The sequence below is a fragment of the Acidovorax sp. SDU_ACID1 genome, assembly GCF_045291395.1.
Lineage (GTDB): Bacteria > Pseudomonadota > Gammaproteobacteria > Burkholderiales > Burkholderiaceae_C > MR-S7.
In genome coordinates this window covers 3,811,406-3,867,996 of record NZ_CP152342.1, presented here as the reverse complement: position 1 = coordinate 3,867,996, position 56,591 = coordinate 3,811,406, and the positions used below count along the sequence as shown (strand labels likewise).

47 protein-coding genes, 1 pseudogene and 1 CRISPR repeat array (2 of these 49 running past the window's edge) are annotated in these 56,591 nt (G+C 68.5%); of the genes and pseudogenes, 28 read left to right on the top strand and 20 right to left on the bottom strand.

Annotated elements, in window-relative coordinates; all coding sequences use genetic code 11:
* Positions 1-50, bottom strand: the 5' portion of a protein-coding gene (locus AAG689_RS19000; protein ID WP_406623312.1) for a 3-hydroxybutyryl-CoA dehydrogenase. Its footprint begins 799 nt before the window's first position; 50 of the gene's 849 nt are visible here — the first part of the coding sequence; its start codon is at positions 48-50; the stop codon falls past the left edge of the window.
* An 81-nt stretch (positions 51-131) separates the two neighbouring features.
* On the opposite strand from AAG689_RS19000, the gene AAG689_RS18995 reads away from it, so the two are divergent.
* Together AAG689_RS18995 and AAG689_RS18990 are read left to right on the top strand one after the other, a co-directional pair.
* Positions 132-1,727 (top strand): GMC family oxidoreductase, encoded by a 1,596-nt coding sequence (locus tag AAG689_RS18995; RefSeq protein ID WP_406623311.1) that lies wholly within the window; start codon positions 132-134, stop codon positions 1,725-1,727.
* Between the two features lie 119 nt (positions 1,728-1,846).
* Positions 1,847-2,569 (top strand): hemerythrin domain-containing protein, encoded by a 723-nt coding sequence (locus AAG689_RS18990; protein ID WP_406623310.1) that lies wholly within the window; start codon positions 1,847-1,849, stop codon positions 2,567-2,569.
* 56 nt (positions 2,570-2,625) lie between these two features.
* Here the strand turns inward: AAG689_RS18990 and AAG689_RS18985 are convergent, their stop codons facing one another.
* The gene (locus AAG689_RS18985) at positions 2,626-5,340 is read right to left on the bottom strand and encodes a GNAT family N-acetyltransferase (RefSeq protein ID WP_406623309.1); all 2,715 of its coding nucleotides are present in this window, start codon (positions 5,338-5,340) and stop codon (positions 2,626-2,628) included.
* Between the two features lie 539 nt (positions 5,341-5,879).
* Here AAG689_RS18985 and AAG689_RS18980 point away from each other — a divergent pair.
* The 11 genes from AAG689_RS18980 (at position 5,880) to cynS (ending at position 17,515) form a co-directional block, all read left to right on the top strand.
* On the top strand, positions 5,880-7,688 hold the full coding sequence (locus AAG689_RS18980) for a PHA/PHB synthase family protein (protein ID WP_406623308.1): 1,809 nt from the start codon (positions 5,880-5,882) through the stop codon (positions 7,686-7,688).
* Positions 7,678-8,070, top strand: coding sequence for a hypothetical protein (locus AAG689_RS18975; protein WP_020228666.1), 393 nt, complete (start codon positions 7,678-7,680; stop codon positions 8,068-8,070). Before AAG689_RS18980 ends, AAG689_RS18975 begins: the two co-directional genes overlap by 11 nt.
* A 22-nt stretch (positions 8,071-8,092) precedes the next feature.
* Complete coding sequence (gene fabI / locus AAG689_RS18970; RefSeq protein WP_020228667.1) at positions 8,093-8,866, top strand: enoyl-ACP reductase FabI; 774 nt, start codon at positions 8,093-8,095, stop codon at positions 8,864-8,866.
* Between the two features lie 147 nt (positions 8,867-9,013).
* A complete protein-coding gene (locus tag AAG689_RS18965) occupies positions 9,014-10,447 on the top strand; it encodes a bifunctional enoyl-CoA hydratase/phosphate acetyltransferase (protein ID WP_406623307.1) in 1,434 nt (477 codons plus the stop codon).
* Between the two features lie 402 nt (positions 10,448-10,849).
* A complete protein-coding gene (locus AAG689_RS18960; protein WP_406623306.1) occupies positions 10,850-11,851 on the top strand; it encodes an acetate/propionate family kinase in 1,002 nt (333 codons plus the stop codon).
* A 96-nt stretch (positions 11,852-11,947) separates the two neighbouring features.
* Complete coding sequence (locus AAG689_RS18955) at positions 11,948-13,123, top strand: PAS domain S-box protein (protein WP_406623305.1); 1,176 nt, start codon at positions 11,948-11,950, stop codon at positions 13,121-13,123.
* Positions 13,120-13,788 carry a response regulator gene (locus AAG689_RS18950; RefSeq protein WP_406623304.1) on the top strand — a complete coding sequence of 223 codons (669 nt, stop codon included), beginning with the start codon at positions 13,120-13,122 and terminating at the stop codon, positions 13,786-13,788. Before AAG689_RS18955 ends, AAG689_RS18950 begins: the two co-directional genes overlap by 4 nt.
* 126 nt (positions 13,789-13,914) lie before the next feature.
* The gene (locus tag AAG689_RS18945) at positions 13,915-15,321 is read left to right on the top strand and encodes a CmpA/NrtA family ABC transporter substrate-binding protein (RefSeq protein ID WP_406623303.1); all 1,407 of its coding nucleotides are present in this window, start codon (positions 13,915-13,917) and stop codon (positions 15,319-15,321) included.
* A gap of 1 nt (position 15,322) precedes the next feature.
* Positions 15,323-16,198 carry a nitrate ABC transporter permease gene (gene ntrB / locus AAG689_RS18940; RefSeq protein ID WP_406623302.1) on the top strand — a complete coding sequence of 292 codons (876 nt, stop codon included), beginning with the start codon at positions 15,323-15,325 and terminating at the stop codon, positions 16,196-16,198.
* Positions 16,188-17,036, top strand: coding sequence for an ABC transporter ATP-binding protein (locus AAG689_RS18935; protein WP_406623301.1), 849 nt, complete (start codon positions 16,188-16,190; stop codon positions 17,034-17,036). The genes ntrB and AAG689_RS18935 overlap by 11 nt, the downstream gene beginning before the upstream one ends.
* Positions 17,037-17,071: 35 nt before the next feature.
* Positions 17,072-17,515 (top strand): cyanase, encoded by a 444-nt coding sequence (cynS, locus tag AAG689_RS18930; protein WP_406623300.1) that lies wholly within the window; start codon positions 17,072-17,074, stop codon positions 17,513-17,515.
* Positions 17,516-17,578: 63 nt separating this feature from the next.
* Here the strand turns inward: cynS and AAG689_RS18925 are convergent, their stop codons facing one another.
* Both AAG689_RS18925 and AAG689_RS18920 read right to left on the bottom strand, forming a co-directional pair.
* Positions 17,579-19,060: an AMP nucleosidase gene (locus tag AAG689_RS18925; protein ID WP_406623299.1), complete on the bottom strand. Its 1,482-nt coding sequence runs from the start codon at positions 19,058-19,060 to the stop codon at positions 17,579-17,581.
* Positions 19,061-19,281: 221 nt separating this feature from the next.
* The gene (locus tag AAG689_RS18920; protein ID WP_406623298.1) at positions 19,282-21,366 is read right to left on the bottom strand and encodes a putative bifunctional diguanylate cyclase/phosphodiesterase; all 2,085 of its coding nucleotides are present in this window, start codon (positions 21,364-21,366) and stop codon (positions 19,282-19,284) included.
* 93 nt (positions 21,367-21,459) lie between these two features.
* On the opposite strand from AAG689_RS18920, the gene AAG689_RS18915 reads away from it, so the two are divergent.
* Both AAG689_RS18915 and dtd read left to right on the top strand, forming a co-directional pair.
* Positions 21,460-22,425: a cation diffusion facilitator family transporter gene (locus tag AAG689_RS18915; RefSeq protein WP_406623297.1), complete on the top strand. Its 966-nt coding sequence runs from the start codon at positions 21,460-21,462 to the stop codon at positions 22,423-22,425.
* Positions 22,422-22,874 carry a D-aminoacyl-tRNA deacylase gene (dtd, locus tag AAG689_RS18910; protein ID WP_406623296.1) on the top strand — a complete coding sequence of 151 codons (453 nt, stop codon included), beginning with the start codon at positions 22,422-22,424 and terminating at the stop codon, positions 22,872-22,874. The genes AAG689_RS18915 and dtd overlap by 4 nt, the downstream gene beginning before the upstream one ends.
* A gap of 82 nt (positions 22,875-22,956) precedes the next feature.
* Here dtd and AAG689_RS18905 read toward each other — a convergent pair whose 3' ends face one another.
* The 3 genes from AAG689_RS18905 to AAG689_RS18895 form a co-directional block, all read right to left on the bottom strand.
* Positions 22,957-24,555 carry a hypothetical protein gene (locus tag AAG689_RS18905; protein ID WP_406623295.1) on the bottom strand — a complete coding sequence of 533 codons (1,599 nt, stop codon included), beginning with the start codon at positions 24,553-24,555 and terminating at the stop codon, positions 22,957-22,959.
* Positions 24,556-24,692: 137 nt separating this feature from the next.
* On the bottom strand, positions 24,693-25,439 hold the full coding sequence (locus tag AAG689_RS18900; protein WP_406623294.1) for a sulfite exporter TauE/SafE family protein: 747 nt from the start codon (positions 25,437-25,439) through the stop codon (positions 24,693-24,695).
* A gap of 80 nt (positions 25,440-25,519) precedes the next feature.
* Positions 25,520-26,443 carry a LysR family transcriptional regulator gene (locus AAG689_RS18895; protein ID WP_406623293.1) on the bottom strand — a complete coding sequence of 308 codons (924 nt, stop codon included), beginning with the start codon at positions 26,441-26,443 and terminating at the stop codon, positions 25,520-25,522.
* A gap of 104 nt (positions 26,444-26,547) precedes the next feature.
* Here AAG689_RS18895 and AAG689_RS18890 point away from each other — a divergent pair, with 104 nt between their 5' ends.
* Both AAG689_RS18890 and AAG689_RS18885 read left to right on the top strand, forming a co-directional pair.
* The gene (locus AAG689_RS18890; RefSeq protein ID WP_406623292.1) at positions 26,548-27,519 is read left to right on the top strand and encodes a tripartite tricarboxylate transporter substrate binding protein; all 972 of its coding nucleotides are present in this window, start codon (positions 26,548-26,550) and stop codon (positions 27,517-27,519) included.
* A gap of 43 nt (positions 27,520-27,562) precedes the next feature.
* Positions 27,563-28,813, top strand: a complete 1,251-nt coding sequence (locus tag AAG689_RS18885; protein WP_406623291.1) for a CaiB/BaiF CoA transferase family protein — start codon at positions 27,563-27,565, stop codon at positions 28,811-28,813.
* Positions 28,814-28,819: 6 nt separating this feature from the next.
* On the opposite strand, the gene ybeY is transcribed toward AAG689_RS18885, so the two are convergent.
* Both ybeY and AAG689_RS18875 read right to left on the bottom strand, forming a co-directional pair.
* Entirely contained in the window at positions 28,820-29,272 is a 453-nt protein-coding gene (gene ybeY / locus AAG689_RS18880; protein WP_406623290.1) for an rRNA maturation RNase YbeY, read from the bottom strand.
* Positions 29,273-29,316: 44 nt separating this feature from the next.
* On the bottom strand, positions 29,317-30,264 hold the full coding sequence (locus AAG689_RS18875) for a PhoH family protein (RefSeq protein WP_406623289.1): 948 nt from the start codon (positions 30,262-30,264) through the stop codon (positions 29,317-29,319).
* A 29-nt stretch (positions 30,265-30,293) separates the two neighbouring features.
* Here AAG689_RS18875 and ruvA point away from each other — a divergent pair, with 29 nt between their 5' ends.
* Together ruvA and AAG689_RS18865 are read left to right on the top strand one after the other, a co-directional pair.
* Positions 30,294-30,866: a Holliday junction branch migration protein RuvA gene (gene ruvA / locus AAG689_RS18870; RefSeq protein WP_406623288.1), complete on the top strand. Its 573-nt coding sequence runs from the start codon at positions 30,294-30,296 to the stop codon at positions 30,864-30,866.
* Between the two features lie 252 nt (positions 30,867-31,118).
* Positions 31,119-32,315: a hypothetical protein gene (locus AAG689_RS18865; RefSeq protein ID WP_406623287.1), complete on the top strand. Its 1,197-nt coding sequence runs from the start codon at positions 31,119-31,121 to the stop codon at positions 32,313-32,315.
* A gap of 144 nt (positions 32,316-32,459) precedes the next feature.
* On the opposite strand, the gene AAG689_RS18860 is transcribed toward AAG689_RS18865, so the two are convergent.
* Positions 32,460-33,005 carry a hypothetical protein gene (locus AAG689_RS18860; RefSeq protein WP_406623286.1) on the bottom strand — a complete coding sequence of 182 codons (546 nt, stop codon included), beginning with the start codon at positions 33,003-33,005 and terminating at the stop codon, positions 32,460-32,462.
* Between the two features lie 145 nt (positions 33,006-33,150).
* Between AAG689_RS18860 and AAG689_RS18855 the strand changes: the two genes are divergently transcribed.
* The 3 genes from AAG689_RS18855 to AAG689_RS18845 are packed head-to-tail and all read left to right on the top strand — an operon-like array spanning position 33,151 to position 36,491.
* Positions 33,151-34,605 (top strand): trypsin-like serine peptidase, encoded by a 1,455-nt coding sequence (locus AAG689_RS18855; protein ID WP_406623285.1) that lies wholly within the window; start codon positions 33,151-33,153, stop codon positions 34,603-34,605.
* A 27-nt stretch (positions 34,606-34,632) separates the two neighbouring features.
* Positions 34,633-35,856: an AAA family ATPase gene (locus AAG689_RS18850; protein ID WP_406623284.1), complete on the top strand. Its 1,224-nt coding sequence runs from the start codon at positions 34,633-34,635 to the stop codon at positions 35,854-35,856.
* On the top strand, positions 35,853-36,491 hold the full coding sequence (locus AAG689_RS18845; RefSeq protein ID WP_406623283.1) for a DUF4276 family protein: 639 nt from the start codon (positions 35,853-35,855) through the stop codon (positions 36,489-36,491). The genes AAG689_RS18850 and AAG689_RS18845 overlap by 4 nt, the downstream gene beginning before the upstream one ends.
* 35 nt (positions 36,492-36,526) lie before the next feature.
* Here the strand turns inward: AAG689_RS18845 and AAG689_RS18840 are convergent, their stop codons facing one another.
* The 5 genes and pseudogenes from AAG689_RS18840 to AAG689_RS18820 form a co-directional block, all read right to left on the bottom strand.
* Positions 36,527-37,498, bottom strand: coding sequence for a Bug family tripartite tricarboxylate transporter substrate binding protein (locus AAG689_RS18840; protein WP_406623282.1), 972 nt, complete (start codon positions 37,496-37,498; stop codon positions 36,527-36,529).
* A gap of 23 nt (positions 37,499-37,521) precedes the next feature.
* Positions 37,522-40,305: an Hsp70 family protein gene (locus tag AAG689_RS18835; RefSeq protein WP_406623281.1), complete on the bottom strand. Its 2,784-nt coding sequence runs from the start codon at positions 40,303-40,305 to the stop codon at positions 37,522-37,524.
* Between the two features lie 18 nt (positions 40,306-40,323).
* Positions 40,324-40,686, bottom strand: coding sequence for a DUF1801 domain-containing protein (locus tag AAG689_RS18830; RefSeq protein WP_406623280.1), 363 nt, complete (start codon positions 40,684-40,686; stop codon positions 40,324-40,326).
* Positions 40,687-40,720: 34 nt separating this feature from the next.
* Positions 40,721-42,555: pseudogene (locus AAG689_RS18825) on the bottom strand (Hsp70 family protein).
* Positions 42,552-43,091, bottom strand: coding sequence for a DUF2760 domain-containing protein (locus tag AAG689_RS18820; RefSeq protein ID WP_406623279.1), 540 nt, complete (start codon positions 43,089-43,091; stop codon positions 42,552-42,554). The pseudogene AAG689_RS18825 and the gene AAG689_RS18820 overlap by 4 nt, the downstream one beginning before the upstream one ends.
* A gap of 140 nt (positions 43,092-43,231) precedes the next feature.
* On the opposite strand from AAG689_RS18820, the gene ruvB reads away from it, so the two are divergent.
* The 6 genes from ruvB to AAG689_RS18790 all read left to right on the top strand — a co-directional run bounded on the left by ruvB (position 43,232) and on the right by AAG689_RS18790 (position 49,315).
* The gene (gene ruvB / locus AAG689_RS18815; RefSeq protein WP_406623278.1) at positions 43,232-44,302 is read left to right on the top strand and encodes a Holliday junction branch migration DNA helicase RuvB; all 1,071 of its coding nucleotides are present in this window, start codon (positions 43,232-43,234) and stop codon (positions 44,300-44,302) included.
* A 25-nt stretch (positions 44,303-44,327) separates the two neighbouring features.
* Entirely contained in the window at positions 44,328-45,032 is a 705-nt protein-coding gene (locus tag AAG689_RS18810; protein ID WP_406623277.1) for a TetR/AcrR family transcriptional regulator, read from the top strand.
* 154 nt (positions 45,033-45,186) lie between these two features.
* On the top strand, positions 45,187-45,978 hold the full coding sequence (locus tag AAG689_RS18805) for an SDR family NAD(P)-dependent oxidoreductase (protein WP_406623276.1): 792 nt from the start codon (positions 45,187-45,189) through the stop codon (positions 45,976-45,978).
* 19 nt (positions 45,979-45,997) lie between these two features.
* Positions 45,998-47,278 (top strand): fumarylacetoacetase, encoded by a 1,281-nt coding sequence (fahA, locus tag AAG689_RS18800; protein ID WP_406623275.1) that lies wholly within the window; start codon positions 45,998-46,000, stop codon positions 47,276-47,278.
* A gap of 34 nt (positions 47,279-47,312) precedes the next feature.
* Positions 47,313-48,521 carry an ABC transporter substrate-binding protein gene (locus tag AAG689_RS18795; protein ID WP_406623274.1) on the top strand — a complete coding sequence of 403 codons (1,209 nt, stop codon included), beginning with the start codon at positions 47,313-47,315 and terminating at the stop codon, positions 48,519-48,521.
* Positions 48,522-48,532: 11 nt separating this feature from the next.
* Positions 48,533-49,315: an SDR family oxidoreductase gene (locus AAG689_RS18790; protein ID WP_406623273.1), complete on the top strand. Its 783-nt coding sequence runs from the start codon at positions 48,533-48,535 to the stop codon at positions 49,313-49,315.
* A gap of 60 nt (positions 49,316-49,375) precedes the next feature.
* Here the strand turns inward: AAG689_RS18790 and AAG689_RS18785 are convergent, their stop codons facing one another.
* The 5 genes from AAG689_RS18785 to cas6f all read right to left on the bottom strand — a co-directional run.
* Complete coding sequence (locus AAG689_RS18785; protein ID WP_406623272.1) at positions 49,376-50,098, bottom strand: MgtC/SapB family protein; 723 nt, start codon at positions 50,096-50,098, stop codon at positions 49,376-49,378.
* Positions 50,099-50,151: 53 nt separating this feature from the next.
* Positions 50,152-50,508: a hypothetical protein gene (locus AAG689_RS18780; protein ID WP_406623271.1), complete on the bottom strand. Its 357-nt coding sequence runs from the start codon at positions 50,506-50,508 to the stop codon at positions 50,152-50,154.
* Between the two features lie 113 nt (positions 50,509-50,621).
* Entirely contained in the window at positions 50,622-50,822 is a 201-nt protein-coding gene (locus AAG689_RS18775) for a hypothetical protein (RefSeq protein ID WP_406623270.1), read from the bottom strand.
* Between the two features lie 285 nt (positions 50,823-51,107).
* Positions 51,108-52,871: a lysoplasmalogenase family protein gene (locus AAG689_RS18770; RefSeq protein ID WP_406623269.1), complete on the bottom strand. Its 1,764-nt coding sequence runs from the start codon at positions 52,869-52,871 to the stop codon at positions 51,108-51,110.
* A 126-nt stretch (positions 52,872-52,997) separates the two neighbouring features.
* Positions 52,998-55,913: a CRISPR direct-repeat array (repeat unit 28 nt; unit sequence TTTCTGAGCTGCCTATGCGGCAGTGAAC).
* Between the two features lie 128 nt (positions 55,914-56,041).
* On the bottom strand, positions 56,042-56,591 hold the 3' portion of the coding sequence (cas6f, locus tag AAG689_RS18765) for a type I-F CRISPR-associated endoribonuclease Cas6/Csy4 (protein ID WP_406623268.1). Its footprint extends 26 nt past the window's final position; the window shows 550 of its 576 coding nt (coding positions 27-576); its start codon lies off the right edge, out of view; the stop codon is at positions 56,042-56,044.

The window sequence follows — 56,591 nt, the reverse complement described above, 5'->3', positions numbered from 1 at the left end:
CCGTTGCCCATGGTGCCTGCGCCGATGATGCCGACGGTCGAAATCGTCATATAAAGAACCCCTTCAATGGAACGTGAAAAGAAAAACACGGCGATGGTAGCCGCCATCGGCGTACAAGCAGGAGGGGACGCATGGAGGACTTCGACTACATCGTGATCGGCGGCGGTTCGGCCGGCTGCGTGCTGGCCGGGCGGCTGACGGAGGACCCCGCCGTGCGCGTGTGCCTGCTGGAGGCCGGGCCGCCTGACGCCAGCGCGCTCATCCACTGCCCCGCGGGCCTGGCCGCTCTGGCGGCCACGGGCACACTCAACTGGGGTCTGTCCACCACGCCGCAGGCGGGCCTGGATGGGCGGCGGGGCTACCAGCCGCGCGGCAAGGTGCTGGGCGGCTCCAGCTCGGTCAACGCCATGATCTACGCGCGCGGCCATTCCAGCGACTACGACCACTGGGCGCAGGCCGGCAACCCCGGCTGGGCGTGGAGCGACGTGCTGCCGTACTTCCTGCGGGCCGAGCACAACGAGCGCGGTGCCGATGCCTGGCACGCCACCGGCGGCCCGCTCAACGTGGCCGACCTGCAGTCGCCCCACCGCGTGAGCCGCGATTTCGTGGAGGCCGGCGTGCAGGCCGGCCACGCGCGCAACGGCGACTTCAACGGCGCGCAGCTGGAGGGCGTGGGCCTCTACCAGGTCACCCACCGCGCGGGCGAGCGCTTCAGTGTGGCCAAGGCCTACCTCACGCCGCACCTGGGTCGCCCCAACCTGCGCGTGGTGACCGGCGCGCGCGCCACGCGCATCGTCTGCGAGGGCCGGCGCGCCGTGGGCGTGGAGTACCGCCAGGGCGGGCAGCTGCACACGGTGCGCGCCGCGCGCGAGGTGCTGCTGTCGGCCGGTGCCCTGCTGTCGCCCCAACTGCTGCTGCTCTCGGGCATCGGGCCCGGCGCGCAACTGCAGCGCCACGGCATCGCCGTGGTGCACGACCTGCCGGGCGTGGGCGAGCACCTGCACGACCACCCCGACGTGGTGCTGGTGATGGACGCGCCGCGCCTGGCCGACCTGTTCGGCCTGTCGCTGCCCGGCGCGTGGCGCCTGCTGCGCGGCATCCGCGAATGGCGCGCGCACCGCACCGGCATGCTCACCACCAACTTCGCCGAGGCCGGCGGCTTCCTCAGGAGCAGTCCCGACGAGGACGTGCCCGACCTGCAGCTGCACTTCGTCACCGGCAAGCTCGTCAACCACGGCCGCACCGCGCGCTGGGGCCACGGCTATTCGTGCCACGTGTGCGTGCTGCGCCCGCGCAGCCGGGGCAGTGTGCAGCTCGCCAGCGCCGACCCGGACGCTGCACCGCTGGTGGACCCGGCCTTCCTCAGCGACCCCGACGACCTGCGGCGCCTGGTGCGCGGCGTGCGCCTCATGCGCCAGATCCTGGCCCAGCCCGCGCTGGCCCGGCATGGCGCGCGCGAGCTGCTCGTCTCGGCCCAGGCGCAGGACGACGCGCAGCTGGAGCGCTTCGTGCGCGGCCATGCCGACACCGTCTACCACCCGGTGGGCTCGTGCCGCATGGGGCCGGGCGCGACGGACGTGGTGGATGCGCGGCTGCGCGTGCACGGCATGCAGGGGCTGCGGGTGGTGGACGCGTCCGTCATGCCGCGCATCGTCAGCGGCAACACCAACGCGCCGACGGTCATGATCGCCGAGCGCGCGGCCGAGTGGGTGCGCCAGGGGGCGTGAGGTATTTCACGAATGCGTCCGTTGGAGCAATCTTTGAGGCCCGTTTAAGCAGTTTTTAGCAGCGCGCGCGCTCCGGCGTTCCTAGACTTCGCGGCACTTGATTCCCAAGGAACCCGACCATGCAATTCAACCCCCGCGAAATCACCGCCCTGGCCCAGGCCGAAGCCGCCGCCCCGCGCCTGGACATCTATGCCTTCATCCACAAGGCGCTGCGCGCCTTCATGGCCGACACGCTCATGGGCCTGGGCCGCGCGGACGTGGGCGACGACCTGGAACTGTCGCAAGCCTGCGCGCGCGTGCTGGAACTGCTGGACTTCTGCCGCTCGCACCTGCACCACGAGAATGCCTTCGTGCACCCGGCCATGGAGGTGCGCGCGCCCGGCAGCAGCGCCGCCGTGGAGCACGAGCACGAGGGCCACGAGCAGGCCATCGCCGCCCTGGCCTCGGGGGCGGCGCAGCTCATGGCCTGCCCGCGCGAGCGTCGTGCGCGCGTGGCGCATGCGCTGTACCGGCAGCTGGCGCTGTTCGTGGCGCACAACTTCGAGCACATGCACCAGGAGGAGACGGAGCACAACGCCGTGCTCTGGGCCCACTGCACCGATGCGCAGCTGGCCGAGGTGGAGGGCGCCATCGTCGCCTCCCTCCCGCCGGCCGAAGCCATGGTGACCATGCGCTGGATGCTGCCCTACCTGACACCCGCCGAGCGCGCCCTGGTGCTGTGCGACATGCGCCAGCACGCGCCGCGCGAGGCGTTCCAGGCGATGCTGGACATGGTGCGGCTGCACCTGTCGGGCAGCGAGTGGGACAAGCTGGCCCGCACGCTGGCGCTGGAATGCTCCTGAAAAAATAGCTGCCTGCGCTTTCTGGGTAAGCGCTGGAGGCCGAAAACCCTCTGATCCTAGAGCGCGTGCGTCACCAGCCGGAACTCGGGCTCCTCGGGGTAGGCGCGCACCTCGAAGCCCAGGCGGCGCATGAGCTGGAGCATGCGGGTGTTCTCCGCCAGCACCAGGCCCTGGATCTCGGCCAGGCCCTGCTCGCGCGACACGTCCATGAGGCTGTGCATCAGCCGCGAGCCCAGGCCCTGGCCGGCGAAATCGTCGGCCACCAGCAGCGCGAATTCGCAGCTCGACGGGTCGGGGTTGATGACGTAGCGCGACACGCCCACGATGCGCTCGGCGCAGTGCTCCACACCTTGCGCGTCCAGCGTGCGCTCGCGGTGCACGGCCACCAGGGCCATGTCGCGGTCGTAGTCGATGAGCGTGAAGCGCGCCAGCATGGCGGGCGGCAGCTCGGTGATGCGCGAGGCGAAGCGCAAGTAGCGGCTCTCGGGCGACAGCTCGCGCACCAGGCGCTGGATCAGCGGCGCGTCGTCGGGGCGGATGGGCCGCACGAGGTATTCGCCGCTGCCGCCCGTCTGGCAGCGCAGCGGCCAGGTCTGCTCGTAGCGCGCGGGGTAGGGCAGGATGGGCAGGTGGGCATAGGGGCCATGGCGCGCGTGTCCCGCAGCGGGGCCATGGGCCGCCTCGCCCAGCGCGATGCGCGCGTCCACCGCCACGGCGCCGTGCGCATCGACGATCAGCGGGTTGATGTCCATCTCGCGCAGCTGCGGCAGCGCGCAGGCCATCTCGGACACGCGCAGCAGCACCTGCTCCAGCGCCTGCCGGTCGGCGGGCGGCGCGCCGCGCCAGGCGCCGAGCAGGCGCGCCACGCGCGAGCGCTGGACCAGGCGCTGCGCGAGGAAGGTGTTGAGCGGCGGCAGCTCCATGGCCTGGTCCTCGAGCAGCTCGACCATGGTGCCGCCCGCGCCGAAGGTGATGACGGGGCCGAACGGGTCGTCCGCCACCAGGCCGATGCAGACCTCGCGCCCCGGCGCGGCCGCCATGGGCTGCACCGTCACGCCCTGGATGCGCGCGCCGGGTGCGGCATGCGCCACGCGCTGCGCCATGGCCTCGTAGGCGTCGCGCACGGCGGCGGCGCTCTGCAGGTGCAGGGCCACGCCGCCCACGTCGGACTTGTGGGCGATGTCGGGCGAGTCGATCTTGAGCGCCACGGGAAAGCCGAGCTGCGCGGCGATCATCACCGCCTCGTGGCTGCTGCGCGCCAGCAGCGTGCGCGTCACGGGGATGTGGAAGGCGGCCAGCAGCGCCTTGGACTCCATCTCGGTGAGCACGGTGCGGCGCTCGGCCAGCACGCCTTCGATCACCAGGCGCGCGCCCTCGATGTCGGGCGGGGCCAGCGCGGCGGCGAGCGGCGGTGGGGTCTGCTGCAGCAGCTGCTGGTTGCGGTGATAGGCGGCGATGCTGCCGAACGCGCCTACGGCCGCCTCGGGCGTGCGGAAGGTGGGGATGTGCGCCGCGCGCAGCACCGCGCGCGCGGGCAGCACGGCGCTGTCGCCCATCCAGCACGACAGCAGGGGCTTGGCAGCGTGCTGGCGGGCGCCGGCCAGGGCCTGGGCAATGCCCGCGCCGTCCTGCCCGGCCTTGGGCGAGAACAGGGCCAGCACGCCGTCGATCGCGGGCTCGGCCAGCGAGGCGTCCAGCGCGGCGCGGTAGTGCGCGGGGGTGGCGTCCTCGGTCAGGTCCACCAGGTCGTCCAGCGTGGCCTGGGCGGGCAGGTGCGGGGCCAGGCGGATGCGGGCGGCCTCGGGCAGTCGGCCCAGCGACAGGCCGATCTCCTCCATCCAGTCGGCCGCCAGCACGCCGGGGCCGCCGCCGTTGGTGACCACGGCCAGGCGGCTGCCTACGGGGCGGTGGCGCGAGGCCAGGCACTTGGCGGCCGAGAACAGCTCCACGAACGAGCGCACGCGCACGGCGCCCGCGCGGCGCAGGGCGGCGTCGAAGACGTCGTCGCTGCCCACGATGGCGCCGCTGTGCGTCTGCGCCGCCGCGCTGCCCGCGCTCCTGCGGCCGGCCTTGAGCACGATGACCGGCTTGGCGAAGGCGGCCGAGCGCAGCGCGCTCATGAAGCGGCGCGCGTCCTGGATGCCCTCCATGCAGACGGCGATGCTTTGCGTGTGCGGGTCGTGGGCCAGGAAGTCCAGCGCATCGGCCAGCCCCACGCCGGGGTGCGGGCCGAGGGAGATCACGCTGGAAAAGCCCACGTCGTTGCTGCCCGCCCAGTCGAGCACCGCCGCGGTGAGCGCGCCGGACTGGCAGACCAGCGCCAGCGGCCCGTCCTGCGCCAGCGGCCCGGCGGCGCTGGCGTTCAGGTGCAGCGCGGGGCGCTGGATGCCGAGCGAATTGGGGCCCAGCAGGTGCACGCCCTCGCGCCGCGCGATCTTGTGCAGCTGTGCGGCATGCGGCGCGCCCACGCCGTTGCCCAGCACCAGCGCTGCGCGGCAGTGCATGCGGCCCGCCAGCTCCAGCGCGGCGGCCAGGTCCTGCGGCGGCAGGGCGATCACGGCCAGGTCGGCGCGGCTCTGCGCCAGGTCGTGCAGGGTGCCGCTGCTGCCCCGGATGTCCAGGAACGTGAGCGTGCCCGCGTAGCGTTGCGCGCGCAGCGCGGCATGCAGGGCCTGGGCCTGCGGCGTCAGCTCGGGGTCGTCCGGCCGGCCCGCCAGAACGGCGACCGAACCGGGGGAGAACAAGGGGGCGAGGTAGTGCTTGTCCAGCATGGGAGGGCTACGGGAAGAAGGGAGTTCTGGCGGATTTGATAGCTGCTTGCGCTTGCTGGATAAGGGCTGGAGGCCTTTTAGAGCCTGTTCGCGATCTTTTCATGGTGCCCGTTGCCCCGCAAAGGCGGTGGCTGCAAGGCGCAAACCGCAGCCGGGCTGATGGCCCGGCGAGGATTTGCAACGCCGCAGACGCCGCCTTTGCGGGGCAACCCTTCGGGCAAGGCAGCAAACAGCCGCACTCCGCGTTGCGCGCCTTGTCCAGGCCACCAGCATGGCCTGCGGCGCGCGCCTTGATTGCGGCTGTTTGCTGCCTTGCGGGCACCATGAAAAGATCGTGAACAGGCTCTGAGCTCTTATCTCTGCGCACAGGGGCCACGGGCGGGCCGGCTGCGCGATTGTGGAGCGGGCACCGCCCGCGCGGCAGGCCTGCCGGGGCGGCGGCGGGGGCAAGACGCGTATTCGTTGACTTCCGTCAACTGTCAGCTTGACGGGTATCAGCAGAATTACCGATTGTTGTACTTGTTACGTCAGGAGTGCCCATGGTCGTGGAGACCTCGCCCGAGTCCGAACATCCCCGCGAGCTGCAGCGCAGAGCCGCCCGCGCGCTCGATGCGTCGGTGCATGCGCAGATGTCGCGTCCTTATAGCGGGCTGTCGCCCATCGCGCTGGCGCTGGCGCACGCCGACTGGGCGCTGCATCTGATGGCCTCGCCCGGCCGCCAGGCCGTGCTGGCCCAGCGCGCGCTGGAACTGTCGCTGCAGGCCTGGCAGAACGCCGCCGGCGGCGCCGGCGAAGCCGCGCCCGACAAAGACGGGCGCTTTGCCGATTCCGCCTGGCGCGAGTGGCCCTTCAGCGCCTTCAAGGAGGGCTACAAGGCCGTGGACGCCTGGTGGCGCGACGTGGCGCAGCAGGGCGGGGGCGTGCAGCGCCACCACCAGCACATGGTGAACTTCTTCACGGGCCAGGCACTGGACGCGCTCTCGCCGTCCAACTGGGCCTTCACCAACCCCGAAGTGCTGCGCTCGGCGCAGGCCAGCCAGGGCCGCACGCTGCGCGAGGGCATGGAGTTCTTCCTGCAGGACCTGCGCGAGCAGATGAATGCCCGCGCCGACACGCCCGCCGAGCAGCTCGAACCGCTGGAATACGCCGTGGGCAAGGACGTGGCCGTCACGCCCGGCAAGGTGGTGCTGCGCAATCACCTGATCGAGCTGATCCAGTACAGCCCGACCACCGCCAAGGTGCTGCCGGAGCCGGTGCTCATCGTGCCCTCGTGCATCATGAAGTACTACATCCTGGACCTGTCGCCGCACAACTCCATGGTCAAGTACCTGGTGGACAAGGGCCATACGGTGTTCATCATCTCCTGGCGCAACCCCGACGCATCGGACCGCGACCTGAAGATGCAGGACTACCTGAGCGCCGGCGTGCTCGCCGCCATGGCCGCCGCCAGATCGCGCACCGGCGCCGAGCGCCTGCACACCGTGGGCTACTGCCTGGGCGGCACGTTCCTGGCCATCGCCGCGGCGGCCATGGGGCGCCTGGCGCGCAAGAAGGGCGAGCGCACGGCCAAGGAGCAGGCGCTGATCCCGGCGGACCTGCCCCAGCTGGCCTCCGTCATCCTGCTGGCCGCGCAGACCGACTTCACCGAGCCCGGTGAGCTGGGCGTGTTCATCGACGAGGACCAGCTCGCCACGCTGCGCCAGAACATGAACGACAAGGGCTACCTCTCGGGCAAGCAGATGGGCGGCTCGTTCGTCTACCTGGCCTCGCGCGGCCTGCTGTGGGGCCGCAACACGCGCCGCTACCTGATGGGCGAGGACGACGCCAGCTTCGACCTCATGAGCTGGAACGCCGACACCACGCGCCTGCCCGCGCGCATGCACTCGGAATACCTCAACGCGCTGTTCCTCAACAACGCGCTGGCCTCGGGCCAGTACCGCTTCGCCGGGGCCACCGTGGCGCTGATGGACATCGACGCGCCGATGATGGTGGTGGCCACCACGCGCGACCACGTCTCGCCGTGGAAGTCGGTCTACAAGATCCACCTGCAGACCGACACGCACGTGACCTTCGTGCTGGCCGAGGGCGGGCACAACGCGGGCATCGTCAGCGAGCCCGGCCGCCCGCGCCGCAGCTACCAGATCGCCAGCGTGGAGGACAACACCGGCTGGATCGACCCCGACGACTGGAAGGCCCAGGCTCCCGTGGTGCAGGGCTCGTGGTGGGAGGCCATGCACGCCTGGATCGCCGAGCGCTCGGGCGCGCCCGCCAAGCCGCCGGCCATGCGCGCCGAGCATGCCGTGTGCGACGCGCCCGGCGCCTATGTGATGACGCGCTATGCAGACTAGGCACTCCACGCGCCAGCAGGTCATCGAACGCCACCTGCACCACTTCGTGCGGCAGTTCGAGGGCATGGGCGCGCGCATCACCCTGCTGGCGCAGGCCCTGGACGTGCCGCTGGGCACCGCGTCGGAGCTGCAGGCCGCGCTGCAGTGCGACGCGGCGACCGCCGGCCGCCCGGGGCGCGAGGAGCGCATGCGCGAGGAGCTGCGGGGCCTGCTGGTGCTGCGCTACCGCGCCTTCCGGCGGCTTGCCTACAACCCCGACGTGGGCCCGCAGGCTGCGCGCGACATCCTGCTGTGCGCCAACGACCGCCTGCTGTGCAAGGGCTTCCCCTATGAGGCGCCGGGCCTGAACCTGCGCGCGCTCTTCGACGGCATCGACGACTGATTTTTCCGACTTCCTTCACTCCATGACAACCAATCCCTTCAGCCTGGCCGGAAAGAAAGGCCTGATCCTCGGCATCGCCAACGACAGCAGCATCGCCTTCGGCTGCGCCCGCCTGGCGCGCAGCATGGGCGCCGAGGTGGTGGCCTCGTGCCTCAACGACAAGGCCCGAAAGTACGTCGAGCCGCTCACCGCGCCGCTGGGCATCGACCTGGTCAACTGCGACGTGGAGGCCGACGGCCAGCTGCAGGCCATCGTCGACCATGCGGTGGCGAAGTTCGGCCAGATCGACTTCGTCATCCACTCCATAGCCTGGGCGCCGCTGGCCGACCTGCACGGCGACGTGGTGGACAGCTCGCGCGAGGGCTTCGCCCGCGCCGTGGGCGTCTCCTGCCACTCGTTCGCCGAGCTGGGCCGGCTGTGCGCGCCGCACATGCCGCGCGGCGGCAGCATGCTGTCCATGACCTACCTGGGCTCCGGCGAGGCCGTGCCCCACTACGGCCTGATGGGCCCGGTGAAGGCGGCGCTGGAATCCATGGTGCGCTACATGGCCATGGAGCTGGGCGGCAGGAACATCCGCGTGCACGCGGTGTCGCCCGGCCCCATCCTCACGCGCGCGGCCTCGGGCATCGCCAGCTTCGACGAGCTGATGGCCACGGCCCAGGCCAAGGCGCCGCTGCAGCGCCTGGTGACGCTCGACGAGATCGCCCAGCTGAGCCTGTTCCTGTGCACCGAAGCCGCTTCCGGCATGACGGGCCAGACGATTTACGTGGACGGCGGCGTCCACGCCGTGGATTAGGGAGCACCCCCTGAGGCGCTGCGCGCCTTCCCCCCTCTCCTGCGGGATGGGGGACGACGCCGGTGGCCTGGCAAAGCCAGCTCCACGGCGTCCACTGGCCTGGGTTGCGCCTTTTCTTTTTGATCTTTTCTGAATTTCTCAACCACCATGAACACCAACGCACCCGACCTCGAATGGATGGAAAACGTCACCTATGACGAGCTGAGCCTGGGCCAGACGGCCCGGCTGCTGCGCACGGTGACGCTGGAGGACATCCAGGCCTTCGCTGCCGTCTCCGGCGACATCAACCCCGCCCACCTGAACGCCGAATACGCCGACGCCACCATGTTCCACGGCGTCATCGCCCACGGCATGCTGGGCGCTGCGCTGATCTCGGCGCTGTTCGGCACGCGGTTCCCCGGCCCCGGCACGATCTACCTGGGCCAGGAGCTGAAGTTCACCAAGCCCGTGCGCATCGGCGACACGCTCACCGTGCTGGCCACCGTGAGCGAGAAGGACGACGAGAAGAAGCGCGTCAAGATGGACTGCCTGGTCACCAACCAGAAGGGCGAGGTGGTGCTCAAGGGCGATGCCCGGCTGATGCCGCCCACGCAGAAGGTGCGCGTGCCCAAGGTGAACGCGCCGCAGATCCAGCTCTTCGACCCCGAGGCGCGCCTGAAGGAGCTGCTGGCCCGCGCCGACGGCCTGGAGGCGGTGCGCTGCGCCGTGGTCCACCCGTGCGACGCCGGCTCGCTCTCCGGCGCCATCGACGCCGCCGCGCACGGCCTGATCGTGCCCGTGCTCATCGGCCCCGAGGGCCGCATCCGCCGCGTGGCCGAGGAGGCCGGCATCGACCTCGAAGGCGTGGAGATAGTCTCCGTGGAGCACAGCCACGCCGCCGCCGAACTGGCCGCCGGCATGGCCGCGCGCCGCGAGGTGGAGATCGTCATGAAGGGCAGCCTGCACACCGACGAGCTGCTCAAGGCCGTCCTGGCCCAGGCGCCGTTGCGCACCGGCCGGCGCCTGTCGCACGTGTTCCGCTTCGACGTGCCGCTGTACCCCAAGCCCATCATCGTGACCGACGCGGCGATCAACATCCAGCCTACGCTGGCCGAGAAGGCCGACATCATCCAGAACGCCATCGAGTTCGCATGCATCATGGGCAACGAGCGGCCCAAGGTGGCCATCCTCTCGGCGGTGGAGACCGTCACGCCGTCGATTCCCTCCACCATCGACGCCGCCGCGCTGTGCAAGATGGCCGACCGCGGCCAGATCAAGGGCGGCCTGCTCGACGGCCCCCTGGCGTTCGACAACGCCATCTCCATGGAAGCCGTGCGCATCAAGGGCATCGCCTCCGATGTGGCGGGCCAGGCCGACATCCTCGCCGTGCCCAACCTGGAGAGCGGCAACATGGTGGCCAAGCAGCTCGAATACATGGCCGGCGCCAGCGGCTCAGGCCTGGTGCTGGGCGCGCGCGTGCCCATCGCCCTGACCAGCCGCGCCGACGGCCCCATGGCGCGCGTGGCCTCGGCCGTGCTGGCGCTGCTGGCGGCGCACGACCAGCGCAAGCGCCAGGCCGAGAACGCCTGGAAACAGGGGTGACATCCCCCTGAGCCGCTGCGCGGCTTCCCCCTTCTCTCTGCGCGCTTGCGCGCTACGGGGAGGGGGACGACGCCAGCGCGGCGGGGCGGCCCTTGCGCGGCGTCTGCTGGCTTGGGCTGCGCCAATTGCCAAGGGCATGCCCTGAACCATCGAACCAAAAGGAAATACCGCCATGTCCATCCTCGCCGTCAACGCTGGCTCCTCGTCGCTGAAGTTCTCGCTGCACCCGCTGCAGGGCGGGCAGGTCCAGCCCCACGTGCTCTCGGGCTGCATCCAGGGCCTGGAGCCCGGCGGCAGCCCCTCGCTGGACTGGAAGTACCAAGGACGCAAGCAGCAGGAAGCGCTTGCCGTGCCCGCGGCAGCCGCCCCTTTGCGATCGCGCTGGAGCGCCTGCGCGCGCTGGTGCAGTCGCTGCAGGGCGCGGGCATCGAGGCCGTGGCCCACCGCGTGGTGCACGGCGGCGGCGAGTACACCGAAAGCGTGCGCGTCACCGACGAGGTGCTGGAGCGCCTGGCGCGCTTCAACTCGCTGGCGCCGCTGCACCAGCCGCACAACCTGGCGGGCATCCGCCAGTTCCGCAGCGCGTTCCCAGAGCTGCCGCAGATCGCCTGCTTCGACACCGCCTTCCATGCCACCATGCCCGAGGTGGACTATGCCTTCGCGCTGCCGCGCGAGCTGCGCGCGCAGGGCGTGCGCCGCTACGGCTTCCACGGCCTGTCGTACCAGTACATCATGTCCGTGCTGCAGCAGCGCACCATCCGCGCCAACGGCCGCGTGGTCATGGCCCACCTGGGCAACGGCGCCAGCCTCTGCGCCTGCCGCGACGGTTCCAGCATGGCCACCACCATGGGCTTCTCCGCGCTGGACGGCCTGATGATGGGCACGCGCAGCGGCTCGCTGGATGCGGGCGTGCTGCTCTACCTGATGGAGCAGGGCTGGACGCACGCGCAGATCGAGAAACTGCTCTACAAGCAGAGCGGCCTGCTGGGCGTGTCGGGCATCTCGGCCGACATGCGCCGCCTGCGCGAGGAGGCCGCGAAAGACGGCGCGGACGGCGAGAACGCGCGGCGCGCCATCGCCCAGTTCACCCACCGCGTGGTGCGCGAGACAGGCGCGCTGGTGGCCTGCCTGGGCGGCCTGGACGTGCTGGCCTTCAGCGGAGGCATCGGCGAGAACGACATCGCGCTGCGCGAGCAGGTCTGCACGCGCCTCGCCTGGCTGGGCATCCACATGGACTGGCAGCGCAACCGCGAGGCTGACGGCAAGGAGGCCTATGCCATCCACGCGCCGGACAGCGCGGTGGAGATCTGGGTCATCCCCACCGACGAAGGGCGGGTGGCGGCGCGCGAGGCGGCGGCCCTGCTGGAGTCGGGCGAGGCGCTGGACCGGGCATCCTTGGCATGAAATCGGGCTCCTGCGCTTGATGGGCAAGCGCGAGCAGCTATCAAAGTTGAACTGATCGGCGCCGCACGGGCACGGCCATTGCTTGCCGCAGGCGGCATGAACGCCGACGTCCTGCACCTTCCCTCCGGCGCACTCTGGCGCAACCGCCTGGGCCTGCTGCTCGAATCCACCGGCGAGGGCGTGTTCGGCATCGACCTCGCGGGCGACTGCGTGTTCATCAACCCTGCCGGGGCGCGCATGCTGGGCTACGCGGCCGGGGAGGTCATGGGCCGCAACATGCATGCGCTCACCCACCACTCCCACCCCGACGGCAGCCCCTACGCCGACAGCGACTGCCCCATCTTCAACGCCTTCCGCAACGGCCTGCCGTGCCGGGTGGACACCGAGGTGTTCTGGCGCCGCGACGGCAGCGCGTTCGCGGTGGAATATTCCAGCCACCCCATCGTGGAAGGCGCGCAGGTGCATGGCGCCGTGATCACCTTCATCGACATCACCGACCGCAAGCGCGCCGCCGACGAGCTGCAGCGCGCGCACGACGAGCTGGAGCGCCGCGTGGCCGCGCGCACGGGGGAGCTGTCGCAGGCGCTGGCGCAGCTGCGCGAGTTGTCGGCCTATTCCGAGCAGGTGCGCGAGGAGGAGCGCACCCGCATCGCGCGCGAGGTGCACGACGAGCTGGGCAGCCTGCTCGTGGCGCTGAAGATGGACGTGAACTGGCTGCACAAGCGCCTGGGCGAGCAGGCCGCGCGCACGCCCGAGGCGGCGGACGGCATGCGCACGCAGATGCGCTGCAAGTGCCAGAACATGAGCCGCCTGATCGAGAACGCCGTGGACAACGTGGGCCGTATCATCACCGACCTGCGCCCCAGCATTCTCGACCACCAGGGCCTGTGGGCCGCGCTGGAATGGCAGGCGCAGGAGTTCGCGCAGTCGGCCGAGCTGGCGCTGGACTGGCGCATGGACGTGCCGCCCGCACTGCACCTGCCCGAGCCCGCTGCCATCGCGGTGTTCCGCATCTTCCAGGAGATGCTGAGCAACGTGGGTCGCCACGCGCGGGCCAGCGCCATCGACATTGCCATTGGCTTGCAGGACGGGCAGTTGCACCTGCGCGTGCGCGACGACGGCGTGGGCGCCACGCGCCAGGCGCTGGAGGCGCCCACCGCCTACGGCGTGATGGGCATGCGCGAGCGGGCACGCCAATTGGGCGGGCAGCTGCGCATCACCAGCGAGCCGGGCGCGGGCTCGTCCCTTCAACTGTGGGTGCCGCTGCCATGAATGCCGCCATCCGCGTGCTGATCGGCGACGACCACCGCATCGTCCGCGAGGGCTTGAAGCAGGTGCTGGGCGACCCGGCCAACGGCTTGCCCGAAATCACCGTGGCGGCCGAGGCCACGCAGGGCGCCGAGGTGCTGGCGCAGGTGGCTGTGCTGCAGGGCGGGCTGGACCTGGTGCTGCTCAACATCGCCATGCCCGGCATGGACGGCCTGGAGGTGCTGCAGACCCTGCGCCGCGACTGGCCCGCGCTGCCCGTGCTCATGCTCAGCACCTACCCCGAGCGGCAGTACGCGGTGCGCTGCATCCAGCTCGGCGCGTCGGGCTACCTGCACAAGAGCGCCGACCCCGACGACATGGTGGCGGCGGTGCGCAAGGCGGCCGCGGGCGGGCGCTACCTGACCGAGGCTACGGCGCTGGCGCTGGCGGGCGCGGTGCAGCGCACCAGCATGGTGAAAGGCGCGCCCGTGGGGATCGACGCGCTCTCCTACCGCGAGCACCAGGTGTTCCGCCTGCTCATCGCGGGGCACAGCGTGGGCGAAATTGGTGCACAGCTCCAGCTTGCGTCCAACACGGTGAGCACCTACCGCGCGCGCATCCTCGAAAAGACCGGCGCCCGCAACGACGTGGAGCTGGCGCTGCTGGCCCACGGCGCGCCCGAAGCCTGAGCGGTGTAGTGCGGGCCCTACACGCCGTAGACGCCAGCACCGCGAAATGGCGCAGGCGGCCTGCGCCGGGCCCGAACTGGCCCGCGGCTTGCGTAACGGCTGGCATCAACTTCCGTGAGGTGTGCCATGTCCGAATTCTTCTCGCCCTTCGATGCCGACCGCCCGCTGATGCTCAAGTGCAGCTGCGGCCGCGACCACACGGTGGCCGACCACCAGGCCGAGGTTTCCGCCGAGGCTGCCGCCACCCAATTGCGCGCGCGCAGCCTCACCAGCGAGTTCGAGGCCTACAGCAACGAATTCGTCGAGGCCACGCTGGTCAAAGCCCTGTTCCCGCAGGACGCGGTGCGCCGCCGCTTCCTGCGCGCCGTGGGCAAGGGCACGGCCATGGCCGCCATCGCCAGCGTGCTGCCCGTGGCCAGCCTGCAGGCCATGGCGCAGGAGAAGCAGGGCGCGCTGGAGAAGAAGAACCTCAAGATCGGCTTCATCCCCATCACCTGCGCCACGCCGCTCATCATGGCCCACCCGCTGGGCTTCTACGAGAAGCAAGGCCTGAAGGTGGAGGTGACCAAGACGGCGGGCTGGGCGCTGATCCGCGACAAGATGATGAACAAGGAGTACGACGCCACGCACTTCCTCTCGCCCATGCCGCTGGCGATCTCGATGGGCATCGGCTCCAACCCGATGCCGATGAACGTGGCCACCATCCAGAACACCAACGGGCAGGCCATCACGCTGGCCAACAAGCACAAGGACAAGCGCGACCCCAAGCAGTGGAAGGGCTTCAAGTTCGCTGTGCCATTCGAGTTCAGCATGCACAACTTCCTGCTGCGCTACTACGTGGCCGAGCACGGGCTGAACCCCGACACCGACATCCAGATCCGTGTGGTGCCGCCGCCCGAGATGGTGGCCAACCTGCGCGCGGGCAACATCGACGGTTACCTGGGCCCCGACCCGTTCAACCAGCGCGCGGTGTACGAGGAGATCGGCTTTTTGCACCTGCTCACGCGCGACCTGTGGAACGGCCACCCCTGCTGCGCCTTCGGCACCAGCACCGAGTTCATCCAGCAGAACCCCAACACCTTCGCCGCGCTCTACCGCGCCGTGCTCACCTCGGCCGCCATGGCGCGCAAGGCCGAGAACCGCGAGCTGATCGCCAAGGTGATCGCGCCCGCGCAGTACCTGAACCAGCCCGAAACGGTGCTCTCCCAGGTGCTCACCGGCCGCTTCGCCGACGGCCTGGGCAAGGTGCAGAGCGTGCCCGACCGCGCCGACTTCGACCCCATGCCCTGGCAGAGCATGGCCGTGTGGATGCTCACGCAGATGCAGCGCTGGGGCTACGTGAAGGGCGACGTGAATTACCGGCAGATCGCCGAGAAGGTGTTCCTGCTGACCGACGCCAAGAAGCAGATGAAGGCGCTGGACATGCCCGTGCCCGAGGGCGCCTACCCCAAGTTCAAGATCATGGGCCGCGAGTTCGACCCCGCCAAGGCGGCCGAATACGCCAAGAGCTTCCCCATCCGCAAGGAGGCATGACGTGGCGGCACCCAAGAACCTCACCCTGCGCGCGGGCGTGCTGTCCGTGCTGCTCTTCCTGGCGCTGCTGGGCATCTGGTACGTGGCCACGGCACCCGCGCAGGGCGGCGCCGCAGGCACGGCGGGCATGACGCCCGAGCAGATCGAGTACGCGAAGATGATGGGCAAGGACCCCGGCGGCGCCCCCGCCAAGAGCGGCGGCTTTCCCACGCCGGGAGCCATGGGCGCCACGGTGTGGAGCCACCTGTCCGACCCGTTCTACGACAACGGTCCCAACGACAAGGGCATCGCCATCCAGCTCGGGTATTCGCTGGCGCGCGTGGCGCTGGGCTTCGGCCTGGCGTGCCTGGTGGCGATTCCGCTGGGCTTCGTGATCGGCATGTCGCCGCTGCTGCGGCGCGCGCTGGACCCGTTCATCCAGGTGCTCAAGCCCATCAGCCCGCTGGCGTGGATGCCGCTGGCGCTCTACACCATCAAGGACTCGTCCATCTCGGGCATCTTCGTGATCTTCATCTGCTCGGTCTGGCCCATGCTGGTGAACACGGCCTTCGGCGTGGCCTCGGTCAAGCGCGACTGGCTCAACGTGTCGGCCACGCTGGAGGTGAGCCCGCTGCGCCGCGCGTTCCTCGTCATCCTGCCCGCCGCCGCGCCCACCATCCTCACGGGCATGCGCATCAGCATGGGCATCGCGTGGCTGGTCATCGTGGCTGCCGAGATGCTGGTGGGCGGCACGGGCATCGGCTACTTCGTGTGGAACGAGTGGAACAACCTGTCGCTCACCAACGTGATCTTCGCCATCCTGACGATCGGCGTGGTGGGCATGCTGCTCGACTTGGCGTTCGCCCAACTGCAGAAGGCGGTGACCTATGTGGAGTGACGTAGCGCCCGGCACCTCGCCAACCACAAGAAAGGCCCCTCCCGTGACCGGATTCCTGCAGATCGAACAACTCGGCAAGGCCTACGTGCCCGCCCGGCCCGTGTTCGCCGACGTGTCGTTCGCGCTCGACAAGGGCGAGTTCGTCTGCATCATCGGCCACTCGGGCTGCGGCAAGACCACCATCCTCAACGTGCTGGCGGGGCTGGACACGGCCACGGCAGGCCACGTCATCATGGACGGGCGCGAGGTCGCCGGCCCCAGCCTGGACCGGGGCGTGGTGTTTCAGGGCCATGCGCTCATGCCCTGGTTCACGGTGCGGCAGAACATCGCCTTCGCCGTCAGGTCGCGCTGGCCGGAGTGGAAGCGCGCGCAGGTCGATGCCCACGTGGAGAAGTTCGTGGCGCTGGTGGGCCTGTCGCACGCCATCGACAAGAAGCCGTCGGAACTCTCGGGCGGCATGAAGCAGCGCGTGGGCATCGCGCGGGCGTTCTCGATCCAGCCCAAGATGCTGCTGCTCGACGAGCCCTTCGGCGCGCTCGACGCGCTCACGCGCGGCACCATCCAGGACGAACTCATGGCGATCGTGCGGCAGACGCAGCAGACGGTCTTCATGATCACGCACGACGTGGACGAGGCCATCCTGCTGGCCGACCGCATCCTGCTCATGAGCAACGGCAGTGACACGCCCCAGGGCTACCGGCCCGGCGGCATCGCCGAGGTGGTGGTCAACCCCCTGCCGCGCGAGCGCACGCGCACCAGCCTGCACCACCTGGATGGCTACTACGCGCTGCGCAACCACATCGTGGACTTTCTCGTCAGCCGGGCCAAGGCCCACTGATCCCTTTCTTTCTTCAAACCCAAGGAACCAACGCCATGAACCGCAACGACGTCACCGAGAAGATCATCAGCACCAAGGTCGCGAAGGGCCTGCAGTGGGACGCCATCGCCAAGAAGGTCGGCCAGTCCAAGGAATGGACCACGGCCCTGTGCCTGGGCCAGATGACGGCCACGCCCGAGCAGGCCAAGGTGCTGGGCAAGCTCTTCGGCCTCACCGCCGAGGAGCAGAAGTGGCTGCAGGTGGTGCCCTACAAGGGCTCGCTGCCCACGCCCGTGCCCACCGATCCGCTGATCTACCGCTGGTACGAGGTAGTGAGCGTCTATGGCACCACGATCAAGGAGCTGATCCACGAGGAGTTCGGCGACGGCATCATGAGCGCCATCGACTTCAGCATGGACATCCAGCGCGAGGCCGATCCCAAGGGCGACCGCGTGAAGGTGGTGCTCTCGGGCAAGTTCCTGCCCTACAAGCAGTATTGAGGATTCAGCATGAAAAATGGCTCCAGCGCTTGTCTGGCAAGCGCTGGCAGCTATGTTTTTCGATTACTGGAAAGCGACCTCCGCGAAGCTGCGCAGCTTGCGGCTGTGCAGCCGGTGCACCCCGCCTTCGCGCAGGATGTCCACGGCGCGCATGCCGATGCGCAGGTGCTGGTCGACCCGCTCGCGGTAGAAGTGGTTGGCCATGCCGGGCAGCTTGATCTCGCCGTGCAGCGGCTTGTCGCTCACGCACAGCAGCGTGCCGTAGGGCACGCGGAAGCGGAAGCCGTTGGCCGCGATGGTGGCGCTTTCCATGTCCAGGGCCACGGCGCGGCTCTGGCTGAAGCGGCGCTGGGGCATGTTGTCGGGCAGCAGCTCCCAGTTGCGGTTGTCGGTGCTGGCGACGGTGCCGGTGCGCATGATGCGCTTGAGCTGCGCCTCGGGCATCCGGGCCACGTCGGCCACGGCCTGCTGCAGCGCCACCTGGATCTCGGCGAGGGCCGGGATGGGCACCCACAGCGGCAGCTCCTCGTCCAGCACGTGGTCCTCGCGCACGTAGGCGTGGGCCAGCACGTAGTCGCCCAGCTGCTGGCTGTTGCGCAGGCCCGCGCAGTGGCCCAGCATCATCCAGGCGTGCGGGCGCAGCACGGCGATGTGGTCGGTGATGGTCTTGGCGTTGGCCGGGCCCACGCCGATGTTGACCATGGTGATGCCGCTGCGGTCCGCGCGCACGAGGTGGTAGGCGGGCATCTGCGGCAGGCGCGGCGGCGGGGTGCCCAGCTCGTCGCCAGGCGCTGGCTCCAGGCCTGCACGGCGCGTGACCACGTTGCCGGGCTCGATGAAGGCGACGTACTCGCTGTCCGGCCTGGCCATCTCGGCGTGGCCCAGGCGCACGAACTCGTCGATGTAGAACTGGTAGTTGGTGAACAGCACGAAGTTCTGGAACCACTCGGGCGCCGTGCCGGTGTAGTGGCGCAGGCGGTGCAGCGAGTAGTCCACGCGCGGCGCGGTGAAGAGGGCCAGCGGCTGGGGCTCGCCCGCGCGCGGCGCCCAGGTGCCGTTGGCGATGCCGTCGTCCATGGCCTCGAGGTCGGGCAGGTCGAACACGTCGCGCATGAGCATGCGGCGCTCGGGCGACAGCGTGCCTTCGATGTGGTCGTTCTCCGCGAACGAGAAGTGGATGGGGATGGGCTGGCTGCTCAGGCCCACCTCCAGCTCCACGCCGTGGCTGGCGCGCAGCAGGCGGAACTGCTCCTGGTAGTAGCTGGCGAACAGGTCGGGGCGCGTGAGCGTGGTTTCGTAGCGCCCCGGGCCTTCGACGAAGCCATAGGCCAGCGTGGTGGCCGCGCGCGCCACGGTGGTGGTCTGCACGCGCACGAAGGGGTAGAAGGCGCGAACGGGGCTGTCCGGCGTCTCGCCGGCCACGAAGCGCTGCATGGCATCGCGCAGATGGTCGATCTGGCTCTGGTAGAGGCGCTGCACTTGCGCGAGGGCGCCGGCGGGGTCGCTGTGGAAGGTGGATTCGGTGAAATCGGAGGTGTGGACCATGGCGCTATTGTCCACCGCCGCATGACCGCGCCGTGGCGCGGAAGCACCTTCTACCTGATGCCGTGCGTCGCCCGCGCCGCATGAAACTGGCGCGCTCCAGGCGAGGGCTGCCGCGCAAGGGCCTGGGCCGGCCGCGCCGCCCCGCCGCGCTGGCTGCGTCCCCCTGCCCGCATTGCGAAGCAATGCGAGAGCGGGGGAAGGCGCAAAGCGCCTCAGGGGGGTCACGCCAGGGCTTGCAGCCAGGCGCGGGTGCGCTCGGCATCCATGGGCTGCGAGATACCGAAGCCCTGGGCCAGTCCGCAGCCCAGGCGGCGCAGCAGGTCGATCTGCTCGGCGGTTTCCACCCCCTCGGCCACGGGCTGCAGCTGCAGGCTGTGCGCGAGCTGGACGATGGCGGTGACGATGGCCACGTCGTCGCCGTTGGCGGGCGCTTCGGTGAGAAAGGAGCGGTCGATCTTGAGCTTGTCCAGCGGGTAGCGCTTGAGGTAGGCGAGCGACGAATAGCCGGTGCCGAAGTCGTCCACGGCCACGCCCACGCCCAGGTGCTGCAGCGCCTGCAGCGTCTCGCGCGTCTGGTCGGTGTGCCACATGAGGGCGGACTCGGTGATCTCGATTTCCAGGTAGCGCGGCTCCAGGCCGGTGGCGTGCAGCACGGCGGCGATCTCGGCGGCCACGTCGCGCTGGCGGAACTCCAGGGGCGAGAGGTTCACCGCCACGGGCACGCGCGGCAGGCCCTCGTCGTGCCAGGCCTTGACCTGCCGGCAGGCCTCGCGCAGCACCCAGCGGCCGATGGGCGTGATGAGCCCGCGCGATTCGGCGACGGGGATGAACTCGTCCGGCCCGATCAGGCCGCGCTGCGGGTGCTGCCAGCGCACCAGCGCCTCGAAGCCCACCAGGCGGCCGCTGCTCACCTCCACCTGGGGCTGGTAGTGCAGCACGAAGGCTTCCTGGAACACGGCCTCGCGCAGCTGGTGCTCCAGCTGCAGGATCTCGGTGGGCTGGCCTTCCATGCCCGGGGCGTAGAACTGGCGCGTGCCGCGCCCGCTTTCCTTGGCCCGGTGCATGGCCGCGTCGGCGCGGCGCAGCAGCTCGTCGGGGGCGTAGCCGTCCTCGGGGAATACGCTGATGCCGATGGAGGGCGACAGCGACAGCGGCGTGCCGTCGATCGCGTAGACCGCGCGCACGCGCTCCAGCAGGGTGTCGGCCAGCGTGGCGGCGGCGGTGCGGTTGCGGATGTCCGGAAGCACCGCCACGAACTGGTCGCCCCCCACGCGGGCGACGAAGTCGCCGGCCTCCACGCTGCCCTGCAGGCGCCGCGCCATCTCGCACAGCAACTGGTCGCCGGCCTCGTGCCCGAGCGACTCGTTGACGGTCTTGAAGTGGTCCAGGTCGATGAACAGCACCGCCGCGCGCCGGCGCCAGTGCTGCGCATCGGCCAGCGTGCGCGCCAGCTGCTGCATGAGGCTGCGGCGATTGGGCAGCTGCGTGAGGGTGTCGTGGCCGGCCAGGAAGTCCGCGCGCGCCTGCGCCTGCTTGCGCGCCGTGATGTCGCGCGCCACCACCACGCGGTAGGCGCCGCCGGCCTGGGGCATGGTCTTGCCCACCGCCTCGATCTGGATGGTGTGGCCGTCCTTGTGGCGGATGGCCAGCTCGTAGGGGTCCTCGCGCCCGTGCTGCACGTATTCGCGCACGGCCTCGTGGTGCGCGGGCTCGACGAAATCGATGATCGGGTGCCCGACCAGCTCGTCCAGCGGATAGCCGGTGAGGCGCTGCAGGGCCTCGTTGCCGTCCAGGATGATGCCTTCGCGGTGGAAGACGATGCCCTCCTCGGTGGCCTCGGCGAACTTGCGCATGCGCTCCTCGCTCTGGCGCACGGCGCGCTCGGCCGCCCAGTGGTGGGTGATGTCGTTGATGAGCACGAAGGCGCCCACCATGTGCGGCTGCCCGTCGCCGTCGCGGTCGAAGTGGGGCATGAGGGTGATTTCCATCATGCGCGCCTCGCCGTCGTCCTGGACGTGCTCGCGCGTGTACTGCACCGTCTCGCCCTGCAGCGCGCGCTCCACGTAGGGCAGGATCTGCTGCCATGCCCGCTCGCCCACGGCGTCGCGCACCGTCTTGCCGATGAGCGCGTCCACCGCCATGCCGCTGTACTGCGCGTAGCGCTGGTTGGCGAACACGCAGCGCAGGCCGGGCACCTCGTAGTAGGCCAGCAGCACGGGCACCGCGTCGGCCAGCAGGCGCAGCAGGGCCGTGCCGCCGCGTTGTCCAAGACCGGGCAGGGAAGGGTGGGTTGGTGAGGTGCCCATGGGGAACTTATAGCGGATCGCCCTGGCCGCAGGGAGAGTGCAAGCCCTCTGCGCCTGCCGTCGGCGTGATGCCGGACAGGATAATCGACCGCCATGAACACCCCCACCCGCCCGGCGGCCGGCCCCGCCGGCGAGCACCTGCCCGCCTGGATGACGCCCGGCAACCTGCTGCGCGCGTCCGTCGGCGTGGCCGTGCTCACCATCGCGCTCAAGACGCTCGCGTGGTGGGTCAGCGGGTCGGTGGGCCTGCTGTCGGACGCGCTGGAGTCCTTCGTGAACCTGGCCGGCGCCGTCTTCGCGCTGGCCATGGTCACGGTGGCCCGGCGTCCGGCCGACGACGGCCACCCCTACGGCCACCACAAGGCGGAATATTTCTCCTCGGGCTTCGAGGGCATCCTGATCGTGGGTGCCAGCATCGCCATCTTCTGGGCGGCCGCGCTGCGCCTGGTGCATCCGCAGCCGCTGGAGCAGATCGGCTGGGGGATGGGCCTGTCCCTGCTGAGCACCGCCTGCAACGGCCTGCTGGCCTGGGGCATGCTGCGCGCCGCGCGCGTGCACCGCTCGTTGGCGCTGGAGGGCGACGCGCGCCACCTGATGACCGACGTGTGGACGTCGGTCGGCGTGGTGGTCGGCCTGCTGGCCGCCGGCGCGACGGGCTGGCAATGGCTCGACCCGGTGGTCGCCATGGGCGTGGCGCTGAACATCCTGAAGGAAGGCGGCGCGCTGGTCTGGCGCGCCTCGCAGGGGCTGATGGACGAGGCCATGGAGCCCGCCATGCTCGCGCGCGTGCAGGCCGTGCTGCAGGAGCATGCCGCCGCCAGCCGCGGCGCCGTGCAGTTCGACAGCCTGACCTCGCGCCGCGCCGGCGCGCGCAACTACGTGCAGTTGCACATGCACGTGCCCGCCGACTGGGCGCTGGGCCACGCGGCGCGCATGCGCACCCGCGTCGAAGAGGCGCTGATGCGCGCCGCGCCCGGCCTGCACGCCACCATCGAGCTGCTGCCCGTGGGCCAGGCCACCGTATTCGAAACCGTGGAAACGCAAGGAGACGACAAGTGATCAGCATCCTGCAGCGCGTGCGCGAGGCGCGCGTGGAAGTGGCCGGCCGCGTGACGGGCCGGATCGGCCCCGGCCTGCTGGCGCTGGTGTGTGCCGAGCAGGGCGACAGCGAGGCCCAGGCCGACAAGCTGCTGGCCAAGGTGCTCAAGCTGCGCATCTTCAGCGACGAGGCGGGCAAGATGAACCGCAGCGTGCAGGACGTGGGCGGCGGCCTGCTCATCGTCAGCCAGTTCACCCTGGCCGCCGACACGCGCGGCGGCAACCGCCCCAGCTTCACCCAGGCCGCCGACCCCGCCGAGGGGCAGCGGCTGTACGACTACTTCGTGCAGCGCGCGCGGGCCGCCCACCCCGTGGTGCAGACGGGCGAGTTCGCGGCGGACATGCAGGTGCACCTGGTCAACGACGGGCCGGTGACCATTCCGCTGCGCATCGCGCCCGTGGGTGGCTGATAGCTCCTGAAAAAGTAGCTGTCAGCGCTCGTCCTGTAAGTGGTGGTGGGCAATTTGGTTCAAAGAACCCTGCGCCTTCAGCCTACTGCCGCCAGACACTGTTGTCGCGGGTGAACAGGTAAATCGGGTTGTCATTGAGGCGTGTGGCGAGCAGGGTATTGCCATCGCCGGAGAGGGCGATCACCTGGGCGAAGGAAAACCCTTCCTCGGGACCAGCGGCCGCCTTCATATGAGCTTGGGGGCGCCAGGTACCGCCGTTCCGGACATAGACGAAAGCCGCACCCGCTGCGCTACTCGCCAGAGTATTGCCGTCTCTGGACAGCGCCGTGCTTAGCCCGAATTGGCTTGCTCTGGTGAGGTCGATTCTTTGGCTAACCTTCACATAGGCTTGCTGGTTCCAGGTCCCATTGTTCTGGGCAAAGACGTAAACGGCCCCCGCATTGGCTTCGGAATTGTCTTGCTGGTTGCCATTGACGCCGGTGGCATTGCTACTCTCTCGTTTAGCGGTCACGGCCAAGGTGCTTCCGTCGCCCGACAGAGTGAGGGGCGAGCCGAAGGCGTCACCTCCGTCGGAGTTGCTGGCGCTAAGGACGGCTTGATGAGACCAAGTCGTAGCGTTGCGGGTATAGGTATAGACGGCGCCGGCCTGCGCGCGCGGTGTGTTTTGCTCCGGTGGCCGGTCGCTGACGTTGCTGTAAGTGCCATTGGCTCCGGTCACGGCAAGCAGATTTCCGTCGGCTGATAGGGCAAGATTCTGCCCGAACGCCTGTATTCCGCAGGGGTACGTCGCCCAGTAAACGGCGCACCACTCGTTGTGCCGCACGGGGGTTGTGGTTGCTTTGATATAAGCTTGCTGGCTCCAGGCACCATCGGTGCGCACGAACATGTATACGGCGCCTGCTCCCAGAGCGTCTGTGTTCGAGGCATCCCCGTTCACGCCCCGGGCGTTGCTGGTTTCGCCCTTCGCGCCCACTGCCAGGGTGTTGCCATCGGCCGACAGGGCTATCGCACTGCCGAAGTCCGATGACGGGCACCAACGCCCGCCCCTGTTGTCGGTGCACAGGGGCGTCCGATTGTTGTTGGCCTGGAGACGGGCTTGTTGGAACCAAGGGTCTGCGGGGGATATGCGGGTGAAGACGTACGCCGCGCTGTTGTCGGCCACCGGAGGAGCGGATGGGGGGACGACCAATTGAAGCTGCGGTGCACCGATCACCAGCGTCTTGCCATCCGCGGAGAGCGCCACCGTGTTGGAATCCCAGGAGCCCATGATTTTGTCAGTGCCAGGCTCAAAGAATAAAAAGGTGCGGGTGATGTCGGGGGTCACCGTGCCAGCCTTGTAGGTGCATTGATCGTCCTGGCATACGCGCAGCCGGTAGCTCGCATTGACGCGCTCATGCGCCTTCGTGAGGCCATAGATGTACGCGGTGCCGGTCATGGCATCGCCTATCTGCATCTCGGGCAGCGGGCCCGCGCCGTCCGGATCTTCATACAGTTCGTAGCGGGTTGCACCCGGCGAGGCACTCCAATGGAACTCGTAACTATGCCTGCGATAGGCTAAGCCAAAGTCCGCCGTTCCTGTGGAGCCCAGGCTGGCATTAACCACCCCGGTGACCGCCGAAGAGCCGGGGTCAACGCTGCCAGAGTCCGAGCCGGAACCGCCGCCGCAGGCGGTGAGCGCCAACGTAGTGCAGCCGAGTGCGAGCGCGCGCCACAGGGATTGCCTGCATGCAGGGTGGAGTATGGATGAGAGGAGAGGCATATTGAGCCTTTCTAGCAGTGGCGAGGGCCACTATTGAAAATAGGTTATTAATGGCAGGTCTATTGTCGCCAGAAAAAAACGCCTGCCATCACCAGCCCCGTCGCCACGATGCCCCAGCGCAGCACCGGCGCGGTCAGCTTGCGCGCCACGCGCGCGCCGCCGTATCCGCCCAGCGTGGCGGCCACCATCATCAGCAGGGCCTGCTTCCACTCCACGATGCCGCCCGCCGCGTAGATCGCCACGGCAATGGCGGTGAGCAGCGCGGACACGAGGTTCTTCATGCCGTTCATGGCGTTGAACTGCGTCTGCCCCAGCAGGCCGAACAGGGCCAGCAGCAGGATGCCCAGCCCGCCGTTGAAGTAGCCGCCGTAGGCCGCAACGGCCAGCATGCCCAGGCCGGCTTTCGATGCCGGCACGGGGCCGTGGCCGGCGCCGGCCCATCGGCGCAACTGCGGACCGAAGGCGAACATGGCGGTGGCGGCCAGCAGCAGCCAAGGCACGATCTTCTTGAACGTGGCGTCGGGCGTGACCAGCAGCAGCGCCGCCCCGGCCGAGCCGCCGATGAGCGACAGCAGCACCACGGCGCGCATCGACAGGCCCGGGGGCGGCTGCATGTCCTCGCGGAAGCCCCAGGCGCCCGCCATGTACCCGGGCAGCAGCGCGACGGTGCCGGTGGCGTTGGCGGCCACGGGCGGCACGCCGGTGAAGACCAGCGCGGGCAGGGTGAGAAAGCTGCCGCCTCCGGCGACGGCATTGAGGGCGCCCGCGACGAAGGCGGCGGCGAGGAGCAGGGTGGTGTCGAACATCGGTGCCGATGTTATGCGCCGTGGTGGGGCCGATTGGTGCTGTTTTCGGCACAGGTGCCCTGCGCCGGGAAGTCGGGCGGCTATGCAAGCCCCAGCGTGGAGCGCAGCAGGGCTACACGGGGATTGGCGACGGCACCCCGGTAGATCAGCGCCACCGGGCCCGTGGAAATCCCCGGCGTGACCTTGACCTCGCGCACGCCGAGCGATGCGGGCGCGGCGTGCAGGGAGGCGCGGGGCACGGCGCTGATGCCCAGCCCCGCCTTGACCAGTTGGAGATTGGTGTACGGACTGGTGGACTCGATCACCGGCGTGGGCGCCACCACGCCTTCGCGGCGGAACACCTCTTCCATCATGCGCCGCAGCATGGAGCTGTGCGTGGGCAGCACCCAGCGCTGGCCCGCCAGGTAGTCCCAGTTGCAGGCGCGCGCACGGCCCGCGGGATGATCCGCGGGGGCGATGACGGTGAAGGCTGCGTCGAACAGCTTCTCGTAGCGCAGCGGCTGGCCGGCAGCTTCGGGTAGCTCGGTGGGGTAGCTGGTGATGAGCGCGTCGAGCTGGCCGGCCAGCAGGCATTCCACGAGCAGCGGCACGCGCTCTTCCTGCAACTGCACCCGGACGTGGGGGTGCTCCGCGGCCAGCCGCGCCAGCACTTCGGGCAGATACCCCTGGGCCACGAAAGGGGGCGCGCCGATGCGCAACTGCGTGACGGCGGGCTGCTGTGCGGTTTCCCGGCCCAGGTGTGCCAGCTCGTTGAGCAGCATGGCGGCGCCGCGGATGGCGGTCTCGCCCTGGGGCGTGGGTTCCAGCCCGCGCGCAGTGCGCACGAACAGCGGCGTGCCGAAGGCGGCTTCGATTTCGCCCAGCGCCTTGCTCAGCGCCGGCTGCGTCAGGTGCATCAGGCCGGCCGCCGCGCGCAGGCTGCCGCCCCGGTGCAGGGCCAGCAGCAGCTGCAGGTGCTTGAAGCGCAGGCGGGACAGCAGGCGCTGCGGGTCGAAGTCCGGCATGGGTGATCACCAAAAGTTTTCGATCCATAGAAACATATCACTATTGGAAAACCGATGGCCGGCCTATCCTGCCGCCACAACGACACGCCGCAAGGAGACGAACCATGGATAGACGCGCCTTTCTGGCCAGCGCACTGGCCGCCACCGCAACCCCGCTCGCCTGGGCGGAGGGCTTTCCCGCGCGGCCCGTGCGCGTGATCTCGCCCTACGCTGCGGGCGGTGGGCCGGACGTGCAGTTGCGCCAGGCCGGCCCGGCGCTGGGCGAGGCGCTCGGCCAGCCCATCGTGATCGAGAACAAGGTCGGGGCCGCGGGCGTGCTGGCCGCCCAGTACGTGGCGCAGCAGCCCGCCGATGGGTACACCTGCCTGATGGGCTCCAACACCCACCTGATCCAGAAGCTGCTGCAGCCGGGGCTGCGCTTCGACCCGGTCGGGGACTTCGCTCCGGTCAGCAACCTGACGGCCTCGCCCACGGTGCTGGTGGTGCGCGCCGACGCGCCCTGGCGCACGGCGCAGGAGCTGATCGACGCGCTCAAGGCGCAGCCGGCGCAGGCCAACTACGGCTCGGGCGGCATCGGCACCTCGGCCCACCTGGCCGGGGCCACGCTGGCCTCGCTGGCGGGGCTGCAGGTGACCCACATTCCGCTCAAGGGCTCGGTGGAGATCGCCGCATCGCTGATCCGGGGCGACACGCAGTACGCGTTCCCGGTGGCGGGCACAGGCATCCCGCAGGTGCAGGGCGGCAAGCTGCGCGCCCTGGCCGTGACCAGCCGCAAGCGCCTGAGCCAGTTGCCCGACGTGCCCACGCTGCAGGAGGTGCTGCGCAACGAGCTGGCGGTGCAGGAATCGTGGTTCGGCCTGTGGGCGCCGGCCAAGACCCCGCCGGCCGTGCTCGACATCCTCAACGCCGCCGTGCGCAAGGTGGCGGCTCAGCCCGCGCTGCGCGCCTCCTTCGAGGCCGTGGGCAACGAGGCCACGGCCAGCGCATCGCCCCAGGCGTTCGCCGACTTCGTGCGCAGCGAGAACCGCAAGTGGGCCGAGATCATCCAGCTGACCGGCATCACGGCCAACAGCTGAACGGCGCGCCCATCCCCACCATCGAACAAGAGAGAGAACGGATATGGACAAGCCGTTGCAGGGCGTGCGCGTCATCGACATGTCGCACGTGATCGCGGGGCCGCTGGCCTCGCACTACCTGGCCCAGCTGGGGGCCGAGGTCATCAAGATCGAGCCGCCGGGCGGCGAAGTCATGCGCAACAGCCACGCGCCCGGCGAAACCAACGCGGGCGGTTTGCCCTCGGGATTCGTGGCGCTCAACGCGGGCAAGCGGTCGCTGGCGGTGGACATCCGCCGGCCGGAGGGCGCGGACATCGTGCGCGCCCTGGCCCGCACGGCTGACGTGTTCATCGAGAACTTCCGCCCCGGCGTGGTGGCGCGCCATGGCCTGGGCTACGAGGACATCCGGGCGCAGCGGCCGGACGTCGTCTACTGCTCCATCTCGGGCTTCGGCCAGCAGGGCGAATGGGCCCGGCGCGGCGCCTACGACCACGTGGTGCAGGCGCTGACCGGCATGATGATGATGGCCGGCAGCGACGAGGATGCGCCGCCCGTGAAGGTGGGCTTCCCGGTCATCGACGTGGCTGTCGGCATGCTGGGCGCCCTGTCGATCACGGCCGCGCTGCACCGGCGCAACGCCGACGCGCCGGGCGCGCGCGCCAGCCAGCACATCGACGCCTCCATGCTGCAGGCGTCGCTGATGCTCATGTATCCCCACGCCTGCACCTACCTCACCCACGGCACCGAGCCCCGGCGCGTGGGCAACCGCGGCTATACGGGCAGCCCCGCGGCCGATACCTACCAGTGCGCCGACGGCTGGCTGTCCACCGCCGCCAACACGCCGGCGCAGTTCAGGCTGCTGGCCGGCGTGCTGGGGCTGGAGGCGCTGTGCGAGGACGCGGCGCTGCTGGATCTCGACGCCTTCAACGCCCCGCAGGGGGGCTTCGTCATCGCTCGCGACCTGCCCACGCTGCAGGAGCGCCTGCGCGCGGCCTTCGCAGGCCGCAGCGCCGGCGAGATGGAGGCACGGCTCAATGCGGCGGGCGTGCCCGCCGCGCGCGTACGACGCCTGGGGGAATTCCTGGACGAGGCGCGGGCCACGGGCGCGCTGGCGCCCGTGCGCTACGGCGTGGAGGGCGCGGGCGTGGATACGCCGGGCCTGGGTTTCCGGCTGGGCGGCTGCGAGCCGGCGCCGCAGACGCCGGCCCCTGCGCTGGGCGAGCGGGGCCGTGCGCTGTTGCAGGAACTGGGCATGGATACGGCCGCGATCGAGCGGCTGCAGCGCAGCGGCGTGCTGGGTGCGGCGCTGCCGTGAACCTGCCTACTTGGCGTAGGGGTCGGCGAAGCCCAGCTCCTGCATGATGGCCGTCTCGTAGGCTTCCATCTCGTCGGCGTCCTCGGCGCTGGTCTCGTGATCCCAGCCCTGGGCGTGCAGCGCGCCGTGCACCAGCAGGTGGGCGTAGTGCTCTTCCAGCGTCTTGTTCTGCTCGCGCGCCTCGCGTTCGACCACGGGGGCGCAGAGCACGAGGTCGGCCACGGCCACGGGCTCCTGCTGGTAGTTGAAGGTGAGCACGTTGGTGGCGTAGTCCTTGCGGCGGAACTCGCGGTTCAGGCGCTGGCCTTCCTCAGTGCCGACGATGCGCACGGTGATCTCGGCATCGACAGCGAGCGCGTGGCGGATCCAGCGCGCGACCTTGTGGCGCGGCAGGGTGGCGCGGTGTTCGGCGGCGTCGCGCGCGAATTGCAGGGACAAGGCGAGTGCGTTAAGAGCCATTTTGGCCTCCAGCGCTTATCCAGCAAGCGCTACCAGCTATTGAATCAGGAGTGATCGCGGCGGTTGCGCTGCGCGTCGTAGGCATCCACGATGCGCGCCACCAACGGGTGGCGCACCACGTCGGCGCTGGTGAAGCGCGTGACGGCGATACCCTGCACGCGCTTCAGGACGCGCTCGGCGTCGATCAGCCCGCTCATCGCGCCCTTCGGTAAATCGATCTGGCTCACGTCGCCCGTCACCACCGCCTTGGCGCCGAAGCCGATGCGGGTGAGGAACATCTTCATCTGCTCGGGCGTGGTGTTCTGCGCTTCATCCAGGATCACGAAGGCGTTGTTCAGCGTGCGCCCGCGCATGAAGGCCAGCGGCGCGATCTCCAGCGCATTGCGCTCGAAGGCCTTCTGCACGCGGTCGAAGCCCATCAGGTCGTAGAGCGCGTCGTAGAGCGGGCGCAGGTACGGGTCCACCTTCTGCGTCAAGTCGCCCGGCAGGAAGCCCAGGCGCTCGCCTGCTTCCACGGCAGGGCGGGTGAGCACGATGCGCTGCACGGCGCTGCGCTCCAGCGCGTCCACCGCGCAGGCCACGGCCAGGTAGGTCTTGCCCGTACCCGCCGGGCCGATGCCGAAGGTGATGTCGTGCGTGGCGATGTTGTGCAGGTACGTGCTCTGCGTGGGCGTGCGCGCGCGCAGGTCGGCGCGGCGCGTGGTGAGCTGGATGGCGCCCTCCGCGTCCTCGCGCATGCTGCTGTCGCCGGCCAGCATGAGCTGCAGGTGCTCCTCCTTGATGGGGCGCTCGGCCATCTCGTAGAGCGCCTGCAGCAGTTCCATGGCCTGCGTCGCCTTGGCCTTGGGGCCGTCCACCTTGAACTGCTCGTGGCGGTGGGCGATCTTGACCTGCAGCGCCACCTCGATGGTGCGCAGGTGCGCGTCGGCGGGGCCGCACAGGTGGGTCAGGCGCGTGTTGTTGTGGGGGGTGAAGGTGTGGCGCAGGATCACGCTGATAATTCCAGCAAGAAAGGAACGCGATGATAGGCAAACTGACCGGCACCCTGCTGGAGAAGAACCCGCCCGAGGTGCTGCTGGACTGCCACGGCGTGGGCTACGAGGTGCAGGTGCCCATGAGCACCTTCTACAACCTGCCGGCCGTGGGCGAGCGCGTGGCGCTGCTCACCCAGTTCATCGTGCGCGAGGATGCGCAATTGCTCTATGGCTTCGGCACCGCGCCCGAACGCCAGGCGTTCCGAGAGCTCATCAAGATCAGCGGCGTGGGGCCGCGCACGGCGCTGGCCATCCTCTCGGGCCTGGGCGTGGGCGACCTCGCGCAGGCCGTGTCGCTGCAGGAGGCGGGGCGCCTGGTGAAGGTGCCCGGCATCGGCAAGAAGACGGCCGAGCGGCTGCTGCTGGAGCTCAAGGGCAAGCTGGGCACCGACATCGGCGCCAAGGCCCACGCCGCCAACGACGCGCAGGCCGACATCCTGCAGGCGCTGCTGGCGCTGGGCTACAACGACAAGGAGGCGGCTGCGGCGCTGAAGGCGCTGCCAGCAGATGTGGGAGTGAGTGAGGGGATAAAGCTTGCCTTGAAAACGTTGGCGAGATGATTTTTGGAGGAGGAGAGAGGCTATGAAGAAATGCATGAAGGCTGTTGGCCTTGCGGCAGGCGTGCTGCTGGGCGTGGCTGTAGCGGGTTGTGGCGGAGGGGGGATGCCCCGAACAGCCAGGCGGTAAGGGATGCGGCGCTGTTGGTGGAGGGCCGTGTTGCACCGCAAGTCGCTATCGAACGACAGTACGTGAAATATCGCAGTGCTGCCGCTGCGCCAGTGCCTTCGCGTATCACGCTGGACGCACTTGATATGCACAAGGCCGCAGAGTCTTTGGCGGGGTCAGGTCCTCAGTTGGTGGGAGAAGCACGGGCCGTTCCAGGTGCGGCTACCGCCGCATTGACGCTGCAGCGTTTGCAATGGGAGCGCATGGCTGCAGGAGGGTACGTGGCTGCTTTGAGCATTGCCGCACGAGACGCTCGCGGTTTGCGTATGGGAGTGCACGTTTTGACATTGCCGAATGCGGCGGTGCTGCGCGTTTATAGCCAGGATCGTTCGCAGGTCATGCTGGAGCTCACGGGTGAGGAAGTGCTCGCGCTGGTGCACCGCAACATTCAGGTCGACGGTGACAGCATGCAGGCGCGGACGTGGTGGACGCCCGACATGGGCACCGATGAGGCGACACTGGAAATCGAGTTGCCCGCAGGGGTGTCGATGACAGCGGTGCAGATCGCGGTGCCGGTGGTGTCTCATATCTTTGCTGAGTTGGAGCATGAAGCCTTCCCTGGGGTGCAGGAGAAGATCAACGAATCAGGGTCATGCAACGTGGATGCACTGTGCGACGCCACCCTTTCGCCAGAGCGCGATGCCGTCGCGCGCATGCGTTACGTGCGCGATGGAAAAAGCTATCTATGTACCGGCACACTGCTGAATGACAAGCAAAGCTCCAGGACCCCATATTTCCTGAGCGCAAACCACTGTATTTCCACGCAGACCTCGGCTTCGTCACTGCAAACCGATTGGTTCTATCAATCTGCAGGATGTCAATCGCGCATGCTGTCGAATACCACGCGGAGCTTGAGCCAAGGCGCGACCTTGCTCTATGCGAGCACGAATTCGGATGTGTCCTTCATGCGCCTCAACGATACCGTGCCTGGCGGGGTGTACTTTGCCGGCTGGGAGGCGGCACCTACCGCCATGGCAGTTGGAACTGCCGTCACGGGATTGCACCATCCGGCGGGGGACATGCTCATGATCAGCAAAGGGCAGGTTCTTGGCCAGACAAGCTGCACTCCTGGGACCGACGGGCGGTTTTCATGCACCGGGACATCGGGTAACTATGATCGTGTGCGGTGGTCTTCTGGTACGACCCAAGGGGGAGCAGTGGTTCTGCACTGTTCAATAGCGCGGGACGTGTCGTGGGTACGTTGTATGGCGGCTCGTCGTCTTGCACGAGCTCTGCAGGCGTGGACTATTACGGACGTTTTTACGAGTCCTTCCAATCGATAAAGGGGTGGTTGGCTGCCGGCTCGAACCCGGAGCCGACGCCGGAGCCGACGCCCACGACATCACCTCTGGATTCCATGGTGCGTATTCTGCGTAGGCTGTAACACAAAAAAACGCGCCTAATGGCGCGCTTTGGATTGTCGAGCATCAGTCTCTGTGCATCAATCGCTCGAGAATAGATACCTCTTGGGCGGAAAGCGACTTGGCGCCCGCAATGGAACTTGTGATATCGGTCATGGCTAGGCTTGTGCGCGTCAGATTGCCAGAGCTCACTTCTGTGGAGTACATGCATGCCGCCTCACCCGGCGGGAACAGTACGAGCATGGCTGAGTCGGTGGCGCTTTGTGGCGTTCTGCCTACGCCATTGATGTAGAACGGTCGCAATTGTTCGGCGGTCCCAATGGCTTCACCATTGAGGTACATCGGATGCTCGGTCCAGTTGTCGTTGGTGTAGTTGATCGTCCTGTTGAAATTGGATACGCGGGCGGTCGGATTGCCGCCGCCATTTGTTTCAGAAAAAGCCACCAGCACCTTGTAGCCCTGATACGTGGGACCGCCGGTCGCAATAATGGTGCAGGCAATGGCTTCGGTCGTGTTGGACTGCAGCGTTGTGGCGCTCACATTTTTCAGATCGGCGTGAGCCGCTATGGAGCAGCCGGCGTAGAGGGTGATAAGGCAGAGGTACTTCTTCATGAGGTCACAGTGTGGAAAAGTGGCGTGCGGTGGCGGGTTGGATACGCCTGAGTTGTAACGAAATTTATTTGAGATGTCTACGCTGTTCGCCGGTGCCATGCCAGCGCGCATGCTCGTCATTAATTGCCAATTCAAGGAAAACGCCATGAAGGCTTCGAGTACAGCATGGGCGGCGCTGCCGCTGGTTTTGGCACTGGCCGGCTGCGGCGGCGGCAGCAACAACAGCACGCCGTCCACGCCCGAGACGCCCGTGGTTCCCTCGGCGGACCGCATCGAGCCCTTCGATCCCAGCGGTACCGCCAAGGCGCAGGCCGCGCCGGCGGCGCAGGTAAGCGCGGCGGCTGATGCGCAGTCCACGCGCACCGTCGCCCTGGGGCCGCTGGCGCAGGCCAAGGCCGCTGAGGCGGCGCAGCCCGGCGTGCCGCTGCAGATCGGCACCGCGCGCGGCGTGCAGGACACGGCCACCGTGGCCGCCACGGCCGCGCTGCTGCGCTGGCAGCCCACGGCGCACGGCACGCAGGTGGCGGCGCTGCGCTTCACGGCCGAGGGGGCGCACGGCGTGCGCCTGGGCGTGCTGGTGCAGGCGCTGCCTGCCGGCGCGGTGCTGCGCTTCTACGGGACCACGGACGAGGGCGCCGTGGAGATCGGCGCCGACGAGCTGCGCGCCGTGGCCGAGCGCAACGCCCAGGGAGACGCTCCGGATGACGCCGCCCGCACCTACTGGAGCCCCGACTTCGGCGGCCCGCAGACCACGCTGGAGGTGGAGATCCCTGCCGGCGCGCAGGCCGCCGCCGTGCAACTGGCCGTGCCGCGCCTGTCGCACTTCACCGTGGCGCCCGCCGCAGCCGAGGAGGCTGCCTTCGCCAAGGTGGGCGAGTCGGGCAGCTGCAACGTGGACGTGACCTGCCGCCCCGAATACATCGACCAGAGCCGCTCCGTGGCGCGCATGATCTATGTGCGCGAGGACGGCAAGAGCTACCTGTGCACGGGCACGCTGCTCAACGACGCGCAGTCCAGCGGCACGCCGTATTTCCTGAGCGCGAACCACTGCATCTCCACCCAGGCCGTGGCCTCCACGCTCACCACCGACTGGTTCTACCGCTCCGCGAGCTGCGGCGGCTCTGGCGTGAACCCGGCCGCCACGCGCCTGGCGGGCGGCGCCACGCTGCTTTACGCGTCGGCCACCACCGACGTGTCGTTCCTGCGCCTGGACCGTCCGGCGCCGGCGGGTATCGTCTACGCAGGCACGTACTTCGGCGGCGTGCAGTCCGGGCAGGTGCTGGCCGGCGTGCACCACCCCAAGGGCGACCTGCAGAAGGTCAGCCAGGGCGTGGTGCTGCGCTACAGCACCTGCAGCGGCGAGTGGTGCACCAACAGCGACGGCACCAACGGCACCTTCCTCACGCTGGGCTGGCAGCAGGGCGTGGTGGAAGGCGGCAGCAGCGGCTCGGGCGCGTTCATCACCATCGGGCCGCGCCGCTACGTGGTCGGCCAGCTGTTCGGCGGCACGTCGAGCTGCGAGAACCCGGCCGGCGTGGACCACTACGGCCGCTTCGACACCAGCTACCGCGCCGCGATCAAGAACTGGCTGAACCCCTGATTTCAACGATTACAGGAGATTTGCGCGATGGCTGTGCTGGAAGGCGTAAGTATTCAGAATTACCGAAGTCTGAAGGATGTGACGCTGGGCAAAACATTTGAGCGGCAGGACGGTGACGTTTTACCGAGGCTGATGGCGGTCATCGGTGCCAATGGCGTCGGTAAATCTACGCTGCTTGATGCGCTGGGTTTTTTGGGCGATTGTTTGAGCGACGGGGTGGAGGCTGCCTGTGACAAACCGCAGCGCGGAGGCTTTGAACGCCTACGAACACTTGGTGTGAAAGAGCCCATCCGTTTTGAGGTGCGCTTCCGCCAGACGGTGAAAGACAGGCCCATCAGTTACAGCCTAGAAATCGACCAAGACGCGCGTGGTCGGGTCTGCGTGGCTTACGAGCGCTTGCGCCAGCGTCGCAAGGGACAGCCTGCCGGGCGTCCCTACAGCTTTCTTGAACTGCGCAATGGAGAGGGATACGCATGGTCTGGTGAAGAAGCTGGCGATAGCGAGGGGGCTCGAAAAATAGCGGTCAGCATGAGTGACAGGCAGGTCTTGGGCATTTCCACGCTGGGCACGCTGAAAGACCACCCTCGTATCGGGCAGTTTCGTGCTTTCCTGGCAGGCTGGTATTTGTCGTATTTTGTGCCGGAGCTGGCGCGGGCGCAGCCAATGGCGGGTGCGGACCCGCACTTGAATCGCCGTGGTGACAACTTGGCTAAATATCTGCAGTTCATCGAGCGTGAAAATCCCCGGGGCTTCAAGGCAGCGCTGGATTTGATTGCGCAGAAGATTCCAGGCGTGGAAAGCATTCGCTCCGAGAGGGCCAAGGATGGGCGCTTGATGCTGGAGTTTTCCGCGCGCGGCTATGCAGAGCCGTTCTACCAGCAGGATATGTCCGATGGCTCGTTAAAGCTGCTGGCCTACCTGTTGCTAATGGAAGACCCCGATCCTGCTCCCTTGATCGGTATCGAGGAGCCTGAGAATGGTCTACACCACCAATTGTTGGCTGTCTTGGCACAAGAACTGCAAACATTTGCCAGCCGCACCCGGGGGCCGCAGGTACTGGTAACGACCCATTCCCCTTATTTCGTTGACGCCCTGACGCCGGAAGAGGTATGGGTTTTGCACAAAGGATCGGATGGCTACACCCAGGCCATCAGCGCGGCCAGTATTGCGGGCGTGAAAGAGATGTTCCGTGAAGGCATCCCGACGGGCAGCCTGTGGTTCAGCAACCACTTCGGCGTGGGTAATCCATGAGTGCCTACGTTGAGGTACTGACGGAAGGGGCTTCCGACGTTCCCGTGGCAGAGGAGTTGCTAAAACGCCATTTCGGGCTGCTCCGGGATGAGCATTTCCGTATACATCCGCACCAAGGGCGGGGCCGTTTGCCAGCCAATTTTTTGGCGGCGCCAGACCCGAAACGCCGTGGTTTGCTGGATCAGTTGCCCGCGAAGCTGCGGGGGTGGGCGTGGTTGCCCGAGAGTGTATTGGTGCTGGTACTCGTGGATGCGGATGACGACGACCCGCAGCAGTTGCTGGCGCAATTGCAGTCGATGCTGGAGCAACTGCCGCGTCGGCCTGCGCGGGTGTTATTTCGATTGGCGGTCGAAGAAACCGAGAGTTGGTTTCTGGCCGACCCGCAAGCGGTACGTTGTGGTTTCCCTCATGCAAGACTGCGCAAAATCCGGGGCATTGCACCTGATGAGATCGTAGGAGCCTGGGAGCGGTTGGCCGAAGTATTGGGTGCGGACGTTCGCTTCGTGACAGGAACGGACAAGCTGGCATGGGCCAAAGCGATTGCGCCCCATATGAATTTCGAACAAACGCCCTCGCCTAGTCTGCGGGACCTAGTGCAAGGTACGCAGGACTATCTTGATACGGTGGAGGTATAGGCATCCACTGGGGTGTTTTCGTTCCCTGAAGCAAGTTAGTCAATCCTTGCCCCGGAGTCCTGCACGATCTGCTTCCAGTGCGCCAGCTCGCCTGGCAGCATGGCCGCGAAGCTGCGCGGGTCGGACTCCACCGGCTCCGCGCCCAGCGCCTTGAGGCGCTCGCGCATCGCGGGCGTGGCCAGCACCTTGGTGATGGCGCCGTGCAGCTTCTCGACGATGGGTGCGGGCGTGCCCGCCGGGGCGAAGAGACCGTACCACGAGGTCACGGACAGCTCCTTGCCCAGCGGCGGGATCTCCGGCGCCAGCGCCGTGGGCTTGTCCGACGCCACGCCCAGCACGCGCAGCTTGCCGCTGGTGACGAACGGCATCACGCCGGGGAAGCTGCCGAAGGTCACCGGTAGCTGGCCCGCCACCACGTCGGTGGCCGCGGCGGCCGCGCCCTTGTAGGGCACGTGGAGCAGGTTCACGCCCTTCTGCTTCTTGAGCATCTCGCCCAGCAGGTGGTTGAGCGTGCCGTTGCCGGCCGACGCGTATTCCACCTTGCCGGGATGGGCCTTGGCGTAGGCCACGAGTTCGTCCAGCGTCTTGGCCGGGAAGTTCGGGTTCACCGCCAGCAGGTAGGGCGCCACGGCCAGCTGCATCACGGGCGTGAAGTCCTTGACGGGGTCGAACGGGATCTTGCTGTAGAGCGCCGGGTTGATGGTGTGCGCGCTTTGCGCCGTCACCAGGAAGGTGTGGCCGTCGGGCGCGGCGCGTGCGACCTGGCTGGTGCCCAGGTTGCCGCCCGCGCCGGGGCGGTTTTCCACCACCACGGGCTGGCCCAGCGAGTTCTCCAGGCCCTGCGCCACGGCGCGGGCGATCACGTCGTTCGCGCCGCCGGGGTTCTGCGGCACCACGAAGACGATGGGCCGCGCGGGCCAGGCGGCCTGCTGGGCCCAGGCGGGCGCGGCGGCCAGCAGGCCGAGGGCGGCGGCGGACAGAGCGCGGCGGGTGAGAGTGCGGGGCATGGGTTGTCTCCTTGTCAAGTGAATCAAAGCAATACCAGCCCGGGCGGCAGGCTGTCGCCGAGGCTGCGTTTCTGGTCTTCGGCGTCCATCGCCTGGGCCTGCTCCACCAGCGCGATCCAGCGCCCGGGTGCGGCGGCGGCACGCAACTGGACCAGCACCTGCGCGCGCAGATCATCGGGCAGGTCGCGCGCGCGGTCGCCCGTCATGCGGGCGATCTGCACGGCGGCGAACATCGCGTGTTCGTTCCTGCGCCAGTCCTGCGCCAGCGTGGCGGCGAGGAATTCGCGCGCGGCCTCGGGCGGCATGGTCAGGTGGGCATTGGCGGCCAGCGGCTGGCGTGCGGCCAGGCGGCCGATGGCCCACCAGGTCTGCACCGGCTCGCCGGGCTTTTGCAGGCGCTGCAGCATCCACTGGCCCATCTCCTGGCGGTATTGCCAGGGCACGGCTTCCATCGCGGCGAAGAGGCGCAGCATGTCGTCGTAGCTGCCGTACTTGGCGCTGCGCTGTGCGGCTTGCTGCACCGTTTTCTGCATCTTGCCGGCCACGTCCTCCAGCAGTTCCATCTGCCGCGCTTCATTTAGCCCCGCCGCGATGCGGCGCCAGAAGACCCACCACTCCGTCCAGTTGGCCGCCTCCGTGCCGTGGGCGAGGCACTGCGCGTAGAGCTGCCACGCCTGGTCGACGCGCCAGCCATCCAGCTCCGCGCCCACGCCGGGGCGCAGGCACCAGCCCGCGAGGTTGAGCCATGCGCGCTCGTGCTCGGGCGTGCGGCGGCGGCGCTTGGCGCGCGCGAGCAGGGCGTCGAACAGCGCGCGCAGCAGGGGGGCGTCCCAGCCCTCGCGGGGGCCCAGGATCTTTTCCAGTGTCTGGCGCAGCTGGCGCACCTCCTTGGGTGGCACCTCCTGCGACTGGCTGCCGAAGATGCGGTCGATGGCCTCGATGGCGGGCTTGAGGTGTTTTTGGCCTCCAGCGCTTTCCTGGTCAGCGCCGCAAGCTATCGAATCGGTAGTGCTGCGCAGGTTGAACGGCAGCAGCCACTGGCGGCTGTCGTCGTCCACCGCCACGCAGCGCACCTCCAGCGTGCCCATCTCGGTCATGCGCGCGTGGAGCTGCACTTCGACCTGCGCCTTCTCGCGCCCTTCCGGCGCGGGCAGCACGGCGGCGAGCGGCGGCAGCTCCACCCAGCCCTCGCCTGCGAGCGGCGCGATCTGCCCGGCTTGCGCGGGTGCGTCATGGCTGTTGGCGACGAGCGCGAAGCGCACCGCCTGCCCCAGCCTCAAGGCGAAGCGCCGCCCGGTGAGCACGATGCGCACGCCTTCCTCGGTGCCGCGCGGCAGCAGGCACAGCCCCTTGCTACCCGGCAGTACCAGCCAGTAGCTGCGCGCGGAGCCTCCGCCGATGCGGGGGACTATGTTTTTGATAGCTGCTTGCGCTTTTCCAGCAAGCGCTGGAGGCTGATTTGATTCAAAAGTAGCCAGCCCATGCGCCGCTGCGCCGCGCGCCACGGCCCAGTCCGGGTGCGGGTTGTGCAGCACGTGCACCGGCGCGCCGCGCCATTCGCCCAGCAGTTGCGTGAGCCGCGCGGCCAGCGCGTGCGCGTGGAACACGCCGCCGTTGAGCAGAACGGCATCCGGCAGCTCGCCCTGCGCATGCCGTGCGAGAAACTGCGCCAGATGCCGTGAGATGGCCGCGTCCGCCGGGTAGGGCAGCCCCAGACCGCGCAGCGCACCTTGGCGGCGTGCAGGCGCATCGGTAAGTTGCGCGCTCGGCAGAAAGCCTTCGACCACCCAGGCGCGCACGTCATCGCGAGAGAGCGTGGCCGAGCGCGTCTGCGCCAGCAGCTGCGAGCCGCCGCCGAGCAGGGTGACGGCGGCGCTCTCGGGCGCGTCCTGCGCCAGCAGCCGCTCCTTGGCGATGCGGCAGCGCTGCACGAGCTGCGCGAAGCGCGCGGCGGGCAGGCGCTGGCCTTCGCCGGCGAACCGCGGCTCCAGCCGGTGCGCGAGCGCCAGATCCATGTTGTCGCCGCCCAGCATCAGGTGCTCGCCCACGGCGATGCGCGTGAGCGTGGGCAGGCCGCCCGGCGTGGGCTCCACGCGGATCAGCGTCAGATCGGTCGTGCCGCCGCCCACGTCGGCCACCAGCACGAGGCGGCAGCCTTCCAGCTGCGCGGCCAGTTGCTCGCCCTGCAGCGCCAGCCAGTCGTGGAACGCGGCCTTGGGTTCTTCGAGCAGATGCACTTCGGGCAGCCCGGCCCACTGCGCGGCCTCCAGCGTCAGCGCCCGCGCGCCCTCGTCGAACGAGGCGGGCACGGTGAGCACCACGGCCTGCCGTTCCAGCGGAGCGTCGGGATGCGCCGCATTCCAAGCAGCTTTCACATGCGCGAGGTACGAGGCCGATGCCGCGAGCGGCGACACCTTCGCCACGCCTTCCGGCGCCCCCCAGGGCAGGATGGGCGCGGTGCGATCCACGCCGGGGTGCGACAGCCAGCTCTTGGCGCTCGCCACCAGCCGCCCCGGCATGGCCGCGCCCAGCTCGCGCGCCCAGCGGCCGAGGGTGGCGGGCGCTCCATCCGACGCATCCAGTGGCGGCCACGGCGCGCGCCACGCATCGCCCAGCTCCTGCGGCGCGGCCTGGTAGCGCACCGAGGGCAGCAGCGGCTGAGCCTGCACCTCGCTGGCCGAGATGCGCTGGGGGATGGGCAGCAGAGTGATCTGCGCCGCATCGCCGCCCAGCGGCGCAAAGGCGCAGACGGTGTGGCTGGTGCCGAGGTCGATGCCGACGGCGTAGCGGGCGGCGGGCTGCGTCATGGGCGCTGGGGCATGCAATCAGGCGCCACTCCTCGCCGCCTCCAACGCCAGCGGAAGGTAGTGGGCCAACTCTTTGGCCTGGATGTCATTCGCCGAGCGCAGCTTGATGTGCCGCCGGCCCTTGCCGCCACCCTCCAGGTGGCCGAGCGCGTCCGAGATCTTGGCGCCGCTGCCAAACTCCACCGAGACATGCTGCCTGTAGGCAAAGACTCCGCAGAATTGCACGCCGGAGGAAAAGAGGATGCCGCCGTACTTGACCTCCTCGGTCACGGACGGAATGGTTTCTTTGACGAGCGTGCGAACAGACTCTACCCATGAGAATTGCTCGTCGCCAAGCAGGCGGAGGTCATCGAGGAGTTCTTGGACGGACTTCGTGGTCATGATGTGGTGTGCCTGACGTGGTTTTCCTGCGCCGCTATTCAGACGCCGCAGGCGCGCGCACGTCGAATTCCACCTTCCAGCGCTCGCTGCCGCCCACGGGCACGGCGGAGAGTTCCAGCGTGCCGATGTCGGTTACGCGCGCGTGCAGGGTGACGGGCACGACTTCGCCGGGGGTACGTCCCTCGGCGGGCAATTGGGCCTCGATCTCCTGCAGCTCCACCAATTCTTCCGGCCCCCAGAAGTCGAGCAGGGTGCCCACGGTGTCGTTGCGGCGCACGCTGGAGCCGAAGAAGCGCAGGCGCACCGGTTCGCCGACGACGAGGCCGAATTCCTGCGCGTCCAGCGCCACCTCGCTGCCTTCCTCCATGCCGAAGGGCGCGAGGCAGAGGGCGTTGATGGGCGGCTCCAGGCCGGGGATGGCGGGCATGTTGCTTTCCACGCCCACGTAGTAGCTCTGCGCCGTGCCGCCACGGATGCGCACACTCTGGCCGCGTGCTGCGACATGGCCGTGGTAGGCCGCGCCGCGTGCGACGGCGAGATCCAGGTGCGTGCCGTCGAGCAGCCGCGCGGGGGCGGCGCCGTCGGCGGCCAGCCAGCCGTTGACGACCTGCACGATGCGATCGGCTATTCGTGGAGCCTTGAGCACGCCACCGTTGAACAGGATGGCCGTGGGACGCGCGAAGGTGGCTTGATCCAGCGCCCCGGCCTGCCGCGCGAGGAAGGCCGCGAGGTGGCGCGTGACGGCTGCGTCCTGCGCATAGGGCAGGCCCAGTTGCGTCAGCGCGCCGCGCGCGCGCGGGTCTGGGGCTTGTCGGTCACTGCGACCTGGGGGAAGAAGCCTTCGACCAGCGTCTGCTGCACTTCGGCACGCGTGACCTCGGTGCGGATGCTGCCGCCAATGAGCTTGCTGCCCCGGCTGGGCACGACCACGGGCACGCTCTGCACGTTCTCGTCGGCCAGCAATTGCTCCTTGGCCGCGCGGCAGCCGTGGGCGAGCGCGCGGGTCTGCCAGGCGTCGAGCTGCCTGCCCTCCTGCGCCAGCTTGCGCGCCACGCCGTAGGCCAGGGCCAGGTCCATGTTGTCGCCGCCGAGCAGGATGTGTTCGCCCACGGCGATGCGCTGCAGCTCCAGGGTGCCGGCGTTTTCCTGCACGGCGATCAGCGAGAGGTCGGTGGTGCCGCCGCCCACGTCCACGACGAGGATCACGTCGCCGCTCTGCACTTGCTTGCGCCAGCCGCCGCCGCTCGCCTGGATCCAGCTATAGAGCGCGGCCTGGGGTTCCTCCAGCAGCGTCAGGTGCGCGAAGCCCGCGGCCTTGCAGGCCTCGGCCGTCAGCTCGCGCGCGGCGGGGTCGAACGATGCGGGGATGGTGACGGTGACGTGCTGCGCGGCCAGCGGCGCGCCGGGGTGGGCGTGCGCCCACGCATCGCGCAGGTGTGTGAGGTAGTACACGCTGGCGGCCAGCGGAGAGATGCGTGCGACCTCGGGCGGCGCATCGGCCGGCAGGATGGGTGCGCGTCGGTCCACGCCGGGGTGGCAGAGCCAGCTTTTGGCGCTGGCCACCAGCCGGATCGGCGTGGCCGCGCCGCGCGTGCGCGCGAGTTCGCCGGTGATGCCGTCCTCGGCCGCGCCCCAGGGCAGGGTGGTATCGCCGGGGGCGAATTCGCTCTCGTGCGGCAGGTAGAGGAAGGAGGGCAGCAGCGGGTGTGCTTCGAGGGTGGCGGGCGCGGTGAGCTGCGGCACGTCGAGCACGCCCTGTACGACGCGGTCGCCATCGCTGGCGTGCAGATCCACCCACGATAGCGCGCAGTGCGTCGTGCCCAGGTCGATGCCGATGCTGAATCGGGCGCCTGTCGTTTCCACGGTCACAGCTCCACCTCAGCCTGGGCGATGACGGCGGCGGCCTTGTCGTCGGTGAGCTGCGGCAGGCGCACGTCGGCGGCGCGCCAGCCGCGGTGGGCCAGGGTGCCGGTGAACGGCGGCTGGCCGACCAGGTTGCCGCTCACGCGCACGGCGGTGGCGTCGAAGCCGGGGGGCAGGGTGACGCGGCTGCCCTCGGCTTCGGGGCGCACGGGCTCCAGCGTCAGGTGCTCGCGCAGTGCCTTGCGGCAGCCTTCGTGCAGCACGCGCGCGGCGGCGCCGATCTCGGCATCGGTGTAGCCCGCCACGTCTTCCTGCACGAAATCGACGAAGCGCGCCTCGCGCTGCAGCAGGCTGAGCAGTTGCAGCGCGGCGGTGGGGGTGGTGACTTCGACGCGCTTTTCGACCAGCTTTTCCACGGGTACTTCCACGCGGACTTCGACGATCTTCTCGACGGGCACCTCGCGCGGCGGCACGTCGGCGGCTAGCGCTTCGCCGTCGCGCAGACGGGCCGCGCCGAGGGCGAGGCGCGCATCGCCCAGCACGGCGAAGGCGAGGGCGATGCGGCTGAAAAAGGAGGGGGTGTGGATTCGGTCATGGGGCGTTGCGGGGCCGTGCGGAGACGCTGCGGCACGGCCCGGAAAGAAAGGGGGCGATGTTACCAATGGGGGACAATCGCCCCCGCATGACGATCCATACCGACGATTTCGCCCCCGCTCCCCCTCCGCCCACGCGCGAGCGCGTGGTGTCGGCCTCGCCCGCGTCCTCGCAGGAGGAAGCGCTGGAGCGGGCGCTGCGCCCCAAGCTGCTCGATGAATACGTGGGCCAGGCCAAGGCGCGCGAGCAGTTGGAGATCTTCATCGGCGCGGCCAAGAAGCGCGGCGAGGCACTCGACCACGTGCTGCTCTTCGGCCCGCCGGGCCTGGGCAAGACCACACTCAGCCACATCATCGCTACCGAACTCGGCGTGCAACTGCGTCAGACCAGCGGCCCGGTGTTGGAAAAACCCAAGGACCTCGCCGCGCTGCTCACCAATCTTGAGCGCAACGACGTGCTCTTCATCGACGAGATCCACCGCCTCTCGCCCGTGGTCGAGGAAATCCTCTACCCCGCGCTGGAGGACTACCAGATCGACATCATGATCGGCGAGGGCCCGGCCGCGCGCAGCATCAAGCTCGACCTGCAGCCCTTCACGCTGGTGGGCGCCACCACGCGCGCGGGCATGCTCACCAACCCGCTGCGCGACCGCTTCGGCATCGTCGCGCGGCTGGAGTTCTATACACCTGAAGAATTGGCGCGCATCGTCATGCGTTCCGCCTCGCTGCTGGGCACGCCCATCGACGAGGAGGGCGGCTTCGAGATCGCGCGCCGCTCACGCGGCACGCCGCGCATCGCCAACCGCCTGCTGCGCCGCGTGCGCGACTACGCCGACGTGAAGGGCACGGGCCGCATCACGCTCGACATGGCGAACCGCGCGCTCACCATGCTCGACGTGGATCCGCAGGGCTTCGACGTGATGGACCGCAAGCTGCTCGAAGCCGTGGTGCACCGCTTCGACGGCGGCCCCGTGGGGCTGGACAACATCGCCGCGAGCATCGGCGAGGAGAGCGGCACGATCGAGGACGTGATCGAGCCCTACCTCATCCAGCAGGGCTACCTGCAGCGCACCCCGCGCGGGCGCGTGGCCACGCTGGCGGCCTACCGCCACCTGGGCGTGGCGCCGCCGAGCGCGGCGGGCGGGCTGTTCGGCGCGTAGGGCTGCCACGGCGACTGGAAGACCCATGCAATCCCCACCTCCCCGCGAAACCTCCGTGCGGATCATCGACGCCGCCGAGCAGCTCTTCGCCGACCAAAGCTACGAAGGCACCTCGATCCGGCAGATCACCGACCTGGCGGGGGTGCGGCTGGCGCTGGCGCACTACCACTTCGAATCGAAGGAGCTCATCTTTCACGAGGTGCTGGCGCGCCGGGCCAACGTGGTCAACGAAAGCCGGCAGCAGCTGCTGGCTCACTACCGCCACCAGCGCGGCGGCGAGCCGCTGTCGGCGGAAGAGATCGCGCGCTGCTATCTCTCGCCCTATCTGTACTGGAGCATGCACGGCGGCCCCGGCTGGCAGAACTACGCCAAGCTGGCCGCCCGCATCATGTCCACCGAGCGCTGGATGGGGCTGCTGGGCACGCTGTTCAACCCCCTGGCCGAGGTTTTCCTGCAGGAGCTGCGCCGCACCTTCCCGGGGCGCGAGGAAAAGCGCATCCAGTGGGCCTTCGACTTCATGGTGGGCGTGATGTGCAACACCTTCAGCGAGAACAACCGGATCGAGGTGCTGTCCGGCGGGCTGTGCTCCGGCGACCATCGCGGCGATGCGTGCAGCCACCTGCTGCCGTTCATGGTGGCGGGCCTCACGGCGACGGTGGATGCCGTGCCCGCGTCGTTCGGCCAGGATTTCGAGGCCATCCGCAAGCCCCTGGCGCTCCAGGCGGGGTGACGCCCGGCGCCGGCACGGCGCGGTTCTGGTTCTTGGTGCGCAAATCAAAGGGTTAACCCGCATAGCGTTAACGTGAATGGTCACGCGCCTGCCGCTGCCTGAAACTTCCTGGGAATTTGGTTGATCGTCCAACCAAAAATCACAGCGAACCCGTATGAATCACTCCATTCACGGCATCGACCTGGCCGGCAAACGCATCCTGGTCACCGGCGGCTCCAGCGGCATCGGGCTGGCGTCCGCCCGCCGCTTCATCGAACTGGGGGCGCAGGTGTTCCTGCTCGACCTGAGCACGCAGGCGCTTGCCATGGAGGCCCGCGCCATGGGCGCCCAGGGCTTCGCCGTGGCCGACGTCACCGACGAGCGCGCCTGCGAAGCCGCCGTGGCCAGCGCCTGCCAGAGCCTGGGCTGGCTGGACGGGCTGTTCCACTGCGCGGGCGTCAGCGACCAGGTCACGCCCGCCGTCGACATGGATCTGGACACCTGGCAGCGCATCGTGGACGTGAACCTGCGCGGCTCCTTCCTGATGTGCCGCACGGTCGGCCGCGCGATGCTGGAGCGCGGCAGCGGCGCCATCGTGACCATCGCCTCCGTCAACGGCCTCAACGGCATCCCCCGGCGCAACGCCTACGGCCCGGCGAAGGCCGGCGTGGCCCTGCTGACCCGCAACCTGTCCTGCGAATGGAGCCAGCAGGGCGTGCGAGTGAACGCCGTGGCGCCGGGCTACATCGCCACGCCGATGATCGACCAGCTCGTGCGCGACCAGAAAATCGACGTGGACCGCATCGAGCGCCGCACGCCCATGGCGCGCATGGGGCTGCCCGTGGAAGTGGCCAACGCCGCCGCGTTCCTGCTGTCCGATGCCGCTTCGTACGTGTCCGGCGCGATCCTGCCCGTGGACGGGGGCTTTACCTCCTACGGCGGCGCCGGCGACGTGCAGACGGCCTGAATCCCTCTCCGCACCTGCCATGACCACTTCCACTGTTTCGCCCAACGACCCGGCCCTGGCCTCGTTCATACCGGTCGCCGCCGATTCGCACTTCCCCATCCAGAACCTGCCCTTCGGCATCTTCAGCATGGCCGGCCGCGCGCCGCGCGCCGGGGTGGCCATCGGCGACTGCATCGCCGACCTGCAGGCCCTGGCCGAAGCCGGGCTGCTGCGCGCCGCCGATGCCGCCGTGTTCGCCCAGCCCACGCTGAACGCCTTCATCGGCCTGGGCCGTGCGGCGACCTCGGCCGTGCGCCAGCAGGTCAGCGAACTGCTGCGGCATGACAACCCCGCGCTGCGCGACAACGCCGCGCTGCGCCGGCAGGCCATCGTCCCCATGGCCGGGGCCACGCTGCACCTGCCCGTGGCCGTGGGGGGCTTCAGCGACTTCATGCTCTCGCGCGAGCATTCGCTCAACTGCGTGGACATCCTGGGCAACAGCGGCGGCCAGCTCTGGCCCAACTGGACCTGCCTGCCCATGGCCTACAACGGCCGCGCCAGCTCGGTCGTGGTGGGCGGCACTCCCGTCAAGCGCCCCTGGGGCCAAGTGCTGGCGCCGGGCGAGACCGCGCCGCGCTACCAGCCCAGCGAGAAGCTGGACTTCGAGCTGGAGGCCGCCGTCGTCATCGGCGCCGGCAACGCCCTGGGCAGCACCATCGCCATCGACGATGCCGAAAAGCACGCCTTCGGCGTCGTGCTGCTCAACGACTGGAGCACGCGCGACATCCAGGCCTGGGAGGCGCAGCCGCTCGGCGTCTTCGTCTCCAAGGGGCACCGCACCTCGATCTCGCCGTGGATCGTGACCTTCGACGCGCTGGAGCCGTTCCGCGTCGCGGGCCCCGCGCAATCGCCGCCGCCCTTGCCCTACCTGGAACAGAAGGGGCTGCGCAACTTCGACGTGCACATGCAGGCTTCCATCCGGCCCCAGGGCGGCGCGGCCTCCGTGGTCTGCCGCAGCAACCTCAAGCACCTGTACTGGAGCTTCGCCCAGCAGGTGGCCCACCACGCCTGCACCGGCTGCAACCTGCAGCCCGGCGATTTGCTGGGCACCGGCACCGTGAGCACCACCGGCCCCGGCGGCCAGGGCTGCCTCTACGAGGCCACGCGCAACGGCCAGCAGCCCGTCGCCCTCGAACACGGCGGCAGCCGCGTCTACCTCGAAGACGGCGACGAGGTGGAACTGACCGCCTGGGCCCAGGGCCCGGGCTACCGCATCGGCTTCGGCACCTGCGCCGGCACCGTCGTGCCGGCGGATGCCTGATTCATCCAAACCTATAGACCACCAGGAGACTTTCATGACTTCCCTGCAGCCTCTTCGACTCGCCGCCAGCGCCATGGCGCTGGCCGCCGCGTGCGCGGCATCGGCCCAAACCCCCGGGAATGCCGTGCGCATCGGCTTCATCACGGATCTTTCCGGCCCCCTGGCCGACAACGACGGCAGCGGCGGCCTGGAAGCCATCCGCATGGCGGTGGCCGACTTCGGCGGCAAGGTCAATGGCAAGCCCATCGAGGTGCTGTCGGCCGACCACCAGAACAAGGCCGACATCGCCTCCGCCAAGGCGCGCGAATGGGCCGACCGCCAGGGCATCGACATGATCGTCGGCGGTGCCAACTCCGCCGCCATGCTGGCCATCAACAACCTGGTGGTCGAGAAGAAGTTCGTGTTCATGGTCGTGAGCGCCGGGGGCACGCAGTTCACCAACGAGGCGTGCACGCCCTACACCGTCCAGTACCACTACAACACCACGGCCCTTGCGCGCACCGTCAGCTCCGCCGTCATGGCCCAGGGGGGCAAGTCCTGGTTCTTCCTCACCCCCGACTACGCTTTCGGGCACTCGCTCGAACAGGAGGCAGCCAAGGTCATCACCGAGAACGGCGGCACCGTCGCCGGCAGCATCCGGCACCCGCTGGGGGCGAGCGATTTCTCGTCGTTCCTGGTCAAGGCGCAGAGCTCCAAGGCCCAGGTGCTGGGCCTGACGGGCGGCGGCAGCGACCTGCTGAACGCCATCAAGGGCGCGCGTGAATTCGGCCTCACGCAGTCGATGAAGCTGGCCACGCTCATCATGACCGTCAACAACGTCGAAAGCCTGGGCCTCCGGAACACGCAGGGCCTGCTGATGAGCGAGCCGTGGTACTGGGACCAGAACGACGCCTCGCGCGCCTTCGCGCAGCGCTACTTCGCCAAGATGAAGCGCATGCCCAACGGCAACCAGGCGGCCGACTACTCCGCCACCATGAGCTACCTGAAGGCCGCGCAGGCCGCCGGCAGCAGCGAGCCGGGCAAGGTCATGGAGCAGCTGCGCAAGCTCAAGATCGACGACATGTACGCCAAGGGCATGATCCGCGCCGACGGGCAGATGATCCACGACTTCTATCTCTACGAGGTCAAGAAGCCCGCCGAATCCAAGAAGCCCTGGGACTTCCTGAAACAGGTGGCGGTGATGCCCGGCGACAAGGCGTTCGCCCCGCTCTCGGCCTCGACCTGCGGCCTGCTGAAGAAATAAGAGAGCGCAGCATGTGGACGGATGAATCGCTGAACGGCAAGCGCGTGCTGGTCACGGCGGGCGCCGACGGCATCGGCCTGGAAATCGCCAAGGCCTTCGTCGAGGCCGGGGCGAATGTCGCGGTCTGCGACGTCTCCGATGCGTCGCTGGAGCGCCTGGGCGCCGCGCTGCCGCAGGTGCACGGGTTCAAGGCGGACGTCGCGAGCGAGGCCGACGTCGAGGCGCTGTTCGCCCAGGTCGATGCGGCGCTGGGCGGGCTGGACGTGCTGGTGAACAACGCCGGCATCGCGGGGCCGACGGGGCGCATCGACACGCTCCGGCTGGCCGACTGGGAGCGCACCCTGGCCGTCAACCTGACGGGGCAGTTCCTGTGCACGCGCGCGGCGGTGCCCCGCCTGCTGAAAGGGAACGCGCCCTCGATCGTGAACGTGTCGTCCATCGCGGGGCACATGGGCGTGGCGGGCCGCACGCCTTATTCGGCCACCAAGTGGGGGATCGTGGGCTTCACCAAGTCGCTGGCGCTGGAGTTCGGGCCGGAGGGCATCCGCGTCAACGCCGTGCTGCCCGGCATCACCGCGGGGCCGCGCATCGAGGCCGTGCTGGCCGCGCGGGCGCGGATGCACGGCGAATCCATCGAGGAGACGACGCGCCGCTACACCCAGCACACGGCGCTGGGCCGCATGGTGTCCGCGCGCGACATCGCGAACATGGTGCGCTTCGTGTGCAGCGGCCAAGCCGCCAACGTGCACGGGCAGGAACTGGTGGTGGACGGCTACACCCAGGCCGTTGATTGACCGAATCCACGTTGGCGTGACCCGGCAGCGGCGCCGGTGCGCGGCCGGGGCTTCACCTGTTCACGCCGTGTGTTCCGTGCCGGCGTTCCAGTAGGCCTGCAGCACGCCGGGCAGCCCTTCGATGCGCTGCACCACGCCGTCCAGTTCCTCGGCGTCGACCGAGGTGGCATACAGCACGGCCTCGATCTCCGTGTCCGTGGTGCCGAAGGGGTGCTTCTGCACCGCGCGCACGGGGTACTGCGCGGCCTCCAGCAACGCCAGCAGCTTTTCGTGCACGTCCGCCTGTTCGGCCTGGCGGCACATGGCATAGACGTGGTAGGTGGCTTCGGCCGCGGCTTCGCTCACCGGGCGGCGGTTGATGTGGTTGACCACGGGGCGCAGCAGCGTGTTGCTGGCCAGCACGAAGACGGTGGCCAGTGCTGCTTCCACGACCAGGCTGGCGCCCGCGCACGCGCCCACGGCGGCCGAGCCCCACAGCGTGGCCGCCGTGTTGAGCCCGGTGACGTTGATGCCTTCCTTCATGATCGCGCCCGCGCCCAGGAAGCCCACGCCCGACACCACGTAGGCCACCACGCGCGTGGCGCCGCCCGCGCCGTCCAGCCGCATTGCCAGGTCCACGAACACCGCCGCGCCCACGGCCACCAGGGCGTTGGTACGCAGCCCGGCCGTGCGCTGGCGTATCTGCCGCTCCAGGCCGATCACGCTGCCGAAGGCAAAGGCGAAGAACAGGCTCACCAGCGTGTTGAGGGTGGCCGCGAGGTTGATGTTGTGCAGTGCCTGCATGGTTGTTCTTTTTCGGAATGGGAAAGAGAAAGCCTAGGGCGGCTCCGTGGCAGTCAGATGAATGCCCGGTGCAGCAGACCGCGCCAGCCGCGTGGGCGCGGCGCCTGGGCGGTGGGCCAGCGGCGGCGTGCCGACGGCGGCAGGTGGGCGCAGACGGCAGCGCGTGGCGCGTCCGCCAGCAGGCAGAGGGCATCCATCATCTGGCGTGCGTCCAGCGCAGCCAGGGCTTGCGCGAAGGCTTGCGGGCCGGCCTGGTCGACCAGGTGGTTCAGCAGGTGTGGGCGCCGCTGGCCCAGCGCGGCGAGCAGGGCGCGCTCCAGGGCACAGGCGGCTGCGGCGGGGGCGATGGCGTGGGTGAGGCCGGTGGCGGCGGTGGCGCGCTGCGCGCGCAGGCGGGGCAGGTGCAGCATGCGGGCTCCTTTCTTGTTCGGGAGAAGGAGCCGGGCGGGATTTTCAGCGGCGCGCGGGTCCTTCGGTGGGCGGGCGGGGAGGGACGGGGTCCATGGCGGGGCGAGGCTCCGGCTCAGCGTGGCTTGCAGCCCGAAGGGGCCGCGTGGGTGCTGAGGAAATTGCGGATGCGGTGCGTGGGCCAGACGGTGCGTGCGTCCAGGTCCAGCGCCTGCTCCAGCGCAGGCTGGGCGGCCGGCGGCTGGGCGGTGCAGAGGCGGGCGGCGGTCATGCGCGGCGGCAGCCGGCGCGGGTCACGGTTCCAGAAGGCGATCATGGCGGTCTCCTGTGCGGGCACGGGAAAGGGCCACGTAGCGGTACGTGTCAAACACCTGTGCCGGCAGGGCGCAGGATCTCAGTGGAAGCGCAGGAATGCCACCAAGCCCATTACCAGGGCGGAAGGTGGAGAAGCTGAAAACTGCAACGGGTTCGGGTGGCCGGCTGGGGCTCCCGTTGCGGGAGTCGGTCAGTCGGCCAGCGGCGAAGCCATTGCGGCGCGCCTTGCATCACTGGTTGAACTGGCACTGTCCACGTGGGGACTCCGAAATTTGCGAAGCGCGCATTATCCCCCGCGCAGGCCCGCCGGGTCAAGGCGGCGGGCTCCCCGCAGCACGCCGCCGACGATGAGCGCCTGCGCCGCGTAGTACGCGGCCAGCACCCAGAACTGCGCGTGCGGCAGCGGGTGCACGAAGCGGCTGGTGGCCAGCACCGTATCGCTCAGCATGAAGCAGCAGGCGCCCAGCGCCACGTGCAGCGCAGGGCCGTCGCGCAGCACCGCCCAGCGCCCCCAGGCTTGCGCCGCCATGAGCGCGATCACCGCCACATAGGCCGCCACGGGCAACCGCAGCGCGGAGGGCAACCCGCCCAGCCACAGGAAGGCGTATGCGCATGCCCCCAGCGCCAGTGTGGCGGCCAGTGCAGGGCGGTGCGCCATCCATGGCACGCCCCGGCGCAGCAGCGCGATGTAGCACAGGTGCGCCAGCAGGAAGCTCGCCAGGCCGGCAATGAACAGGCCGGGCAGCATCAGGCACACGTCGCCGGCCAGCGAAGCCAGCAGTGCGCCCAGCAGCAGCGGGTAAGGCGATTTCAGGTCAAAAAGGCCTCTGGCGCTTTGCTGACGAGCGCTGGCAGCTACGCAAACCATAGCGAACACCATGGCCATGGGCTTCAACAGCAGGTGCCATTCCTCCAACTGCAGCGCACTGGTGGCCGTGGCCAGCGCGCCGGCCTCGACCATCAGCGCCTCCCACGGACCGATGCGCCCCTGCATGGCCGCGCCCAGTGCCCATTGGCAGGCCAGCAGCACGGCGAACCAGATGGCGTTGGCGGCCAGCGGCGCAGCTTCGGCTTGCCACAGGAAGGCCGCCACGCCTGCCAGCAGCAGCACGAACTGCAGCCCGGCGAACCAGCGCAGCGCGGGTGGCACCGCGGGGTCGAACACGGGCATGGCGTTGATGTCGAACGCCGGCTTGGGAAAACGCCGCTCCACGTCCGCCGGCCGCCAGCCCGGGGCTTTCAGCCACACGCGCAGCTTGTCCGCCACGCCGCGCGCATGCCAGCAGTCGTGCGCCAGCCCCGCATACACCTGCGCATTGGCCCACAGAGGGTCCCAGCTGTTGAGCAGGCCGCGCGTGCCGTACACGCACTTCTCGCGCGGGTCCTCGTCCTTGAAGGTGCCGAAGATCCGGTCCCACACGATCAGGATGCCGCCGTAGTTCTTGTCGAGGTAGGCGTCGTTCACGGCATGGTGCACGCGGTGGTTGCTGGGGCTGCAGAACCAGCGGTCGAACCAGCCCAGCCGCCCCACCTGCTCGGTATGCACCCAGAACTGGTAGAGCAGGTCTACCAGGCCTACCACCACGAACACCAGCGGCGGCACGCCCGCCAGCGCCATGGGCAGGTAGAACAGCCAGCCCAGCAGCGCGCCCGAACTGGTCTGGCGCAGTGCGGTCGAGAGGTTGTAGTCCTGGCTCTGGTGGTGCACCGCATGCGCGGCCCAGAGCACCGCCACCTCGTGCCCCATGCGGTGCAGCCAGTAGTAGCAGAAGTCGTACAGCAGCAGCGCCAGCAGCCAGCCGTACCAGGCCCTCCAGAACCCGTCGTTGCGCCACAGCGCCAGATGCTCCCAGGCCAGCGTGTACAGGCCCACGCGCAGCAGCACGGTGAACACGGCACTGGTTTGGCTCAGCATGCCCAGGCTGATGCTGCTCACCGCGTCGGCAAGCCGGAAGGGGCGCACTCCGCGCCAGCGGCCGACGGCCCACTCCAGTGCCATGAGAAGCAGGAAGGCAGGGGTGACGAGGACGATGAGCTGGCTGCCGGACATGCGCGCGATTGTGATGAGTTATTTTCTTGGAGAGGAGGTGGGCAACTCGGCATTGCCGTCTCCACGTTTTCTGGGCTGCCGTGCGGCAGTGAACCAACTCGATTTCTTCCAGGGGAATTCGGATGATCTCTGAGCTGCCTATGCGGCAGTGAACTCTCCAATGTCCACGTCAAAGTGCTCGGCAATTTTCTGAGCTGCCTATGCGGCAGTGAACGACTGGAAGAAGGAGCGGCTGCTGGACGAGCTTTTCTGAGCTGCCTATGCGGCAGTGAACTTGGCGGCCTGGCCCACGGCGGCCACGCTCTTTTTCTGAGCTGCCTATGCGGCAGTGAACCCCTGCTGCGATGCAGGCGGGGCAGTTGGCGTTTTCTGAGCTGCCTATGCGGCAGTGAACGCAGTTCGACGGGCGCAAGGCCGCCCTGGACCATTTCTGAGCTGCCTATGCGGCAGTGAACGTCATCGGCCCGCTGCCTGGCCACACCGGGTCAGTTTCTGAGCTGCCTATGCGGCAGTGAACGCACTGCGCACCCCTCCAGGCCCACCCGCAACTTTCTGAGCTGCCTATGCGGCAGTGAACTCGAAGACCTCGCGCGCCTGCTCGCCCGTGGTTTTCTGAGCTGCCTATGCGGCAGTGAACGCCCCGGCGCGCGCAAGGTGTGGAAACGCCTGTTTCTGAGCTGCCTATGCGGCAGTGAACCAGGCCGAGCTGGCGCTGCTGCAGGACGTGCTTTTCTGAGCTGCCTATGCGGCAGTGAACCCGCCAGGTGAAGCCGCAGCGGTTGCGGGACTTTTCTGAGCTGCCTATGCGGCAGTGAACAAGCTGCGCAGCGACGCGCGCGGCTTCGTTATTTTCTGAGCTGCCTATGCGGCAGTGAACTGGTCACGGCGTGCATCAAGCGCTTCGTGCGATTTCTGAGCTGCCTATGCGGCAGTGAACTTGCGCTGGAGGCTTACGACGAGAGCCTCGTGTTTCTGAGCTGCCTATGCGGCAGTGAACTTCTCCTCGGAGAGCCCTCTACCGGAGGGCGTCTTTCTGAGCTGCCTATGCGGCAGTGAACCTGTTCGCCTCCAGCCTGGCCGGCGCCGACATTTTCTGAGCTGCCTATGCGGCAGTGAACGCGGTGTGCTCAGCACCATGGCCCAGACGCTGTTTCTGAGCTGCCTATGCGGCAGTGAACTATTTGGGCGACTTCGTAAAGCTGCTGACTGATTTCTGAGCTGCCTATGCGGCAGTGAACGGCGCGGCAACGCCGATCACCCAATCCGCCTTTTTCTGAGCTGCCTATGCGGCAGTGAACAGAGCTACAGCTACCGCAAGGAAAACGACGACTTTCTGAGCTGCCTATGCGGCAGTGAACACCAATTGGCGCACGGAGATTCTGGCCGTGCTTTTCTGAGCTGCCTATGCGGCAGTGAACGTCTTGCTTCCACCAGGGCGTGTGCTGCTGCGTTTCTGAGCTGCCTATGCGGCAGTGAACGTCCAGGCGGCGCGGTCGGTGCCGCGCAGCGTTTTCTGAGCTGCCTATGCGGCAGTGAACGAGTTCTACGAGCGGTGGGCGGCGAACCCAAATTTCTGAGCTGCCTATGCGGCAGTGAACCCACCAGTCCATCGCGCCCACGAAGTAGTGCATTTCTGAGCTGCCTATGCGGCAGTGAACGCGACGGCGCTGCGGATGGCGCAGGGAGCACATTTCTGAGCTGCCTATGCGGCAGTGAACCGCATCGTCCGCTACGTGAGGGAAGAAACATGTTTCTGAGCTGCCTATGCGGCAGTGAACGGGGCAGACTTGCGCTGCTGGCGAGGGTGTGATTTCTGAGCTGCCTATGCGGCAGTGAACGCTCCAGCGCCGCCGCACAGTGGCCGGGTCCATTTCTGAGCTGCCTATGCGGCAGTGAACAGGGGGATGGCGGGACTGACATCGGGCCGCTTTTTCTGAGCTGCCTATGCGGCAGTGAACGCGGGCTTTCCGTCGCCGGCGGCGGACTTCGGTTTCTGAGCTGCCTATGCGGCAGTGAACCGTAGGGTTCTTCGGCGGGGGGCGATGGGGTCTTTCTGAGCTGCCTATGCGGCAGTGAACGCGATCAAGCCCGTCAACGGGCACATCGTGGTTTTCTGAGCTGCCTATGCGGCAGTGAACCGCGGTCAAGTACTACAGCAGCGGCGGCCAATTTTCTGAGCTGCCTATGCGGCAGTGAACTCGAACTGCAGCGGGCAGACGTGCTTCTCCACTTTCTGAGCTGCCTATGCGGCAGTGAACTATGACTACCGGCGCCATGTCGCCACGGGCGATTTCTGAGCTGCCTATGCGGCAGTGAACTCCGACCCGCGCGCGCAGCGCCCCAGCGCGATTTTCTGAGCTGCCTATGCGGCAGTGAACGGAAACAGCCGGAACCGGCAGTTTTCTATCGTTTTCTGAGCTGCCTATGCGGCAGTGAACGCCACAGCAATCGCCGCGTCATGGGTGCTGACTTTCTGAGCTGCCTATGCGGCAGTGAACCCAGGACCAGCTCGTGCTGCAGCACAGTCTCGTTTCTGAGCTGCCTATGCGGCAGTGAACGGCAGGGCGGCCGACATCGTGGCGCCGGCCTACTTTCTGAGCTGCCTATGCGGCAGTGAACCTGGTGGTGCTCGCTGAAGCGCTCAACAAGCTTTTCTGAGCTGCCTATGCGGCAGTGAACCAGGGCCCTGCGCGAGGGCGTGGCCACGGAATTTTCTGAGCTGCCTATGCAGCAGTGAACAGCCGCAGGATGCGCACCGGTATCCGTACCGCATTTCTGAGCTGCCTATGCGGCAGTGAACGATGCCATCAACGGCCGCTATGGGAAGGGGACTTTCTGAGCTGCCTATGCGGCAGTGAACACTGCCAGACACGGGCCACGGCGAGCACTCCACTTTCTGAGCTGCCTATGCGGCAGTGAACAGCATTGCGGGCATCGTTGTAGCCGAGGTCGTATTTCTGAGCTGCCTATGCGGCAGTGAACGTGTTGGAAGAAGCACTATCCGTTATGCGCTCTTTCTGAGCTGCCTATGCGGCAGTGAACTAGACCATCCAGCACGTAACGCATTGATTGTTCAAGAACAAATTCACCTGCGTTCCCGAACAACCTAATTTCCAGACGCTCTGCAAATGCTTGATTTACAAGGCTTTGTCCGGTGCTCAGAAAAAGGGTCAAAACCACGGCACCGTTGCCTCATGAGCCAAACCGTAGGCGTTGAAGGTCCCGGGGATGGGTTGGGTCAACAGCGGCCCATGCTCCACACACAGGCAAAACGGCTGTCCGGTGCTGCTGCTGCGCAGTTGCACAAATGGCAGGTCAGGGCGGCGCTCCACACTGCTGGGAATGGCGGCTGCGGCCTGTTCGGCGGTCTCCCCCTTGCGCTGCATGCGGCGGCGGCGCAGGCGGTCGGCGTTGGTCTTGAACTGGCGGCGGCGCACGGTGCGGTGCTGTGCATCGGCGGGCACCGGACGCAGCGCAGCCACCTGGGTGTGGTCGCGCATGCCTTTGAGCCAGTCCTGCGCCATCAAGCGTTGCAGCGCCTCGGGAGTGCCGTGCAGGCGCAGCACAACCCCCAGGGTGCGGCGGGCCAGGGGCTGGCTGGTGTGCTGCGGGTAGCTTACGCCAATGTCGGTGTTCTGTCCCTGCACCAGTACCCGATGCAGTTTGGCTACCAACGCACCCAGCAAGTGTGCGTGGCTGAACTCCGGGTCGGGCAGCAGG

What these genes read in the sequence shown, in the direction of transcription:
- AAG689_RS18810 (WP_406623277.1), top strand. Translation starts at nt 44,328, where the DNA reads ATGCAATCCCCACCTCCCCGCGAAACCTCCGTGCGGATCATCGACGCC.
- AAG689_RS18955 (WP_406623305.1), top strand. Translation starts at nt 11,948, where the DNA reads ATGAACGCCGACGTCCTGCACCTTCCCTCCGGCGCACTCTGGCGCAAC.
- AAG689_RS18885 (WP_406623291.1), top strand. Translation starts at nt 27,563, where the DNA reads ATGGACAAGCCGTTGCAGGGCGTGCGCGTCATCGACATGTCGCACGTG.
- AAG689_RS18790 (WP_406623273.1), top strand. Translation starts at nt 48,533, where the DNA reads ATGTGGACGGATGAATCGCTGAACGGCAAGCGCGTGCTGGTCACGGCG.
- AAG689_RS18805 (WP_406623276.1), top strand. Translation starts at nt 45,187, where the DNA reads ATGAATCACTCCATTCACGGCATCGACCTGGCCGGCAAACGCATCCTG.
- AAG689_RS18935 (WP_406623301.1), top strand. Translation starts at nt 16,188, where the DNA reads ATGTGGAGTGACGTAGCGCCCGGCACCTCGCCAACCACAAGAAAGGCC.
- AAG689_RS18840 (WP_406623282.1), bottom strand. Translation starts at nt 37,498, where the DNA reads ATGCCCCGCACTCTCACCCGCCGCGCTCTGTCCGCCGCCGCCCTCGGC.
- ybeY (WP_406623290.1), bottom strand. Translation starts at nt 29,272, where the DNA reads ATGGCTCTTAACGCACTCGCCTTGTCCCTGCAATTCGCGCGCGACGCC.
- AAG689_RS18830 (WP_406623280.1), bottom strand. Translation starts at nt 40,686, where the DNA reads ATGACCACGAAGTCCGTCCAAGAACTCCTCGATGACCTCCGCCTGCTT.
- AAG689_RS18950 (WP_406623304.1), top strand. Translation starts at nt 13,120, where the DNA reads ATGAATGCCGCCATCCGCGTGCTGATCGGCGACGACCACCGCATCGTC.
- ruvB (WP_406623278.1), top strand. Translation starts at nt 43,232, where the DNA reads ATGACGATCCATACCGACGATTTCGCCCCCGCTCCCCCTCCGCCCACG.
- AAG689_RS18890 (WP_406623292.1), top strand. Translation starts at nt 26,548, where the DNA reads ATGGATAGACGCGCCTTTCTGGCCAGCGCACTGGCCGCCACCGCAACC.
- AAG689_RS18865 (WP_406623287.1), top strand. Translation starts at nt 31,119, where the DNA reads ATGCACAAGGCCGCAGAGTCTTTGGCGGGGTCAGGTCCTCAGTTGGTG.
- AAG689_RS18995 (WP_406623311.1), top strand. Translation starts at nt 132, where the DNA reads ATGGAGGACTTCGACTACATCGTGATCGGCGGCGGTTCGGCCGGCTGC.
- AAG689_RS18925 (WP_406623299.1), bottom strand. Translation starts at nt 19,060, where the DNA reads ATGGTCCACACCTCCGATTTCACCGAATCCACCTTCCACAGCGACCCC.
- AAG689_RS18985 (WP_406623309.1), bottom strand. Translation starts at nt 5,340, where the DNA reads ATGCTGGACAAGCACTACCTCGCCCCCTTGTTCTCCCCCGGTTCGGTC.
- cynS (WP_406623300.1), top strand. Translation starts at nt 17,072, where the DNA reads ATGAACCGCAACGACGTCACCGAGAAGATCATCAGCACCAAGGTCGCG.
- AAG689_RS18920 (WP_406623298.1), bottom strand. Translation starts at nt 21,366, where the DNA reads ATGGGCACCTCACCAACCCACCCTTCCCTGCCCGGTCTTGGACAACGC.
- AAG689_RS18895 (WP_406623293.1), bottom strand. Translation starts at nt 26,443, where the DNA reads ATGCCGGACTTCGACCCGCAGCGCCTGCTGTCCCGCCTGCGCTTCAAG.
- AAG689_RS18855 (WP_406623285.1), top strand. Translation starts at nt 33,151, where the DNA reads ATGAAGGCTTCGAGTACAGCATGGGCGGCGCTGCCGCTGGTTTTGGCA.
- ruvA (WP_406623288.1), top strand. Translation starts at nt 30,294, where the DNA reads ATGATAGGCAAACTGACCGGCACCCTGCTGGAGAAGAACCCGCCCGAG.
- AAG689_RS18845 (WP_406623283.1), top strand. Translation starts at nt 35,853, where the DNA reads ATGAGTGCCTACGTTGAGGTACTGACGGAAGGGGCTTCCGACGTTCCC.
- AAG689_RS18975 (WP_020228666.1), top strand. Translation starts at nt 7,678, where the DNA reads ATGCAGACTAGGCACTCCACGCGCCAGCAGGTCATCGAACGCCACCTG.
- fahA (WP_406623275.1), top strand. Translation starts at nt 45,998, where the DNA reads ATGACCACTTCCACTGTTTCGCCCAACGACCCGGCCCTGGCCTCGTTC.
- AAG689_RS18980 (WP_406623308.1), top strand. Translation starts at nt 5,880, where the DNA reads ATGGTCGTGGAGACCTCGCCCGAGTCCGAACATCCCCGCGAGCTGCAG.
- AAG689_RS18770 (WP_406623269.1), bottom strand. Translation starts at nt 52,871, where the DNA reads ATGTCCGGCAGCCAGCTCATCGTCCTCGTCACCCCTGCCTTCCTGCTT.
- AAG689_RS18785 (WP_406623272.1), bottom strand. Translation starts at nt 50,098, where the DNA reads ATGCAGGCACTGCACAACATCAACCTCGCGGCCACCCTCAACACGCTG.
- fabI (WP_020228667.1), top strand. Translation starts at nt 8,093, where the DNA reads ATGACAACCAATCCCTTCAGCCTGGCCGGAAAGAAAGGCCTGATCCTC.
- AAG689_RS18860 (WP_406623286.1), bottom strand. Translation starts at nt 33,005, where the DNA reads ATGAAGAAGTACCTCTGCCTTATCACCCTCTACGCCGGCTGCTCCATA.
- AAG689_RS18990 (WP_406623310.1), top strand. Translation starts at nt 1,847, where the DNA reads ATGCAATTCAACCCCCGCGAAATCACCGCCCTGGCCCAGGCCGAAGCC.
- AAG689_RS18835 (WP_406623281.1), bottom strand. Translation starts at nt 40,305, where the DNA reads ATGACGCAGCCCGCCGCCCGCTACGCCGTCGGCATCGACCTCGGCACC.
- AAG689_RS18945 (WP_406623303.1), top strand. Translation starts at nt 13,915, where the DNA reads ATGTCCGAATTCTTCTCGCCCTTCGATGCCGACCGCCCGCTGATGCTC.
- AAG689_RS18795 (WP_406623274.1), top strand. Translation starts at nt 47,313, where the DNA reads ATGACTTCCCTGCAGCCTCTTCGACTCGCCGCCAGCGCCATGGCGCTG.
- AAG689_RS18915 (WP_406623297.1), top strand. Translation starts at nt 21,460, where the DNA reads ATGAACACCCCCACCCGCCCGGCGGCCGGCCCCGCCGGCGAGCACCTG.
- AAG689_RS18900 (WP_406623294.1), bottom strand. Translation starts at nt 25,439, where the DNA reads ATGTTCGACACCACCCTGCTCCTCGCCGCCGCCTTCGTCGCGGGCGCC.
- AAG689_RS18850 (WP_406623284.1), top strand. Translation starts at nt 34,633, where the DNA reads ATGGCTGTGCTGGAAGGCGTAAGTATTCAGAATTACCGAAGTCTGAAG.
- AAG689_RS18780 (WP_406623271.1), bottom strand. Translation starts at nt 50,508, where the DNA reads ATGCTGCACCTGCCCCGCCTGCGCGCGCAGCGCGCCACCGCCGCCACC.
- AAG689_RS18965 (WP_406623307.1), top strand. Translation starts at nt 9,014, where the DNA reads ATGAACACCAACGCACCCGACCTCGAATGGATGGAAAACGTCACCTAT.
- AAG689_RS18775 (WP_406623270.1), bottom strand. Translation starts at nt 50,822, where the DNA reads ATGATCGCCTTCTGGAACCGTGACCCGCGCCGGCTGCCGCCGCGCATG.